This window comes from Blautia sp. BIOML-A1 (assembly GCF_009883055.1).
Classification (GTDB): Bacteria; Bacillota; Clostridia; order Lachnospirales; family Lachnospiraceae; genus Blautia_A.
The window spans coordinates 6,054-63,724 of the sequence record NZ_WWVR01000011.1 but is presented as its reverse complement, the minus strand read 5'-3'; the positions used below and the strand labels follow the sequence as shown (position 1 = coordinate 63,724).

The following is a 57,671-nucleotide window of genomic DNA, read 5'->3' as shown; positions in this document are numbered from 1 at the left end:
AATTTACTGCTGTTGTCGTTCCCGATGCAGTGTCTGCGGTACCATCCGAGACGGTTTCGGAATCTGTATTATCACCTTCAGCCTGAACCTTGGCTGGTTTCTCAACATTCCCGCCGCTGATCCTGTTGACAACAGGAATCAGAATTCCTCTTATAACAAACACGACGACAAGAATCACAGCAATGACACATGCGCCCAGCCGCATCATCTTGCGTCGTCTTACCTGCTGTTGTTTTTTGCGTATTCTCTCACGCAATACTTTTTTGTCCATGATTTCCACCTGCTGTATTTTATCTCTGATGGTAACTGTTCAGTACCCTCACAGTTGCCTCTGATGTTACTGTTTATGGTACTTCAGTAACACATTCATCTTATTATCATAACGCATTTATTATGGAAATACAATTGCCTTTTGTTAAATATTTGTTTATTCCTCTACCGTATCATCCTCCATGACTTCTCCTGCCATATCTTCCTCTGAGGCTTCCTGCTCCGCGTCGCTTCCATCGTCTTCCATCAGTTCTGAGTCTGTATTTTCTGCGTCAGAATATGCATCTTCATTCTCGATAGGATCCTCTGCACTTCCAGTTTTTTCGTTTACAGTTGACTGTTCCACAATAAATTTCTCTACTCGAAGAAGTGCCAGTGATTCGTTCACTTCATCTTCGCCATATGCTTCAATCAGTTCATCTATGCTTTCTACTCCATAATCCACAAGCAGATTATTCTTTAAGTCTTCTGTTTCTTTATCGTTCAGACTTAATCCTTCTGCATCGATAATTCCCTGAACGATCAGATTCTGTTCCACTTTGGATTCAGCATAATTCTTGCATTCTTCCTCAAAGTCTTCTTCTGTAAGTCCCCATGCTTCCAGCAGATCACTCAGTTCTATGTCATTGTCTTTTGCTGACTGCTCATACAATGCCTTATAATTTTCCTCTGCTTTTTTGACTTCTTCCTCTGGATACTTCTTGATTTCAGATGCATCAAGTACCTGAGACCATGCTGTTGCATACAATTCATTGTCTGCTGTTGTAGCAGCCTGCTTTTCAAGATTATCCCTTACAGACTTCTTATACTCATCTACGCTCTTGTAATCTGTATTGGAAGTAACCCATTCATCCGTCAATTCAGAAGGTCTTGTAAATTTCTGAAGAGTAACCTTAAAGATTGCCTCTTTGCCGGAAAGGGAATCATCATCACTGTATCCTTCCGGCAAAGTAAGCGTCAGTTCTTTGGTTTCACCTTTTTTCATTCCAACCAGACCCTCTTCGAAGCCATCGATTCCCATGTCACCTTCACCGACAACCAGTTCATAATCTTCTGCTGAGCCTCCGTCAAACTCCTCGCCATCAACCGTACCGGTGAAATTAATAGTAACAGTATCTCCTTCTTCAACGGTTCCGTCCTTGACTTCCGTTCCCTTGTCCTGCAGTTCATAACTGATCTCTGCATTAACATCATCATCTGTTACTGCCTGTGTGTAACGGTCCAGAGTAAAACCCTTGTACTCCCCGATTGTAACATAGTCAGAAATATCTTTTACAGAAACAATTCTTGTCTCTTCTTTTTTAGAATCGGAATCTTTGGACTCCTCTTTATCTTCTGATTTATCAGCGACTGCCTCTGTCTTTGTGGTATCTTTATCAGGATTTTCTTTACTTCCACAAGCGGTCAGATATACTGCCATGCATGCTGCTAACATTGCTGCTACTACTTTTTTCTTCATAAAAAATTCTCCTTTCAAAACAATCTGTATCCTACATCTCCGGAACCGGTGTCGGTCTGGAAGAATCCCATACCTCTGATACATCAAAAAGGTCACTGAGCATGTCAGGATTATAGTACATACGATATCCATCCAGATTTCTTCTTCCCTGGCGGAAATACTGGTCTGTGATCTGTACAAAATACTGACTGGAATCTACATTACAGAAATAATCGTATCCGGCTTTTTTGTAATAGGCAAATTTCGCATTGTCACTGGAATATCCCTCCCAGTCACCAATATCTGCGCCAAAAGCAAAGATAACCATATCTGTATCACCAAGGATCGGTGCCACATAAGCTTTCCATTTCTTGTCATCTGTTTTCAGTTCCTCTGCCGTGGAAGTCGTTGCATTCCGATGTCCCCAGGTATGACTGGCAAATTCCCATCCTTCTGCTTTCATGGCATCAGCAACCTTCTTGGCATCCTTCACATTCTGGTCATAATCAAAATCCGGATGACTGTCCAGGAAGGCCTTCTGGTCATCCTGAAGGTTTTCTTTATCTTTATAGGCAATGTCTGTACGATATCCAAGAACACCATCATAACCAGTCATCGCAAGAATTCCCTTACGTCCATGATAAGAAAAATCAGGATGCTCTTTGATAAATGCATCCAGAAGCGGAACCATATCGTAATCTCCTACCGATACACTTCCATCATCCTCAATATATTCTGTTTTGACATCACCATTCTCATCAAGCACCAGCCTGGATGCATAACCGTCACCATCCATATAATGATAGTAGCTCACATCATCCTGTGAGAGTACAAACGGAATCTTGCCTTCCGGAACCATGATCTTTCCACGGCTCATTGTACCGTCTTTGTTTACCGTTGCCATATCATGCGGACTTACAAGAACATATCCTTTATCATAAAGAATCTGTATGATCTTATTGAACTCACTGATCGTTGTCATTACCTGATTATATCCACCTGATTTGGAATCTCCGTCAAATGCCTTGCTGGTATCTTTGATCAGTGTATGAAAAAATACATGTGTAATCTTTTCCAGCGGATATTCTACAAGCGAAGACTTGGAAATCTGACATTTGGCTGCCAGATCCATATAATCTTTATTTGACACAAACTCCTTCTGACCTTTCAGAAGTTTGATTGCTTCATCATAATTATACTGTTGATACATGATGGTTGCCTGATCAAGAATGGACTGCTCTTTACTGGATTTTGAAGAACCCTCTTTCTCCGAGTCATTACTGTCCGTTTCTGCCTCTTCCTGAGAAGCAGTCTGATAAGTACTGACTGTTTTTGTTTCCTTTTTTGCTGTATCATTCAAAAGCGACAGAATATGACTGCCGCTTAGAAGTATCGAAGCTGAAAAAATACATCCAAGTATCACAGCTCTTTTCTTCATAGTTGTAACTCCCTCTTTCTTAACTTAAGTCATTGGTGGTACCGGAGTCGGTCTGCTTGGATCAAAGACATCCTTTACATTAAACAAATCTTCCAGAAGTTCCGGATTATAATACATACGATATCCATCCACATTTCGCCTTCCCTGTCGGAAGTAACGGTCTCGGATCTGCACAAAATATTTGCTGGAATCCACATTGCAGTAATAATTGTATCCGACACTCTTGAGGTATTCAAACTTGTCCCCGGAATAATCTTCCTGCACCGTCAAATCTGTTCCAAATGCAAAAATGATAATATCCGTTCCTCCGATCAGAGGATCTACATTATCTTTGAATCTCTGTGTATCTGCCTGAAGCTGTTCCAGCGAAATCTGCGCAACATTCTGATGACCCCAGGTATGACTGGCAAACAGCCATCCTTCTTTCTTCATGGCCTCTGCAACTTTCTTTGCTTCTTCCCGTTCTTTTTCCAGGCTGAAATCCGGATGTGCATTCAGCCATTCTACTTTATTATCATCCAGATCTGCCGGACGTGTTTCATAGCTGATATCTGTTCGATATCCAAGAATCCCATTATATCCGGTTAATGCCACAATACCCCTGGCTCCTCTGTAAGAAAAATCAGGATGTTTTTCTACAAAGCGGTCGATCAGTGGAACCATATCATAATCTCCTACTGATACACTTCCATCATCTTCAATATATTCATTTCGGATCTTACCTTCATCATCTACAACCAGTTTAGAGGCATATCCGTCGCCGTCCATATAATGATAATAACAGACATCATCCTGTGAAAGCACAAATGGAATCTTTCCTTCTGGAAGAAGGATTTCTCCCGGTGACATACTTCCATCCTCATTCACCTTTGCCATATCTTTGATACTGACCATTACATAACCCTTATCATACATAGTCTGTGTAATCTTGTTAAACTCATCTATCGTAGTCATAACCTGATTATAATCAGCCTCTTTGTAGTCTCCATCAAAGGCCTTACTCGGATCCTTGATAAGAGTATGATAGAAAATATGTGTCACTTCTTCCAGCGGCCATGATTTACAGGAAGCTTTGGCTTCTTCATATTTGCTGACTGCATTCTGCATATCAGAGTTGCTGCTGTATGAGGCATCTTTCTTAAGAAGCTCCATCGCACCATCGTAATCATACTGTGCTGCTTTTCGTTTCGCCGCTTTGAGCGTGTCTTTTGCAGAAGCTTCAGAAGAAGCTTTCTCTGTTGTCTGTGAATCTTTGACTGAAATCGAAGCATCTGAAGCATTTACCGCCGTTTTCTTATCAGAACTGTCTGACGATGAAAGGAGTCGTCCTGCAATTCCCCTGACTGCCGCAGCTGTCACAAACAGGATGCCAATAGCCATAATACCCAGGATAAGCCTTCTCTGACGCTCTCGTTTTCTCTGTAACGCCCGACGTCTCCGCCTGCGTTCCCGCTGACGCTCTTCTTCTGTCATCCTTCCTGTTTGGACAGATCGGGATGTCTTTTTATCGGCTTGTTGTCTGGTTTTCTTTTTACCATTATACCTTTCCATACTAACTCCTTATCTCGTCTGTTCTGTAATTTTTAGTATACCTCATGTTATTTTTCTTATTCCAGATCTTACAATTTATGTTCTTTATATTATACCTGTTTACCAATATCATTTCCACCGTTTTTCCTTTTCTTCACGGATTTTTCGTGAATTTATTTGCCTTTTGTAATAAATAATGTTAGAATATATTTCGCATAAATATTTATAAATATATACACATTGAGGAGGGTATCTATGAGTACACTTAGCATCGTCCTTCTTGTTATCCTGGTCATTCTGATCATTGCCCTGGTTGCACTTTATTTCTTCGGAAAGAAAGCTCAGAAAAAGCAAGAAGAACAGCAGGCACAGATTGAAGCTGCAAAACAGACCGTTTCCATGCTGATCATTGATAAGAAACGACTTCCACTCAAAGAATCCGGTCTGCCTCAGATGGTCATTGACCAGGCTCCAAAGCTGATGCGCCGTTCCAAACTGCCGATCGTTAAGGCTAAAGTTGGTCCGAAGATTTCCATACTGATTGCAGATGAGAAAATTTTTGATCTGATCCCTGTCAAGAAAGAAGTAAAAGCCGAAGTAAGCGGTTTATACATCGTAGGTGTAAAGGGAATCCGTGGTTCTCTTGAAACACCGGCACCTAAGAAAAAGGGATTCTTCAAAAGAATGTTCAGCAAAAACAAATAATATCAAACAAAGACAATGCCCGCCAAGTCAAAATGCTTCGCGGGCATTATTTTTGTCTTTATAAAACAAATTCATCGGAATCCTTAGACTGTGCCTGTACTGTCAGATAACAGTCCGCAACATGTTCTTCATTCATATCAAGTGCGTAATCCACTTTCATCTGAATATCGTCTTCACTTTCTTTCAGTTCCAGGCCTGTTGCTGCAATTCCCATCTGAAGAGTTCCATATGGTGTATTATAAAAAGTTTTGTTCTTTTTTCCCTGCTCAAAAACCATATGTACGTTTACCTGTCCCTGTTTTCGGATTTCTACTCCCTCCGATGACATTTTAATATAATTTACCGTTGTCTGTGCAGAATCATCCAGCATTTCTTCATATCGCAGATAATGACTTCCATTTCGGAAATAATACTGTCCCGGCACTACAATCTCAATCGGTTCCTGCTCATCGTCTGTTTCCATCAGCTGAAGACCACGTACATGTATCAGTACATCTTTGTTCATCTGTCTGCTCCTCCTGATCTTAATATTTTTCTATGTCGATTTTTTTTGCCATCGACACATCATATGGCAAAATAGAATTTGCAAAATCCTTAAACTCATCTGCCAGATCACTCACATAAAAACGATACGGAAATTCCTCTTCTCCTGTCCCGCTGCTGGAAATATCCAGTTCTGCAAGAAGAGCCTTCAACTGCAGTGCTGTCTCATATGCCGGATTAACAAGACGTACGTTCTGTCCCATAACCTCTCTGATCGTGGAACGTATCAGAGGATAATGTGTACATCCAAGAATCAGCGTATCAATCTCCTGCTGCTTCAATTCCTGAAGATACCGGGAAGCAACCTCGGTAGTTACCGGATCATGAAGCCAGCCTTCTTCAACCAGCGGAACAAATAATGGGCAGGCTTTTCCGATCACAGTGATCTCCGGATCAAGATGCTTCAGGAATGCTTCATGAATGCCGCTTCCGACAGTTCCAAGTGTTCCGATCACACCAACTCTTTTATTATGAGTTTCCTCTGCTGCTACCCTTGCCCCAGCTTCAATCACTCCCAGTACAGGAATATCCAGTTCATCCTTTACTGCATCCAGGGCAAATGCACTTGCTGTATTACAGGCAATCACAATCGCCTTCACCTGCTGTTCTCTCAAAAAATGAATGATCTGCCTTGAATAGCGGATAATTGTCTCCTTTGATTTACTTCCATAAGGAACCCTTGCTGTATCACCAAAATAAACAATCTTCTCCGATGGAAGGTTTCTCATGATCTCCCTTGCGACAGTAAGACCGCCCACTCCGGAATCAAATACACCGATCGGTGCATCTCTGTCTATTTTCATAAATCTATTTCTCCAGTTCTTCTGTTCTGTTTGATGTTGATCGTTCAGAAACACCTTGCATTTCTGAACGATTATTTAACATCTTACCACCTCTCCAGCGCTTTCGCAAGCCAGAAGGACAGCTTTGGCGGCTGTTTTACCGTATTTTCATAATTGTCTGCCGCTGTATGTGTATCTTCAAAACAGAATTGAGGATACAGGGTTCCCCACCACGCCATAATACCAGAATCTTCGACATTTTTCGGCGCACCCGAAAAAATCACTGCTACCGCCATCCCCACTGCTACAGAAAAAAACATTCTTTTTTTCCAGTTTCTTAACCAGTCCATTTTATTACCTCCGGAAATCTGTTAAATGCAAATGATTCTCTGTCCGGAGTATGCACACTTTGCAGATTTTTATTCCAGACAGACCTGAATTTCTTCGTCCTGCAGAATAATTTCAGGAATGTCCAGCAAAGTATTGTTTTCATAGTGCTGCTGATATACCTGCCGCAATGTAACACCATTTTTTTCCTGCTCCGGGATTCTGTTCTCAAGAATTCCCAGAAGATATTCACCTGTCGAACTTCCATTTTTGTTCCATTTCATGATCTGCTCCGGATATTCTGAACGAAACACATACACATTTTCACCGATCAGAGGCTCTTTTTCCAGATATGCCAGCAGTTCCTTCCAATGCTCCGACTGCACCAGCTGATTCTTAAGAATCAACACCTGCAAATGTCCCATATCCAGATATTTTTCCTGTGAACGATTATAGATTTTCTCTATTTCATCAAAATCATTTCCTTTTATCGACAGCACAGAATTTTGACTTTCCTCTTTTTCCTGTCCTTCTGCACTCGGAAGTTCCGGCATTCCGTAAATGAGTGTCCAGCCATCTTCTGACCACTCTGCTCCCAGTGCAAGAGGATACATTCGTTTCTCCGGTTCGATTCCTGCACATCCATTTAATGCAAGAACAAAAACCGCCAAAGCGACTATAGTTGTTTTTCTTGTTTTTCTCTTCCGTCCACAGAAAAGAAGCAGCACCTGTATAAATAAAAGTCCTGGAACAAATATGGTTTCCAGATAGTTTCTATAAAACGTCCTCACCGCAATACCCGATACTTCCAATAATGACAGTCCAAACACCAGTGCCGCCATCCAGTACTTTACTGTTCTCAGATGGCATTTTTCCACGACTTGATGTCCATAGTAAAAAAGGCTGCCCAGTGCAAACAGCAATCCATATAAGAGAAATCCCATCCAAAGTACATCAAATCTTGCAAGAATGTTTCCCGGAAGAGCTGCACCGGCAAGCAGTGGCAGGATTGGATACTCTTCTGTCAGAAGCCTGTTCCATCCAAATACTGCCGGAAGCAGAACAAGCACTCCTGCCAAAATTCCACCCACTGTAAGAATCGCGCCTATGATTGTTTTGCCCACACTTCCCGGTCTCACCACCTCACGCATGATAAACGGAAGCAGGCCCACCCCGGAGAATCCACACAAAAAAAGATATCCATCCTGAACAACTGCCGCCCCGCTTATTCGTTCCGCTTCAGCCATCTCCTGTAAATAATCAACCCGTATCTGCCCCAGACACAGCACCATCATAAGAAGAACACCTGCCAGAAGCAGGCCTCCTGATATCTCCGCCATCCGTCCTCTTCTCTGAATTCCCTTTTCTGTTCCTATACTGCACACAACTATCACAAGAAAAGAAATCCACCCTGACGGAATTCCCATAAGCAGCCATCTCGGTATGATCTGTTCCAGTATTTTCAGAATGTATACTGCGGTAAAAATGATATAAACAAGAAAAAAGACCCCTGCTATCCGCCCCCAGAAACTTCCAAGGAAACGTACCATATCCGAATATCCGCTGGTCACTCGCAAAAGTATAAAAACATAGAGTATCAGCACAGATACTGCCAGCACAATACCCCAGAATCCATTCATTCCCTGAATTCCATTTTTTCCCGGCAGACAGACAAGAAAAGGTGCCAGAAAGGTCAGTATCATCTGTCTGTAAAGCTGTCTGTGAGAAATTCTGTTGTTCTCTGCAAATTTCATGAATTCTTCTCCTCCTGTTTCTGCCCTTCTTTCAAATCTCTGCTCTCATCCTCTTCGACCGAAGTCTTTCGCAGGCGGATTTTCTGTTCCCATCTGGCATAAAGTGGTCTCTGCCATCTCTTTTGAAATGGGATCCTCAGGATTCCCTCACCGGTATCACAACGAGGAACTTTTTTTATAAACGGAAGCATATATGGCATGCCAAAACTCAAAAGTCCGCAAAGATGCGAGATCGTGAGATAAATTCCCAGAACAATACCAAAAATACCAAGATATCCCCCCAGGAACAAAAAGATATATTTCAATAATCGAAAAGCTGATGCAAACTCTTCCTCCGGAATCACCATGGAACCCAGTGCAGTAAGAGCAACGATCATAACAACGATCGGACTGACCAGATTCGCACTGACTGCTGCCTGACCGATGATCAGACCACCCACGATTCCAATAGCATTTCCTAATGCTCCCGGAACACGCACTCCCGCCTCCCGGATCAGTTCAAAAGACAATTCCAGAAAAATCAGTTCCGTCACACTGGAAAATGGTACACCCTCCCTGGCTTTTGCAAAGGACAAGATCAGATTTGCAGGAAGAATCTGTGTATGAAAACGTATCACCGCCAGATAAAGCCCCGGAAGCAGCGTTGCCACAAGCAGTGCAAGATATCTTAGAATTCTCAGAAAAGAAGTCATTTCAAAATGATGAAACCAGTCTTCACTGCTCTCCATAAATCCATTAAAGGAACTCGGAAGAATCAATGCTGTCGGAGAATTGTCACAGAGAAGAACAATCTTTCCGTTCAAGATCTCCATTGCTGCACGATCTGGCCGTTCCGTTGTCTGATACTGAGGAAACGGAGAATACCAGGTTTTATCTGTCAGCTGTTCCAGCATACCACTGTCAAAAATACCATCTATTCTATATTCATCCAGACTGTTTTTTATATTCTCCAAAAGCTCCTCCTGAACCAGATCCTCCATATAGAGAATCTGCAGCATGGTTTTGGATCGGACACCTGTCGTTTTTTCCTCAACCTTCATTCTGCTGTCCCTGATTCTTTTTCTGACCAACGCGGAATTTGTTTTTACAGAGTCAGAAAATCCTTCTTTGGAACCTCTCAGAACTTTTTCCGATTCCACTTCTGAAACACCCAGATTCGGATAACCTTTGCTGGATATTTTCATTGCCTTGTCGTATCCGTCTATAAAGAAAACGGCATTTCCTGCCAGAACTGCTGACAGTACGTCTTTCATACTTTCAAGTTTTCGTACATCTGCAATACCCAGACTGTTATTTTTTACAAATTCCTGTATCTGATAGGAAGAACTTTCCCAGAAATGATTTATCATTTTTCCCAGTGCAGAATCATCAAGCATCATATTGGAAACAGCGACTTCAATATAGACAATCAGACAGTCCACTTTACTTTCATTTCCCAGACGCATTGGTCGAATCAGAATATCCGCACAATTTTTAAATTTGTTTCTGATATAGCTTTCATTCTTTCTCAGTTCACTGTAGATTTTTATTTTTTGCTCCATTGCATCCTCCTGCCATAAACATAAAAAAGAGACACATATTTATTTATGTATCTCTTTTAGAATAACCAGATTATGCAATTTTATTTATCTCAGTCGAGAATATACAACAAATCAGCGATCCTGGTTTTCCTCTCTGATAGATCGGATGATCGCCTCTCTCTGATTTTCAATATGTTGATAAGTGATCTCCTGTGCCTTCTTAAGATCGCGATTCTTAATGGCCTCATAAATCTCCTCATGTTCTTTGACCAGAAGATTTCTTGTCTCTTCATCCTTGAGATATTCCACACGATATCTGTAAATCTGTTCGCGAAGATTATTGAGCACCTGATTCAGCCTGCGATTATCAGAAGACTTGTAGATCACCTCGTGAAAAGCCACATCGGCCTCTGCAAGTCTGACCAGATTACCTTCTGCCATCGTATCTTCAAAATTTCTGGCAGCCTTCCAGAGTTCGTCCAGCTGCTCTTCTGTCATTCGTGCACATGCATTCTCAATGGACAGATTCTCCAAAGCCATGCGAACTTCCAGCACATCATTCAGATCTTTTTCAGTGATGTTTGCCACCTGTGCACCACGACGTGGAATCATCACAACCAGTCCCTCCAGTTCCAGCTTACGCATAGCTTCACGAACAGGAGTCCTGCTGACCCCAAGTCGTTCTGCCAGTGCGATTTCCATCAGTCTTTCTCCGGGTTTAAGTTCTCCCTTCAAAATTGCCTTACGCAGTGTGTTAAACACAACATCTCTCAATGGCAGATATTCATTCATGTCAACAGAAAAATCATTCATCATAAGTACCTCCTGCAAAAAAAATTCTCAGTTCCTGCGGTTAAAAACTTCCGTCGCAAACACTGTCCTGGCCAGATGACTGCTTCTTAAAATTCTGGCAGCTGTCTTCATCTTATTCTTATCATCAAAAATACCAAAAACAGTAGGGCCGCTTCCACTCATCATAGCTTTAAGTGCACCATGCTTCTCCATAAGATCTTTGATCTCCTGGATTACCGGATATTTAGCAATAATTCCTGGTTCAAACACATTCCCCATGCGGGAAATCATACTGTAAATATCTCCGTTCTCAATATCCGCGATCATGCCATCAATGTCCGGACGTGCCCCCAGATTTCCAAGATCCAGATTTTCATAGGCAAGCTTGGTAGAAACATTTACTCCCGGTTTACCGATCAAAATATAACATTTTGGGAGTTGAGGGAGCCTTGTCAGTTTTTCTCCGATGCCCTCTGCCAGTGCAGTTCCCCTCATAATGCAATATGGCACATCTGCTCCAATCTGTACTGCACGTTTCATGAGCTCTTCTTCGCTTAATCCCAGCTGAAACATCTTATTGACACCAACAAACGCCGCAGCTGCATCTGAACTGCCTCCTGCCATTCCGGCTGCCACCGGAATGGATTTGGTAAGCTTCATGGAAATTCCCTCCTGAATATCAAATTCATCCATAAGAAGCTTTGCTGCTTTATATACCAGATTTCTTTCGTCTGATGGAACATAAAGAAGATTGGTAGTCAATGTGATACCCGGTGAAGATTTCTTCCGGATATCCAGAAGATCATACATCTGGATCGTCTGCATCAGCATACGAACTTCATGATAACCATCTTCTCTTTTGCCCAGGATATCCAGTCCCAGATTAATTTTCGCCATTGCTCGCAAACGCATAAATACACCCTCTGTCCTTCGTATTTTTTGTTTTTCATGTACTTTGTATACAAATATGATTCTATTATATTAAATGATTTTTTTCGGGATTTCAAGTATCAGCTCTCAACTTTTTTTACTAAAATCAACGGCTGTCCGGAACTTACCTGATCATCCTCAAGATCATTCATGGAAATGATCTCTTCCATCGTTGTATAGAACTTTTTTGCAATATCCCACAGAGTATCTCCCTGCTTCACCATATACACAGTGATTCCCGGCATACTACGGATTTTTTCCATGTCAAGCGGCTGTTCTTCTATACTCTCTATGATTTTTTCTTCCCTGCACTGGAGCACAAGTGCATTAAGGCTCACCACAGCCCTGACTTCAATTTCATTACTGTCTATCATACTCGTTGCCAGTTGTTCCAGCTCTGTATGGAAATAATAAACACTGTCATCTCTAATCCCCTGTGCCTCTACCATATGGCTGAACGGCATCATTACTTCCGTTGAATAAAAAGGCATATCATCATTCCCCATAATGTAAAGAACCTTCATCTGAACAATGCCATCTACCTGAATCCCGTTTTTTACGATCTTTGTCTTATCTATTTTTACTTTTCCCTGGCTGTGACAGATCTGAAGAATTTTTCCCTGCATTTCTTTGATCTCAATCCGGTCCGATACTCTGCATTTTGAAAAATTACGGACCAGAAGGCTCTCCAGCACTTCATTTCTGCACTTCGGAATACATTGGCAAAACGGCGTATAGACGTCCATAATGACATCAAAATTTTCCTCTCTGTAAAGACGTATATCCAGTTCAAGTACCAGATCTGTTACCAAAATCCGCTCCTCTCCGTCAGAGTCCGGCTTTACCTCTACGCTCTGATTTATAACGGAGGATGCGAAATTCGGAATCATGTCAGAAGTACATCCATTGCATTCCACTTCACTGGAAAACGGAATCGAATTTTCCAGCCACTGCACCGTTTCTCCCTCATTATCTCCCCTGTACAAAGCAAATAAAAACAGTTCTCCTTTCGCCTTCACCACATTTTCTTCCGGTCTTAAGTCCAGTCCCCGAACCTCCAGGCTGTACCAGAGAAGTTCCACAATATTGGGCTTATTTGAAACCATCTCTACTTCTTCTTTGAGCCGCAGAGTATCCTTTTTATGTATGGCCAGATCAAGAAGTCTCATCGTTTTTTTCTGAACAGAGATGTTTTCATCTTCCAGGAATACCGGAAGACGAATTCCGGAAAGCTCATCTACCGCTGCATAAAAAGTTACAACTGCCTTGATATTCAGTTTTCTTGAATGGATCAGATGGATACTAAGATCTTCAATTTCCCACTGAAGACACAGCTTATCTCCACTCACGATTCCTTCAAGATTCATGGTCTCTTCCATCGGGAGTTTCGCCGAAAGACTGTTCACCCTTCCTTCTTCCTCTCCCACGTAAAGCAGATCCACCTGTAAATTTCCTTTCAAAAATGCATGACCGTCATTTAAACGAACCTCTTCTACAGAAACATTTCCTTTATTCTGAATCATTCTTCCTATGTCAGGCTTTACATCAGGTACATTGTAATCCGCATCAAATGTCACCTGGCTTGTTGCCCTGCTCTTCGTCCGTAATACCTGAATATCTTCTCTTTTTAATTCCATTTCTGACCGCTCCTCTCATGATCATTCAAATATCACCGGCTCTTCCCTGTATTCCGTCTTCACTGCAATATACGGATAAGACGGTGCTCCGCTTTGATTTTCCTTTTCCGGTCCAATCAGCCTTGTTTTAAAAAAAACTGCCGTAGATGAAACAGACAATTCCGCTACCTGAATACTGTAGCCTCCACTCATTTTCTTTCCGTATCCTCTGATCAGATACACCGTATCTCCTTTTTGATAAGTCATCTGAAAATCTCTGTCTTTCTTTTCCTGAATCATCTCCTGTGCACTCGAAGGAAGCTCTGCTGTTTCCACCACAGTGTATGCCAGCGGTGTTCTTTCTCCTTCTTCTATTTTTACCAGACTGCACCCTCCTGCCATCAGTAAAAAGATCAGCAGCATACATCCGACAGCTATCGTATTCTGTTTTGACTGATTTCTTCCAGTCTTCGCAGACAGCGGTATCTGCATAAGCACAATTCTCCTGCCCGCTCTTTTTCAATATGTATTCTATGCCCGATCCAAAAGATTTATTGCAACTATTTCAAATATCCCTTATACTGGTACTATGGTTTTCATCATATAAAACCTGACCAAATATAAACAGAAAGAGGAATTCGTTATGATTCGTTTCATCATTGTCGCCATTACAGTCATCGGGTTTCTGATCCTCTCCATTCCTATTCTTCTGATCGAATGGATCATCGGAAAATTCTCCCCAAAAGCCAAGGAGATCAGCTCTTTACGTATTATTCAGGCAGTCTTTAAATTTATTCTCTGGGAAGCCGGCACCAAGGTCACTGTAATCGGCGAAGAAAATGTTCCAAAGGATACCCCGGTTCTTTACATCGGCAACCACCGAAGCTATTTTGATATCCTGCTTACCTACAGCCGATGCCCGATCCGCACCGGTTATATTGCCAAGAAAGAAATGGAACGCTATCCTCTTCTTTCTAACTGGATGAGATATCTTCACTGCCTGTTCCTTGACCGCAAGGATATCAAGCAGGGATTAAAGACTATCCTTGCTGCCATAGACAAAATAAAATCCGGAATTTCCATCTGCATCTTCCCGGAGGGAACACGTAACAAAAATGCTGATGATCTGGATCTTCTTCCTTTCCATGATGGAAGCTTCAAGATTGCTTCCAAGACAGGATGTGCAATCATTCCTATGGCACTCAACAACACAGTTGAAATCTTCGAGGCACATTTTCCCAAAATCAAATCAACTCATGTCGTTTTGGAGTATGGAGAACCGATTTATGTCAAAGATCTTTCCAGAGAAGATCAGAAACATCTCGGTGCATATACCCAGAACATCCTTCATGACATGCTCGAAAAAAATAAACCCCTGGTATAATCCAGAGGTTTATTTTTATGTAATATTTGTTTTTAACCGACACTGGTTGTTTATCCGATATGTGCTGCTCCGACTGCACGGATATCCATCGGATATACATTTTCTTTTCCAACAAATCTGGAAATATATTCTACATAGTTATCCTGTTCCTTTTCCGGAACGATTGCTGCAATAACACCGGCGAATCCGCCTCCATGAACTCGGCATACACCTGCACCGATCTTCTTAAGGAACAGCTGAGTAAGTGCAAGAGTTCTGGTAATTTTCTGCTCATGGAAATCTTTCATTGTATAACAGTTCTGAAGAAGTTCCCAGGAGGAAGTTCCGGATTCATCTATAAGCTTCAGGAATTTATCATAATCATCATGATGGATTGCATCTGCTGCCTCTTCTACACGGGAAGTTTCTCCAAAAAAGTGAAGTGCACGAAGAACAGCTCTGTCATCTTCAATTTCATTGCAGTGCTCAAGAAGTGCCTCTACATTCGTCTCATGAAGAAGTTCTACACCAAGTACTTTGGCAACAGCCTTCATCTCTCCCGGAATCTCAGAGTATTCCTGACTCAGATCCGCATGACCTTTTCCTGTATTTACAATAACAAGTCTGTATCCAAATTTTCCAAACGAGAAATCCAGCTTACTGTATTTCAGGTTATCTCTGTCTGCAAAATCAAACAGTACCGGGCCGCCTACTGCACATGCCATCTGATCCATCATTCCGGAAGCTTTATCCCAATATACATTCTCTGCATACTGGCCGATCTTTGCATAGTCATTATAAGTCATTTTGCCCTCATTAAAGAAGTGATCGATGATTGTACAGATCAGCATTTCAAAGGAAGCAGAGGAACTGACACCGGCTGCTGCAATAACATTTGTGCTTACATACGCGTCAAAACCTGCTGCCTTAAATCCATTCTTCTGTGCACCTTCCATCATACCTGCAACAAGTGCCGGTGTTCCTTTTTTGTAGTTTGCTTTGCTGAGCTTAGTAAGATCTACTACAATCTCATCTCTGTAGCCTTCACTGGTAATACGGATAACCTGTGTCCCATTTGGGTAAGCTGCTCCTATTGTATCCAGATTAATGCTTCCTGCGATTACTTTACCACCGTTATGGTCTGTATGATTTCCAATAATCTCAGTTCTTCCTGGAGATGTAAAATATTCTGCTTTGTCCTGTTTATAGGTTTCTGCAAAATTGTCTGCGAGTTTCTTGAAACGAGCACCGCAAATTTCTGTTTCCCCATAGATTTCCTGAAGTTTTGCTGTTTCTGGTAAGTTCATTCTCCTGTTCTCCTTTTAGATTTTATTTTAATAAAATTCGTAGCTGTTCTTTCTCTGCATATCTGATAAGTTCATTATACTGCATTCTGGATAAAATACCTTGATTAATCTGCGAAAAAACAGTAATATCTTGCGTTTTTTAGGTAATTATGTCTATAATAAAAGGAAAATAACCGTAATTTCCTGCGTTTAAACTTTACTGCATTACATGAACATTCCGTAACAGTGAAGATACTGAACAGTTACAATATTTCTTTTAAAGGAGATACTTATGCAGATCGTCACAAATCAGTTCCAAAAAGAATTAAAAAAACATGGCAATGACCATTTTCCGTTTCTGGTCAGCCATCATAATCTGTCAGAATATGACTCCAACTCTTTTATGTGGCACTGTCACCCGGAAATTGAAATCACTTATATAAAAAAAGGGGCCATGCATTATCGGATAAATAACCGTTCCTTTCACTTAAAAGAAGGTGAGATCATTTTCTGCAATTCCAACGCCCTGCATTCCGGTGAAATGATAGATCAGGAAGATTGTTCTTATATTCCTGTCACTTTTGATCCCAAACTGATCTATGGTTTTTTTCGAAGTACCATCTGCACAAAATATGTGGATCCTATTATCCAGAACCTTTCCATCTGTGCCATGCATATCGATTACAGCAGAGAATGGCACAAAGACTTTCGTGAACAGATGCTGAAAGTGATTTCACTTGATAAAGATCGTCCTGATTTTTATGAACTGGATATTTCCATACGAATGCAGATTATGTGGAGACTGCTTGCAGAACATCTTCCTCATCAACCGGTAAGCACTGCCTCTGACCTCACCGAATACGAGCGAATCCGAAAAATCCTTTCCTACATAGAACAGAATTACATGAATCGTATCACTCTGACAGATATTTCTGAGAGCCTTCATCTATGTGAAAGTGAATGTACCCGTCTGTTCAAACGACACATGAACACTACTCTTTTTGCCTTCCTGCAGGAATACAGAATCGAACGCAGTCTGGAATACCTGAATACCAAAGAATCCATCAGCGCCATAGCCGAAAAAACCGGATTTTCCGACTCTAACTACTATTCCAAAGTATTCAGCAAAATCAAAGGCTGCAGCCCACGAGAATACCGAAAAGCTTTAAAAGAATGACAATCCAGCTTCAGGATATACCTGGAACTGAGCCACATTTTCTACTGCAAAAAGGACCTGACTTTCATAAGCCAGATCCTTTTTATCCACAATCGCTGCGAATCTATTATTTAACAAAAACCTTGTCCAGATGCCAGATATCATCCACATATTCCTGAATAGTTCTGTCAGATGTAAACTTACCTGCACATGCTGTGTTCATCATGGCCATACGAGCCCAGCCTTTTTCATCTTTGTATGCTTCTTCCACTTTCTTCTGTGCTGCTGCATAAGAACGGAAATCAGCAAGGATAAAGTACTGGTCTGCTTTCTCTCCACCATTCTGGTCCAGAAGAGAATTATACAGATCACGGAACAGTTCTGTATCAGAAGAGAAGGTTCCGTTAACAAGCTCTGTCAGTACCTGACGGATTTCATCATCTGTATTGTAGATAACTCTCGGATCATATCCGCCATTGTTTTCATAATTGATAACTTCATCTGCACTCAGACCGAAGATGAATGCATTTTCTTTACCAACTTCATCTACGATCTCTACGTTGGCACCATCCATAGTTCCCAGAGTCGGTGCACCATTCAGCATAAACTTCATGTTACCTGTACCGGAAGCTTCTTTACTTGCAGTAGAAATCTGCTCAGAAACATCTGCTGCTGCAAAGATCATCTCAGCGTTGGATACACGATAGTTCTCAATGAATACAACTTTCAGCTTGCCATTAATAGAAGCATCGTTGTTTACAACATCTGCAACAGAATTGATCAGTTTGATAATCTTCTTGGCACGAGCATAACCTGCAGATGCCTTTGCACCAAAAATGAATGTTCTTGGATAGAAATCCATTTCCGGATGTTTCTTAATCTGATCATACAGATAGATAACGTGCAGGATGTTCAGAAGCTGACGTTTGTACTCATGAAGTCTCTTAACCTGAACGTCGAAGATAGAACGTGGATTTACTTCTACTCCGTTGTGCTCAAGAATGTATTTAGCCAGACGAACCTTGTTCTGATACTTAATGTTCATGAATTCCTGCTGTGCTTTTTCATCATCAACATAAACTTTCAGTTTGCCAATCTGAGAAAGATCTGTGATCCATTCCGGTCCGATATGATCTGTTACCCAGTCTGCAAGGAGCTGGTTTCCGTGAAGCAGGAAACGTCTCTGAGTGATACCGTTTGTCTTGTTGTTGAATTTCTCCGGCATCATTTCGTAGAAGTCTTTCAGTTCCTGTTTCTTAAGGATTTCTGTATGAAGTTTGGCAACACCGTTTACAGAGTAACCTGCAACGATTGCAAGATGAGCCATTTTTACCTGTCCATCATAGAGGATTGCCATCTTCTTGATCTTTTCATAGTTTCCAGGATATTTAGCCTGAATATCAAGGATGAAACGACGGTTGATCTCTTCAATGATCTGGTATACACGTGGAAGCAGTCTGGAGAACAGCTCAACCGGCCATTTCTCGAGAGCTTCTGCCATGATTGTATGGTTTGTGTAAGCAACACATTTTGTTGTTACAGACCATGCATCATCCCAGCCAAGGCCTTCTTCATCCATAAGGATACGCATAAGCTCTGCTACAGCAACTGTCGGATGAGTATCATTCATCTGGAAAGTAACTTTCTCATAAAGCTTCATGATATCTTTATGATCTTTTTTGTATTTTTCGATTGCAGCCTGAAGACTTGCAGATACGAAGAAGTACTGCTGTTTCAGACGCAGCTCTTTACCAGCCATATGATTATCGTTCGGATAAAGAACTTCCACGATATTGCGGGCAAGGTTTTCCTGCTCAACTGCTTTCTTGTAATCACCTTTATCAAAGGAATCCAGCTCGAAGTCTACGATCGGCTCTGCATCCCAGATTCTTAAGGTATTTACGATATTATTGTTGTATCCTACGATCGGCATATCAAACGGAACAGCTTTTACTGCCTGATATCCCTTGTGTACGAATTTATTACTTCCTGTTGCCGGATCGTACTCAACATCTACATATCCGCCAAAATGAACTTCTTTTGCGTACTCCGGACGGCGAAGTTCAAATGGATATCCGTCTTTCAGCCAGTTATCCGGAACCTCTACCTGATATCCGTCTTTGATCTGCTGTTTGAACATACCATAACGATAACGGATACCACATCCATATGCACTGTAGTTCAGTGTTGCAAGAGAATCCAAAAAGCATGCTGCCAGACGTCCCAGACCACCGTTTCCAAGTGCCGGATCCGGTTCCTGATCTTCAATCACATTAAGATCCAGACCAAGCTCATCCAGAGCATCTTTTACTTCTTTGTATGCAGTCAGATTGAGCAGGTTATTTCCAAGAGCACGTCCCATAAGGAACTCCATGGACATATAGTAAACTGTCTTAGGATCCTGCTCTTTATATGCATTCTGTGTTTCCAGCCAGTTATCAATAATAACATCTTTTACCGTATAGCATACAGCCTGAAAGATCTGCTCCTGTGTAGCCTCTTCCAGTTTCTTACGATAAAGAAATTTTACATTCTCTTTTACACTCTTCTTAAAAGCTTCTTTTTTGAACTGCTCGTTAATCATCGTGTTTCCTCCTCATTCATCCTTTTATGTTACTGTTCACTCCTCATAATATTACCTGTAAACAGTGACCTTTTTATAAATCATGCCCGGTATATATATTACCGGGCATGAGCTACTTACATTTTTGCAACACCAAGAACAACTGGTTCTTTATTGATGTTCCATTCTTTTACATAACCATCGGTTGTGCCCAGAGTCATATCCTCTGCAAGTACTTCGGACATGATTTCTTCTTTGTGGTTCTTCATGAGTTCAAGAATCCTGTCATTATCTTTTGCATAGATATGGATCTTATCCATAACTTCAAAACCGGCTTCTTTTCTCATAGTCTGCACTTTGCTGACAATCTCGCGGACGAATCCCTCTTCGATCAGTTCAGATGTCAGATTTGTATCAAGAACTACAGAGATATCACCATCTGCTTCTGTTACATAACCTTCTGTCTGTGCGGTCTCGATCAATAAGTCTTCTTCAGAAAGTTCTACCTTGTTTCCATCGATATCCAGAGTAAGAAGTCCTGTAGATTTCAGTTCGTTCATTGCTTCTGTTCCATTGATTTCAGCAAGTGCTGTACGGATACCATTCAGAAGCTTACCGTATTTCGGTCCTACAGTACGAAGCTGTGGCTTGAAGCTGTAGGAAACGAAAGATTCTACATCACTGGCAAATTTCACTTCTTTGACGTTCAGCTCGTCTGCAATAATGTCTGTGTAGAACTGACCCATTTCTTTGTCAGCTTTTACATACATGGTGCCGATCGGCTGACGGTTCTTGATATTTGCAGTATTTCTTGCTGCACGTCCAAGAACAACAATCTTAAGAAGTTCTTCCATATCATCTTCCAGTTCTTTGTTGATCCACTCTTCTCTGACTTCCGGGAAATCGCAGAGATGAATACTCTCAATTGCATCTTTATCAATGCTTCTTACGAGGTTCTGATAGATTTCTTCTGTCATGAACGGGATCATCGGAGCTGCTGCTTTGGAAATTGTCACCAGAGCAGTATACAGAGTCATATAAGCATTGATCTTATCCTGCTCCATGCCCTTAGCCCAGAAACGTTCACGGCTTCTTCTTACATACCAGTTACTCATCTCATCTACAAATTCCTGAAGAGCTCTTGCACTTTCCGGAATCTTATAGTTTGCAAGGCAGTCATCGACAGTCTTCACTACGGAATTCAGCTTACTTAAAAGCCACTTATCCATAACTGGAAGATTGTCATAATCTAAAGTATATTTTGTTGCATCAAAATTGTCAATGTTTGCATAAAGAACAAAGAACGCATAAGTGTTCCACAGAGTACCCATGAACTTACGCTGTCCTTCCTGAACAGCCTTGCCGTGGAAACGGTTCGGCAGCCACGGAGCACTGTTAATATAGAAATACCAGCGGATCGCATCCGCACCGTACTTCTCCAGAGCATCAAACGGATCCACTGCATTTCCCTTGGATTTACTCATCTTCTGTCCGTTTTCATCCTGTACATGTCCAAGAACGATAACATTCTTATATGGAGCCTGGTTGAACAGGATCGTAGACTCAGCAAGCAGAGAATAGAACCATCCTCTTGTCTGGTCAACAGCTTCAGAAATAAAGTCTGCCGGGAACTGTTTTTCAAAGAGATCTTTGTTTTCAAATGGATAATGATGCTGTGCAAAAGGCATTGCTCCTGAGTCAAACCAGCAGTCAATAACCTCCGGTACACGATGCATGGTTCCGCCACATTCCGGGCATTTCAGTGTGATCTCATCAATGTATGGACGATGAAGTTCTACTGTTTTGGCTTTTTCATCACCGCTCATCTCAAAGAGTTCCTGACGGCTTCCGACAGAATGCATATGTCCACATTCACACTGCCAGATGTTCAGTGGTGTTCCCCAGTAACGGTTACGGGAAATTCCCCAGTCCTGAACATTCTCCAGCCAGTCACCGAAACGTCCCTTACCGATGCTCTCCGGAATCCAGTTGATTGTATTATTATTGCGGATCAGGTCATCTTTAACTGCTGTCATTTTGATAAACCAGGATTCACGTGCATAGTAGATCAGTGGTGTATCGCATCTCCAGCAATGTGGATAGTCATGCTCAAATTTCGGAGCATCAAAAAGCTTGCCTTCTTTATCAAGATCCTGAAGTACCAACGGATCCGCTTTCTTAACAAACACTCCTGCATATGGAGTCTCTGCAGTCATATCACCCTTACCGTCTACAAACTGTACAAACGGAAGATCATATTCACGGCCTACACGGCTGTCATCCTCACCAAATGCCGGTGCGATATGAACAATACCTGTACCATCACTCATAGTTACATAGTTATCGGCTGTAACATAATGAGCTTTCTTTTTCTGTCTTGCAGCTTCAGCTCCTGTGCACTCAAACAGTGGCTCATATGCTTTGTATTCCAGATCCTTACCAACATACTTCTCAAGAACCTCGTATGCCGGGGTCTCCTCAGAGCCAAGTTTACCAAGAACTTTGTCAAGCAGAGCTTCTGCCATATAGTATGTGTATCCATCTGCTGCTTTTACCTTGCAATAAACCTCTGTCGGGTTTACACAGAGTGCAACGTTAGATGGCAGGGTCCACGGTGTTGTAGTCCATGCCAGGAAATATGCATCTTCTCCAACAACCTTAAAACGAACGATCGCCGAACGTTCCTTGACCGTTTTATATCCCTGTGAAACTTCCTGGGCAGAAAGTGGTGTTCCACAACGCGGACAGTAAGGAACAATCTTAAATCCTTTGTACAGAAGCTTCTTATTCCAGATTTCTTTCAGTGCCCACCATTCAGACTCAATATAGTCATCATGATAGGTAACATATGGGTTCTCCATATCAGCCCAGAATCCAACTGTTGAGGAAAAATCTTCCCACATTCCTTTGTATTTCCATACACTCTCTTTACACTGCTGGATAAATGGCTCCATACCATATTCCTCGATCTGTTCTTTGCCATCCAGACCAAGTTTCTTCTCAACTTCCAGTTCAACCGGAAGTCCATGGGTATCCCATCCGGCCTTACGAGGTACCATATATCCTTTCATAGTACGGTATCTCGGAATCATATCCTTAATAACACGGGTCAGTACATGACCAATATGCGGTTTGCCGTTTGCTGTCGGCGGTCCGTCATAAAACATATAAGTAGGATCATCTTTACGGTCTTCCATACTCTTTTCAAAAATATGGTTCTCCTTCCAGAACTTCTCTACTTGTTTTTCACGATCTACAAAATTCAGATTCGTATCTACCTTCTGGTACACAACTAGTTCCTCCTTTTATTGTAAAAAAATAATCACGGAGCGTTATATAACAGGATAAATATCCTGTTAATATAAAAAAAACCTCCATCCTGTAAAAGGACGAAAGTAATTCCACATTCGCACCACCTGTTACATTGTACGGGCTGGCAGTAATAATAAATGCCGATACATGTTCCCTCTAACGGCGGAAACACCGTCCTTCCCTACTTTATCAGGATTTCAGAAAAGAAACTCCGGAGTGATCTTCCATCGAAACTACTAACACCAGGCTCCCACCTTATCCCGGCTCTCTGCGGTCTTCCTGTCGATGTACTGTCTCCATCACAGTTTTTACTTTATTATATTTGCTGTTTCATTATACGGTTATGATTTTCTATATGTCAAGGTCTTTTTGCGATATTTTCAGGGATTCAAGGTTTTTTCACGAGTCCTTTTTTTTCTTTTGATTTTCACTTCACAAATCTCCCCTTGTATGCAAAAAATGATTACAGTATAATTATAAAAGAATGATATACTATAAAGATTCCAGGAAATAAAGAAAGGTATTCTAATGAAAAACAAAAAATTCAAACGTATTCTGAGCGGTCTGCTCTGTGCTGCATTTATTGTCTGCCAGACTCTTCCCGTTCTCGCTACAGATGAATACGGCGACCCAATTGTAACAGCAACACCTGTTCCAGAGGAGGTTTATCATACGGATTACTATAAACAGCCTGCAGACACAGATTCTATAGAGGGATGGGTACAGGGTCCACAGATTGAGGGCGAATCCGCGGTACTGATGGACATGACAACTGGCACCATCCTCTATTCCAAGAACGCAGATAAGGCTCAGTATCCTGCCAGCATTACCAAAATCATGACTGCTCTGCTCGGCAGTGAAAGTCTGAAAGCAACAGATAAATTTTCCATGTCAGAAACAGCAGCCCACGGAATCACAGATACACAAAGTTCCAGTATTTACGCAGATACCGGTGAAGAATTCACCGTAGAACAGGCTCTCATGGCAGTTATGCTCCAATCAGCTAACGAAATGACTCTTGCCATAGCTGAACAGACTTCCGGATCCGTCAAGAAATTTGTTGAGCTTATGAATCTGAAGGCACGTCAGCTTGGATGCACAAATACGCATTTCAACAATCCTAACGGTCTTCCGGATGAAAAGCATTATACAACAGCAAACGACATGGCCAAAATTGCCCGTGCTGCCTGGTTTAATCCTGCCTTTCGTAAATACTGTACCACCGGTTACTATGAAATTCCGGCAACCAATAAGTTCAGTGAGACACGCTACCTTCTGAATCACCATAAAATGATGAGCGGACAGGCATATGCCTATGACGGTGTTTTTGGCGGCAAGACCGGTTACACAGAAGCTGCCGGAAATACACTTGTCACCTTTGCCCGCCGGGGAAATATGTATCTTGTATCTGTTGTAATGCAGTCCATCAACGGTGCATATTCTGATACAAAATCTCTTTTAGACTATGGATTTAACAATTTTTCCAGATCTGCAATAAAGGCAAAAAAAGAAATCTGTTTTTCCTGTCTTCCGGCAGAAAAATATCTGATCAAAGACTACAGGAAATGTGTTCTTTTTTATTCAATGAGAACACCTTCTGTAGCTCTTCCAAACGATGCAGATACCGCATCTGTTAAGAAAAATTACTCTATACAAAAAAATCCGGCAGGTCGTCCCCTTCTGACCATCAATTATACCTTCAATGGACACCAGGTTGGAACCGCCAGATACTATCCCAAAAACTCAATCTCAGATCTGCTTCTCTGATTGTCTTTTGATCTGTCTCTTTTTGCGGAGGGAATCCCTTTTTTCACGGATTTCTTCCGCTTTTTCATCTCCAACATTCTTAAGCGTTTTAATCACGTAATACCTGTCTTCTTCTGTATGCCGGATTCTTATCTTACCTTTTACATATCCATGCTTCTGACAGAAAGAAACGCTCTCATACGCTCTGGAATTATTCATAAACCAGCGAATCTTTCGCTTTGCAGGTAAATGACAGATCGGACATTTTGTGCTTGCTACTTCCCTGTCCCGCATAATTTTATCTCTGTCTGTAAATTCTCTCGACACATACTGATCATAATCCGGATAGGACAGAAAAAGCTCATCTTTCTTTTTTTTCGGATTTTGATATACATCTACAGAATAATTCGCAAATAATTTTTTCTCATCCACCCATTTAAGTACCATTGCCGTGTAACGTGCATCTGTAAGTGCCCTGTGAAATGTCTGTTCCTTTGGAATAGCAAGCTGATCGATTGCAAATTCCAGACTTCTCCGACCGCCAGCCTCCTCACAGCACATTCCAAAAACCTTCTGAACATCATAATATTTCACCGGCCCCGGAAGCAAAGACAGCATCCCATAATACTTCATATTTCTCTGCAGTTCCATTACATCCTGATTTCCCCAGGTAAAGAATGCAAAATCATCTCCACACCAGTTCAGAAATTCTCTTATCACCTCTGAAAAAGGACTTCCATTCTCAAGATCTTTATAATCCACATGGATCACTTCATGGATACTGTCATGGATCCAATTATATACCTGTGGTTTTATCAGTCTCTGAAAGACATCTACCGTCTCTCTTTCTTCGTTCATCTTCACAGCACCGATCTCTATGATTTCAAAAGGCAGGCGACTGTTCGAATATTTTTTTCCGCCTGGACTCTGATTCCATTCCAGATCAAAAACAATATAGTTCATACCGTGTTTCCTTTTCTTTCTATTCCGTAAAATACCTGAGGTATTTCTGCTTTTTGACTTTTTTAGTATAACAAAAGAAAGGAACCGATGCAACTGCACCAGTTCCCTTCCTGTTTATAATAATTATATATTGCTGCCCGACAAAAACTTTTACCAGACGTTATGATAATGTTCATAGGACATGCCATTTTCAAGGAAATCTCTCAGGAGACTGTCTGTACTTCCATCGTCTTCTCCATCCTGTACATCATTGTCCTGATCATCTGGTTCCTCCTGATCTGGTTTCTCTTTTGAATCATCATCGGAATCCTGATTCTTCTCTGAGTTTTCACCAAGAGTTACTGTAACTGTTTTTTCTTTATAGGAATCACCGTCTGCGACTTCAATAGTAACATCTACTTCCTCGCCTGGCTCATAATACTCAAGACGACTTACCAATTCCTCAATACTACGTATTCTCTTGCCATCAAATTCTGTAATGATAGTTTTTTCTTTAATGCCGGCCTTATCTGCAGCACCTCCATCCGTAACCTCTGAGACAAGAACGCCCTCTGGAACTCCATAGTACTTGGCAGCCTCTTCGCTTACAGACCTACCTGTGATTCCAAGTACACCGTGATTATCAACCTTATCTCTCGGTGTTTCATTCATCAGATTTTCCAGAGTGTCTGTAACATCAGAAATCGCAATCGCATAACCCATGCCCTCAACTTCTGTGGAAGCAAGCTTTGCTGAATTGATTCCGATTACTTCACCATTCATATTCAGAAGTGCTCCACCACTGTTTCCAGGATTAATTGCTGCATCTGTCTGAATCAGATTAACTGCATCTGAATCTTCATCGCCTTCGGAACCGTCTGAGTTAAGCTTACGGTTTTTGGCACTTACAATACCTGTTGTGACAGACTGTCCATATCCAAGTGCATTACCAATAGCAACTACCTGCTCACCAACCTTAAGATCATCGGAGCTTCCCATGGTTGCAACCTGAATCTGATCCATCGTATCATCCGAAATATCGGACAGTGCTACAGAAACAACTGCAAGATCTTTGTCTTCATCATAACCATTTACCGTTGCTTCGTAAGTTTCTCCATCAATACAGGTAACAGATACCGTATCCGCACCTTCTACTACGTGATAGTTTGTCGCGATCAGAAGGTTATCATCATTTTTCCCAACGATGATACCTGAACCACTTCCCTCAACTTCCTGCTGGGTTGTGTATCCCTGACTTCCGCCAAATCCATAATATCCAAGATAATTCTGTACATCCTGAACAGATTTCGTTGTGATAGCCACAACAGACTTCATACCTTCTGCAGCAATATCAGATACATCCAGACTTCCCTTTGCTTTCTCAGACTTGCTGTCATCCTTACTGTCTGATTTGTCCTTCTCTTTGGACTTTGTCTGAAGAAGTGTTGTGTTTTCTTTTTCAGAAGAAGCTGCTTCTACTTTGCTGCTGTTCCATCCGGTAACTGCATTCACTCCCTCAAAGGAACCTGCTGCAAGTCCGCCTGCAAGAACTGCACATAATGCAATACCTGCTGCTTTCTTTACTTTTTTTCTCATTCTTTCTTTCGGATCATTATCTCTATGTTCATCATTATCATTCATAAATTTATTGTTCATATCTGTCATCAAAATCCCCTCCTTGGAATCTCTGTTGTTTCATTTCTTTTATGTCTAGAAGTATAGGTGGTATTTGTGTTGACTTTGTGGGAAATATGTGACGAAACTGTTAATTCAGAAAAAAAAGTCCGTCAGACGGATGTTCTCACTCCGGTCTCACAGCTTCCACATGCATCTGGTCGCATCCTCTTATATAAATAAAGTGCATACTCTCGTACACACTTTATTCTCTGCTTGTAACTGTTCAGTACCCTCACAGTTACGAGTCAAAATGCATTCCAAATCACCTCGCGGGATACTACCTTCTGAATAGTTACCTTTGCTTTATATTTTGTTATCCAACTCAGTTATGCCATGCAAGACGCTTTACATCTGCATGAACATCACCTGTCATCCAGTCTACATCATTTGTGATCCAGTCCATGATTCCAAGCTGACGCATTTCCCATTCAACCGTCTGTTCTCTTGCTTCCGTTGTTTCTTCTACTTCCATAGTTATATCAATCTCATCGTAACCAAAGATATATCCTCCGGCACTCCAGATACTGAAATTACTGTCCGGACCCGGATCCACTGAATCGCCTCTCTGTGCGATCAGTCCATCGTGACGCCTCTTATATTCTTCCTCACAGCCATCTTTAAGCTTCGTCATAAACATTCTGTGACGGATCAGTTCTTTATTTTCTCTTACAACACCAAAATTATGATACATCAGACGCATATCCTTACCAGGTGTGGAAATCCAGTCAAAAGTATCCTGAATCTTTGCAGTAATTACATTTTTTGCAGCATCTTCCTCTGCACTCAGGACTGCTCCATCCTCATTCTCATAATAACCAAAGATCAGATCCTCTGCATTCCAGATACTGAAATTACTTACCTTATTACGGTCAAGAAATGCTGTCAACTCCGGCCATATCTCACCAAGCTTGCGTCGATAGTCATTCATTTTTCCTTTTTTTACTTTCATTGCAAATGCGTGTCTTTCCATAAGTCAGAACCTCCCGTCTGCCAGTAACTATGTACCTTGTGAACAATTATGTCTGTTAGTAATTTTAGCACGTTTGTCCCTGTAATACAAATTATTCATGAAATAAAATCTGTGAAAAATATCGGATATTTCCATCATCTGTCCAGCAGAGCATTCCTGCCGCATCTGCCATCTTCTGTGCATCTACACAATATGCTGACATACAGGAATTTTTCTTGTATGGTCCGGCACTCATGATCAGAATATCTGTCTTTCCCTCTGCCCTCATTTTCTCTGCAAGCTCTTCCGTCATTTTGTTATGAAGAAGTTTTTCCTTTTTATATTCAACCGGATCATGCAGATCCTCCTGTGTTGTCTGCAGCACCAGAGTTTTTTCATAACTCAGTGCTCGCTGTTTCATTTCTTCCACCGTTCCACTTGCAGGTGGACAGGCAGGATTCAAATTATAACAACCACATAAATTTTCTTCACAAAATGTCCTGTATTCCGGAACAAAAACAAGTTCTTTTGTATCCATAACTGCTGCTCCCGAAAATCCCATTAAAATTGCTTCCTGCATCAAATCCATAAAAATCTCACTCCTTTTCTTCTCGCTTCGCAACTGTTCCGTACCCTCACAGTTACAAGGCAACATGCATTCCAGATCATCTTATTCATTTAATATAATACTCATTTCATACCAGGCTTCGCCGCCCCATACAGATTCTCCAATACCATGATCTTCAAATCCAAACTTCTCATACATCCTAACCTTATCCGGAAGACAGGTAAGAACAACTCTTTTGCGTCCTTTTTGTTTTTCTCTCTCCAGATACTGCCTCATAAGCTCACGTGCAAGACCCTGACACCGATATTCTGGAAGTACATCCAGTCCCAGCAGCATAATATTCCTGCCCTCCGCTTCATGTACATCTGCATCTTCAAAAAAATCATCAGTCAGATGTTCCCTATTCGTTGCCAGCCCATTAAGAAATCCGACAATTTTTCCTGTATCTCTGTCCACTGCAACAAGAAAAAGTTCCTTCGCCTTCTTTATCCGTTCTTCCATATGTTTATATGTACAGGCTTCATTTGGAGGGAAACAGATTTTCTCAATTTCTGCTGCCTGAGATATTTCTTCCATATGGATATTTCGAAATTCATATCTTTCAAACATTTTTTTATCTGTGTTTTCCTTTGACATTTTTATAGCTCTCCTATTTATATTTATGCATATATGATATACCTCTTTTTTTCTTTATACTATAACATTATCGTGCCTATGACAACACTGAAAACAGCATTACTACCATATATTATTTCTCTCCCTGTAAAATCTTATCCGGTTTTTTCTCCATTTCAGATATCTGTCATGAACCAATTTATCCACATTAACCGATACCAGATTTGCCTTGATCCCACGATATTCCACGATATCGCTTGCCGTTTTATACTCTGGATTATTCGCCAGAAACAACAGAATATCAAATGCCACTTTTCCTAACAGATTTAATCCATCTGTAAAATGCTTCAATTTTGAACTAATTATACACAATCCATGTCATAATTCAACCATTTCCCGCATAAAATATAGATATCAACACCCCCGTATATCTCGGGATTTCGCCATGTTCATGGCAAAACACCTCGCGGGATATTACCTGTGAACAGTTACGCCCGTGAACCTAAGATATCTTTCTTCTTTCAGGAAATTCAAACCCTTATTTGCCCGTCCTTATTCTTTCGTGCAATATATTGCACTTCTTCCGTTTTCTTGATTTTATTATATAATTTTTTATATTATATACCGTTTATAGTACATATAATATTTTATACTACTATTTATTGTACATTATCGCGTTTTTCTTAAACTGTCATCCTATGTTTCACCTAAAACTAATTCTGTGCATCATCCTTCTTTCACTCTTCTGGTTTTTTCACGATTCACCGTCGTTTATTCTGATTGCTGGAAGGAATTGGAGATGGATTTTAGCCAAGTTGCTGTGAACGGAATAATCAGTAACACTTATTACGCTTTGTGCACCAAATACATTCTGCTTTAGCAGACATATTCCACATATATCTGGCCGCATCCTCGCGGAGAGTTTTTGGCTTTATCAGAACATTATAAAGCAGCTCTCCGTAAAGCAAAAAAATCTGAGATGCGTCTCTGTCAACTTGCATCTCAGATTCATTCCATAAAATATTTTCCCCAAATGTTTCACGTGAAACATTTGGTCATACTTTGTTTTCCAATTCAGAGCTTAATTCTCTGAAAAAATCCAAATATTCTCTTTCCACCATATCAAACGGTCGTACTTTATAATCCAGCCTTATATGAAGTTCCGGTTTCTCTCTATCCTGCTTTTCTCCCAAAAGCATCTCCAAATCATACCGCAAGAGATCATCATCGATTGCTTTGATCTGTTTTTCCTCTTCTTCTGTAAGAGCTTCCCCCAGAAACTTTCTGTATATCACATCCAACAGGCTGGATTCCTGCTGCTTATAATCTTTCATATTCTGTTTTAACGGTCTCGGAACATCCGACATATAACATTCGCTGGCATCATGTAAAAGACATGCCAAAACAACCTTTTTGGAAAGCCCTCTGCCTGCCGCCTCCTTCGCACAGCAAATGCAATGTTCGCCTACCGACCAAAATGAACTGACATGCCCATTTCCTCTGCAAAGCATTGAAAGTGCATGTGCAATATCCTCAATCAAAATCAACTCCGGATCTGGATCAGTAGGATCAAAATGTCTGTGCGTATAGGTTGTAATATAACTCTCCATAGTTATACCTACCTTTCATCCAGCAGAACTTCGTTAATGGCATCATATGCATCCTCCAGAGCGTCTAATGCTTCTGTCAGAAGATCTGTTTTCTTTTCTTCCGCTTCATTTTCTTCATACTCAGCCACCACACCGGCAAGCGTTCTCTTAAGCATATGTAAATTTTCAAAAATATCCTTTAAACTTTCCTCCTTTGCTCCTGCTCCATTAATTCTTATTACTTTTCCCATGCTTTGTCTCCTTTTCTCTTTGTTTTTGTTCTGTAGCCGCTTCGCTGCCCGCACGGTACCTGTATTTTATCGCAGTATTTTGTCCTGTATATCCCAGGATTTTGCCACATTCATGACAAAGCACCTCACAGCATACTCCCCTGCAGGCAATTTCTATAGCAGTTCTCATACCTGCTAAGTATGTATTTGCTCTTTACATACTCTCAAAAAGAGTATAACATAAAAGATAGTTACTGTTCACTCAATTCACAGCAACCAAAGATACTATAAACGTAAAGGCAGGAACACAAATTATGGACTATTCTATTAACACGAAATGTGTACAGGCAGGCTACACACCAGGAAACGGAGAACCGAGACAGATTCCTATTTATCAGTCAACCACCTATAAATATGATACCAGTGAAGATATGGGCAAACTCTTTGATCTGGAGGCAAGCGGTTATTTCTATTCAAGACTTCAGAACCCGACCAATGATTATGTTGCAGCCAAAATCACAGCTCTGGAAGGTGGAGCCTCTGGAATGCTGACATCTTCCGGACAGGCAGCAAACTTCTTTGCTCTGTTCAATATCTGCGAGGCAGGAAGCCACATTGTTTCCTCTTCCTCCATCTATGGCGGAACCTATAATTTAATTGCTGTTACCATGAAAAAAATGGGTGTGGATGTAACTTTTGTTAATCCAGACTGTACGGACGAAGAATTAAATGCTGCATTCAAGGATAATACAAAAGCCGTATTTGGTGAATCTATCGCGAACCCGGCTCTTACTGTCTTAGATATAGAAAAATTTGCAAAAGCTGCTCATGCTCACGGAGTACCTCTTATTGTAGACAACACATTCCCAACCCCGATCAATTTACGTCCAATTGAATGGGGTGCTGATATTGTCACACATTCAACCACAAAATATATGGATGGACATGGTGCTGCTCTTGGCGGTGCGATCATTGACGGAGGTAAATTCGACTGGATGGCACATGCTGAAAAATTCCCAGGACTCTGCACTCCGGATGATTCTTATCATGGGGTTACATATGCCGAGAAATTTGGCAAAGAAGGTGCTTTTATCACCAAATGTACTTCCCAGCTGATGAGAGATCTCGGCTGTGCACAGTCACCACAGAGTGCATTTATCCTGAATCTTGGTCTGGAATCTCTTCACGTACGTATGCCAAGACACGTAGAAAACGGACAGGCTGTTGCTGAATTTCTGGAACAGCATGATAAAGTAGAATTCGTAAATTATCCTACACTTCCTTCCAACAAATACTATGAAACCGCGAAGAAATACCTCCCTTCCGGTGGATGCGGTGTTGTATCCTTCGAATTAAAGGGCGGACGTGCTGCTGCGGAGAAATTTATGAAGAACCTTAAGCTTGCTGCAATCGAAACCCACGTTGCCGATGCAAAAACATGTTGTCTGAATCCGGCTACTTCCACACACAGACAGATGAATGATGAGCAGCTCGCTGCTGCCGGAGTTCCTGCCGGACTGATTCGCATTTCCTGCGGACTCGAAGACAAAAACGATTTAATTGCCGACATTGCACAGGCACTGGACGCAATCTGATTTTTCTGAGCATGATTTTAATCAAAAAAGTGGAATCACTTTAGTGACGTTGACTAAAGTGATTCCGCTTTTTTTATCAGACCTATATATTCGCTTATGCAGTTTCGAATCATATACTGATTCTTACCTGTGCCTGACTTGGTTTAAGATTTTCTCATGCCAGAACACCAGAATTGTGGCCGCTACAGCCGCAATTGAGAGCCTACCGATCATTTTGCGAATTCGTATTCTTCTCTTTGCATCCTTCATTCCTGCCTCATATAAAAGATATCCCATTCGATCCTGTTTAGATTCCATGCATGCTGCATAATCATCCACAACCTTCCGATCCCTTTCGGACAAGTCCAGATCATTCAGTTTTTTCTCCAACATAAGAAGTTCTTCATTGTCCTGTCTGATCCATTCATCTCTGCGATAAATTTTGTCCTCTGCCGCCCATCTCATTTTTTCGATTTTTTTACTCATGGAACGCCTCCTGTTCATCTTTACTCACTCATAACTGTTCAGTACCCTTACAGTTATGAGCCAAAATGCATTTCAAATCATGGTAAATATACATTCAGTATAACATACACACCTTTGTTTTTCGAAAATAAATACAACCAGGGATTTTGCCATATTCACGGCAAAACACCTCACAGAATATTACCTGTGAACAGTTACTTTCAGATTACTTTAAAAATCATAATTCGCTCTCTGTTATCATCACCCGAGAACAAATCTGATGTATCTATCTCATCATAAAACATCAATTGCTCCTGCGTCATCAGACTGCTTATATAATCTTCTGAAGGATAGTAAAAAAACAGCAGTAGTTCTCTTGGTTTTTCATAATATGATTCATACAATTTCGCAAGGACTGTGTGAAAAATCTCCACAGAAAACGGATTGAAGAAATAACACCGATCCACATCCACAGGAACTTCATAGTTTTCTGCTCCACATAAAATAAATGAAGACCGATTCCCAGCTACTGCTGTTTCCTTATTTGCTATTGCTTTCTGATAGATAGCCTCATCATACTCTATACCAATTGCTCTGCATCTGGTCTGATAAGAAAGATAGAAACACACCCTCCCTTTTCCAGTTCCATAATCCAACAGGGTATTATTTTTCCTGATCAGTCCACTATTTGCCAGTCGTTCCAATACCATGTAAGATGTTGGTTCATACGGATACCGATATTGATCTGAGTGTGAATCATCCCGGCCGCTTGTCTTTATTTTCAGTAGTTTATCCCATTGTGTCTCATTCTGATTCATTTGTTTTATTCTTCCTCTGATTTCTGATAACAGGTAACTCCTGTGTTTATGTCCGTTCTTTCTCTATACTTTTTCGCATCACGATGATCTCTTCCAATATATCCTGTCTGAATTTTTCCATGTTATTTGTCCGCTTGCGAACTCCAGCCGCCGCGGCATGTCCACCACCACCGAATTTCTTCAGAAGTTCATTAACATTAATCCACTTTCCGTCAGATCTGAATGAGCAACGCCAACGGTTCTCCTCTTCCTCATACATTGTAAATCCAAGTTCTATGTCTTCGCAGTCTCTGAGAATTCCACTGATTGGATGAATATCCTCGTAGCCGATTCCTTCTGCTTCACTCTCTGCACGACTGACACATACACAGGCTATCTTTCCATCTAGCAGACGTTCCGCCCGCTCAAGCAATCCAGCTCTTGTCCGCAAGCTTTCCAGAGTGTCATTGTGCATCGTCTGCATCACATAACTATGCTCTACTCCCAGTTTCAATAATCCGGTCACTGCCTGCATCGTACTCATCTTTGCTCTGGAAAGACATCCCGTATCATGAAGAATGCCCATGTAAATATAATCAGCTGCTGTTGGTTTCATCTCTGAAATCATCGTTTTCTTAAGCTTCGCCTGGTCAAGAATATAATACACATTCTCTGCACAGGCCTCCGATATCTTTGTATAATTTATATCTCCATATCCTTCATTAGAAGCATGATGATCAATCACCATAGAAGTCTCTGCGCATTCATAGTATTCTTTTCCAATCAGCCGAGATAAAACTGCGGTATCACATACGATAACTGCGTATCTCTCATCTGTGATATCCGGCTTTGTCAAAGGATCAAATACTCTGTCTGCCTTCACTTGTTTCTTCGGACCTTTGTCCAGAGTATCCGCCAGATACGGAATTACTCTGTATTGCGGATAATTTACTTTTATATAATGTGCCAGGCCCATCACTGAGCCGGCCGCATCACCGTCAGGATTCAGATGACCCAGAAGGATCACTGTGTTTAAACTGTGCTTCTGCATCATATTCTGAAATTCTTTATCAAAATCAAATGTCATTTTATAACCTCTATCCTTTTCTGCTGAATCCAGATTCAAGTTGAACACATATGAGACTTGGTGCGGGATACTGGTCAGCGTAAGCTGATATATTCGTAACTGTTCACAGGTAACAGATATTCTTCTCAGAATCACTTCTGTCTTCCTGACTCTTTAAGAAGTTTGTTTTGTCAGATATGTTTCACGTGAAACAATTCTATAGACATCTCTGTCAGACTCTTGTTGTTTTCTGATGTTTCCAGTATAATAGATTATACTTGGTAAAGCCAGATAATTCTCATATTTTTTACTATGCAGGAGGTTATTCTCTCATGGGGAAACAATCGACCCGAAAAAACAAAACAATTTATCAGATTTGCCGCGAAGAAGCAGGTCTCACCAGATCAGAAGCATGTGATAAGATGGAAGCCGTTTCCGATTCCAGACTCGAGAAATTCGAATATGAACTGCAGGATCCTACCCCTTATGATATCATCCAGATGGCCGATGCCTACAAAAGACCAGATCTCTGCAATTATTATTGTTCTCACAAATGTGAAATCGGTCATCGTTATGTTCCGGAAGTGAAAGTAACTGATCTGTCAAATATTATTCTGGAAACAATTGCCAGTCTGAACGAGATTAATCCTCTGACAGGACGCTTGATTCAGATTGCCCGTGATGGTAAGATCAGTGATGATGAGATGAAAGATTTTGCATATATCAGTAAAAAACTGAATGAAATCTCACTGGCAATAGATTCCCTGAATCTCTGGGTCGATAAGACTGCCAGCGAGCAGAAACTGAACCTCGAACTTCTGCACAGAGAAAAAGACAAATTAAGATAATCTACATAAAATGAAAGACAGTGAACCGATTCTTGGTTCACTGCCTTTCATTTATCTATGCGCAATTCATTATGTCTGATTTTTAGAATACTGTAACTGTTCAGTACCCTCACAGTTACGAGTTAGAATGCCTCGCGGAATACTCCCTTCTGAATAGTTACTGAATACTATGAACGTGATGCTACCAGTGCTATGATTCCTACTACGATCAACAATGGAAAAGCAATATACAGCAGTCCTCCAACAACCAGTCCTATAAGAATCACCGGAAAGAATACTACTGTACAAAGCAATTTCATAATTCCCCAGGATGCCTTCACGCCAAATATAAGAAATTTCCCAATAAACCAAATCATACAAAATGCAAATAATAATGATAACATCGTCTACTCCTTCTGCCTTTTAGCTGCATAACATTCTCTGTGTTGCATTTATCTAATTACCTCGTCTATCTTCTTGATAGTGCCAGTATAGATGAATTATCATTCAAAATAAACGTCTTATATAGGGAATTATGAACATCCAATCCTCTGATTTTGAGAAATAATATAATGGAACTTAATTTTTTGCTGATCTGGCAAAAGTATCTCATCTTACATACCAAAAAATTCTCTGATCTGTCCTACGATAATCTGCATCAGTCGGTTTCTTGCTTCCACACTTGCCCATGCAATATGTGGGGTAATGATAAGCTTTTTGCTGTCTTTTATTTTTACAAGAGGATTGGTTTCACTCATCGGTTCCTCACATAACACATCAAGACCGGCTGCCGCAATCTCTCCTGTTTTTAATGCTTCATATAAATCCTGTTCTACTACAATCGGTCCACGTCCAAGATTCAGGAAAATTGCTGTCTTTTTCATTTTTGCAAATGCTTCCTGATTCATTAAGTTTTTTGTATATTCATTTAATGGAGCATGCACAGATACAATATCCGATGTGGAAAGTAACGTCTCAAAATCGACCTGCTCATATCCTTCCTGCGCTGCTCTTCCCGAAGCAGAGTAATAAATCACACGTGCACCAAACGCTTTCGCAATATCAGCAACTCGTCTTCCTATAGTTCCAAGTCCGATAATTCCCCACGTCTTTCCGCTAATCTCATTAAAGTGCTCTGCAAAATGAGTAAATACCGTATCATTTACATATTTTTCGTCTTTTACATATTCATCATAATAACGCATTTTCTCTAACAGATAAAATAGTAACGCAAATGTATGCTGTGCGACTGACTCTGTTGAATATCCTGCTACATTTCTCCATGCGATTCCACGTTTCTCCAGATATTCTTTATCCAGATTATTTGTTCCTGTAGCTGTCACGCATACCAGTTTTAAATTTTGAGCGGTTCCAATCGTTCTTTCATTAATTTCGATTTTATTGATAACCAGGACATCTGCATCTTTTACTCGCTCTAAAACCTCTTCCGGAGTAGAAAATCCATATTTTACTACTTCTCCGAGAGCATCATATGCAGATAAATCAATATCCTCTCCAATTGTTTTTGCATCCAGAAATACAATCTTCATATCGGTCTCTCCTTTGTTAATGCAATGAATATGTGTAACTATTCAGTAATCACTGTGAAGGTACCGAATAGTTATAAATATATTATAAAAGATCCAGCATATTGTCCAGATATATCTTTTCCCTGACATTGATCTGATACTCCGGCCGAGTCATATAATACAACAGAAATTCCAGGATCAGCGCACTTCCCAACCCCCGTCCTTCAATCTTGAAATTAGAAAATCCCATCGGCAGATAAACATCTTTAATATCTTTCACACTGATAAATCCCGGATTTGTCATTGCCTTTGAAAAAAGATATCCATCCTCCGCCCCAGGTGCAGTACAGATATGCTCCTTGCAATCTTCTCCCAGATTTTTTCGGCTGACTGTTTCATAACAGACTTTTCTGTCTTTACAGCCAAACCAGCAGCATTCGTTACACAAGAATTCCACCTTTGCTTTTTGCTGTGCATTCATCTGATTTAATTGTTCAAATCTTTTGTTGAGACGAAAATCCGGCACTACATAACAGAATTCTTCTCTGTCTGTTTCCTCCAGAAATTCTCTGAAATTCGTCAGCACCTTTGTGGTCGAAGAAACCAGATAGAGTCCCGGATACTTTTTTTGCAGATAATCCAGCAGTAGATCTGAATGAATGATCACTCCATTTTGCACTCCCTTATTTTCTTCGAATAATGCACAAAGTGCATTACATTTTTGATCCTGTAAGTGTTCTTCTCGAAGAAGTGAATTACTGAATGTCAGCCGGGCTGATATCTTATATTCCTGCATCAGTGCCAGTACTTTCTGTGGATCCGCCTCTCCTAAGGAAGTTCGACCGCCACCCCATATACAGTCTGATGGAGCTCCGTATATTGAACCAATTTCGCACCAGTCATAAAAATACTCTCTGTGCTCCCGAAACAAAGGCAGAAAGATTCGATATAATTCATAAAACTCAAATAATCCCGGCAGATGGTAATACGCTTGCTTTTTCATCATATTTCTCGCTTTCATTTTGTCTTGTCCTATGTAAAAATTTCCTCAATTTTTACAGAAAATCCATATTTTTAATTCTCCGGTTTCTTTTTGTATTTTGCCATAAAAATCACCTTCAGGCTATAATTTGTTTTATTATATCCTGAAGGTGATTATTTTTAGAATTATTATCATTCTTATTTATGAATATATTACCGATTGTCAACCTTCTCCGGAAACATATCATGATTACTCATACGATTCCATGCAACCTGTTCCCACTTGGTGCCAGGCTTTCCATAATTGCAGTATGGATCGATAGACAACCCTCCACGCGGAAGGAATTTTCCCCAGACTTCAATATATTTAGGCTCAAGAAGCTGGATCAGATCTTTCATGATTATATTGATCACATCTTCATGAAAATCTCCATGGTTCCGAAATGAGAACAGATACAATTTCAGGGATTTACTCTCCACAAGACGTTCATCCGGAACATAAGAAATTATGATTGTTGCAAAATCCGGCTGCCCTGTAATCGGACACAGACTTGTAAATTCCGGACAGTTGAATTTGACAAAATAATCATTTCCCGGATGTTTATTCTGAAATGCCTCTAATACAGACGGATCATAATCCATACAATATTCCGTATGCTGGTTTCCTAATAATGTTAAGTTTTCTTTCTCTCTCATCACTCTTTTTCCTTTCTATCTTAATGCTGGATCTTCCACATTGTTCGCCTGAAAGGCAGCCGCACGGTCAATACATGTTCCACATTTTCCACACGGTTTCTCTCCACCTTCATAACAGGACCAGGTCAATTCATAAGGAACTTTCAGTTCTAATCCAATCCGTACCACTTCAGCCTTTGACATATTGACAAACGGTGCTTCTATCTTAAGCTGATGTCCGGAACCTTCCCAGATTGCCTCATTCATAGCATTGTTAAATACCGGTGAGCAGTCCGGATAGGCAAACCCGGCAGAATCATCTGCGTGTGCTCCATAATAAATCACTTCACATTCCTTGCTCAGTGCAATGCTGGCTGCAGAAGAAAGAAATAACCCATTTCTGAACGGAACATAAGTGCTTACCGGCTTATCGCCATTTGTTTTTGAAATCTGCTCCGCATAACTCTCCTCGGGAATTTCTTCCGTAGACTGCTGAAGCAGAGAACAATTGCTATATTGAAATATCTTACTCAAATCCAGGAACAAATGCTCTACACCATAATATTCCGCGACCGCTGTTGCTGCCTTAATTTCCTTATCATGTTTCTGTCCATAAGAGACAGAAAGAGCCGTTACCTGATCTTTCCCATACTTTTTAATTGCCAGTCCTAACGCTGTTGTTGAATCAATTCCTCCACTAAAAAGAACTAATGCTTTCATCTTGATCACCTCACCAATTATTTATACTCCCCGCTCGTTGGGGTCCCAGATCACTTTATGCATCTGTATCTGCAGCCGCACATCATTCAACTGATGTTCCAGCATAAATTCCACCATCTGTACCGGTTCTATAGAGCCAAAAACAGGACTGAAATAAACATGACACCGACTTGTCAGATCATATGTCTGAATCACCTCCAGTGCTTTCACCAGATCCTCCTGGCTGCCACACACAAATTTTACAGTATCATTTATTTCAAGCAATTCCATATTTTCTGCTATCATATGTTCCTCACAGCCACTTGAAGGCAGTTTGTAATCCATCGTAAATATCGGACGTTCCTCACAAAACTCAGACAGCCTTACTGCACCATTTGTCTCAATTTCAACTCTCAGTCCGGCTTGTAGGAGAAGATGTATTAACTCCCTGATATCTTTTTGAAGCAACGGTTCTCCACCTGTAAGTGTCACATTTCGGATTCCTGCTGCAAGAACATAATTTGTAATCTCTTCCGGCGTTTCCTCTTCATAAGAACAATCGGCTTCATTGGCCCACATGGTATCACAATAACTGCATCGAAGATTACATCCTTTAAAGCGAACAAAAACGGCCAGTTCTCCCGCACGTGTTCCTTCCCCGTTAATACTGGTAAATTTTTCTACAACCTTCATCTATTCTTCCTCATAAACTGCACAATTATTCGGTGTTTCGTATACTGTGACACGGTGAACCCCGTATCCCAGATCTATTAATTTTTTATAAAAATAATAAGCAAAATTTTCCGCAGTGGGGAGAAATAAAACTTCTTCCAGATGAAAACTCTCATTCAAAAGTGCAGTAACTGTTTCTGTTCTCAAAGACCCCTTCTCATAGATCAGACTGTGATCAAAAAAATCACAAAGCTCTTTCAGATCTTTTTTCAGATCACCAAAATCCACTATCATTCCCCGTGTCTGTCCTTCTTGCTTTAACACCTGGCTTTTGATCTCCACAGCAACATTCCAACGATGTCCATGGATATTTCTGCACTTTCCCTCGTATTTCCAGAGAAAATGTGCTGCATCAAAACTGGCTTCTGTCTTTAAATAATACATGTTTCAATTCTCCTGTAAGTGAAATGGATGTACCTTTTAGCCAAGTGCCAACTGAAAAACATAATAAAATCCATTAAAAAAGGCTCCGCGTACTTTTGCACGCAGAGCCTGAAATCTTCTTGGTCAGCCCTGGTTTTGTTTTGCGACAGGAAGGTACAAATGAACTGTCGGCTGTTTCTACAGCGTAGATATTATACTATCTGATACATATAATCGTCAACAAAAAAGAATATTAAAATCATATATGCATGCATCTATTTTTTGATCTCAGACTGAAATTCCTTGATATCCTTTGCAATCTCACCACTCAGGAGCAACATACAGATAAGGTTCGGAATCGCCATAAGTGCATTTGCAATATCTGAGAAATTCCATACCAGACTCAGGGTCTGTGTACATCCAAAGTATACCACAAGCGAAAATACTACTCGATAGATCATGTTGTATTTGTGTGTTCCAAGAAGATACTCAAATGCTTTCTCTCCATGATACTCCCATCCAAGAATCGTGGAAAACGCAAATAAAGTAATGCCGATTGTTACCAGCCATCCACCTGCGGATCCGAGGATTGTTTCAAATGCTGCAATCGTGATATCTGAGCCCGTCAGCATCTCTCCTGCCGCATTTGTCATTCCAAGTACTCCGGATGATGCTATCGCAAGTCCTGTGATCGTACAGACAACAATGGTATCCCAGAAAGTACCTGTCATATTTATATAACCCTGACGAACCGGATTATCTGTAGTAGCTGCTGCCGCAGTGATTGCAGCCGAACCCATACCTGCTTCATTAGAAAAAACACCTCGTGCAACTCCAAATCGCATCGCACTCATCATAGAGGCTACAATTGATCCACAAAGTCCACCGCCAACCGCTTTTACAGAAAATGCCATCTTAAAGATCATAGCAATACCCGCCGGCAGATTTGAGATATTTCCAATAATAACAATAATACCACAGATTACATAAAAGATTGCCATTGCCGGAACGACTACGGAAGACACTTTTGAAATAGATTTGATTCCTCCAACAATGATCAGCAGAGAAACCACTGTAATCACAATGCCCGTAATCCCTGTTGGCACGCCAAAAGTAGTATGAAGCGCACCTGCAATTGAATTTCCCTGTGTCATGTTACCTATACCAAAGGATGCAATCACTGCAAACAGTGCAAAAAGCCATGCCAGAACAGAGCCAAAAGTCTTATTTTTCAGACCTTTTTTCATGGTGTACATCGGTCCACCACTCATCTCGCCTTTGGCATTTACCTCACGATATTTGATTGCAAGCATACACTCGCTGAATTTTGAAGTAAGTCCAAATGCTGCTGAGATCCACATCCATACCAGTGCTCCTGGTCCACCAGATACCATTGCGGTCGCAACACCAACGATATTTCCTGTTCCGATTGTTGCAGCCAACGCTGTAGTAAGTGCAGAAAAAGGGGAAACATCTCCTTCACCACGACTTTTAGTACGAGCTTCTTTACTAAGCGTACTCTTAAGCGCATATCCCAGATTCTTCCATGTCAGAAATCTTGTACGAACGGTAAGAAACACACCTGTTCCAACCAGAAGAATCAGCATCACTGGTCCCCATACAAAATTGTCGATTTTGGTAACAATTTCATTTAGCTGTTCCATATTATCCCTCCTCAAAACAAAAAGGAGCAATGTTATAGCAACATTGCTCCTTCGCGTAAATGTATAATCTGTTTATATTATATACTTCTACTCATTTTTTTGTCAAGATTCTTTTCTCCTTCGCAGGCGTTTAACAAAAAGAAATGTGTCAGTATCATAAGATATATTCCATCTGTCTTTCTTTTGTCTTCATTCCCATTTTTTCATAGAATCTTTCTGCCGAAGTATTTCCTGTCCATACGTTCAACGTCACCTCATAGCAGCCCATGAACTTTGCTTCACTTTTTACATATTCAAACAGACTTTCTCCTATATGCTGTCCTCGTACCTGCTGATCAACACACAGATCATCTATAAAAAGGGATTTAAACGGCACCATATTGTTGGAAAAAGGCTGTTCCTGCAGTTGACAGAAGGCATATCCTACACAGATATCCGCTTCGTTCACTGCAACATATATCGGTTTTTCTTCATTTTTCAAAAGCTCTGTCAACTCGTCTACCGTATATTTTGTCGTGCCGGGAATAAAAATGTCAGGTCTTATGTCTGCATGGATCTGCAGCACCTGTTCTAACAGTTCTGTAATTCTCGGAATATCTTTTTCTTCTGCTTTTCTGATAGTCATTTTTTGCTCCTTTATATAATGAATCCGTCAAGAATCGATTTATACTTCAAGAATAATAATACCACACCAACCTGTCCGGAAAAATAAAAAAATATAACACACATACAAAATACTTCTTGAAATTTTATAGAAAAAGTAGTAAAACATTAGATAATCAATAAAGATAAATGCATTGAACAGGTCAAACCATAAAAGATAACCTGAGTACCACGGAAATTCCGCCTTTGTTATCCATTGGATAACAGGGGCGTTTTTAATATATATTTATATCAAAGAAAGACGAGGAGAAAGATTATGAGTGGAATTATGATGATGGTGATCGCCATTGTAGTTCTGGGCGGTGCATATCTTCTGTACGGCCGCTACCTGCAGAACAAATGGGGAATTGATCCAAAAGCAAAAACTCCGGCATATGAGATGGAAGACGGAGTTGATTATGTACCGGCAGATACCAATGTAGTATTTGGACATCAGTTTGCATCCATCGCAGGCGCAGGCCCGATCAACGGACCTATCCAGGCTGCAATTTTTGGCTGGCTTCCGGTTATGCTGTGGATTCTGATCGGCGGTGTATTCTTTGGTGCTGTTCAGGATTTTGCTTCCATGTATGCATCTGTAAAGAATAAAGGACGTACAATCGGATATATCATCGAAGCATATATCGGAAAACTAGGAAAAAAATTATTCCTTTTATTCTGCTGGTTATTCTGTATTCTGGTTGTTGCAGCATTTGCAGATGTAGTAGCAGGGACCTTTAATGGTTTTGCCACAGGTACCACAGGAGAGGTTACAAAGGTAGTAGCAAACGGAGCTGTCGCAACTACTTCCATGTTATTCATAGTGGAAGCTGTTGGACTTGGATTTTTCCTGAAATACACAAAATTCAATAAATGGGTCAATACGATTTTTGCAATTGTATTACTTGTAGCAGCAATTGCACTGGGACTTAAATTCCCGATATACATAAGTCTTGAAACCTGGCACCTTATTATATTTGCATACATTCTGATAGCCAGTGTTACACCTGTATGGGCATTACTTCAGCCGCGTGATTATCTGAACAGTTATCTGCTTATTTTTATGATCGTTGGTGCGGTAATTGGTGTATTTGCAGCTAACCCTTCCTGTAATCTTAAAGCTTTTACAAGCTTTAATGTTGACGGACAATATATGTTTCCGATCTTATTCGTAACCATCGCCTGTGGTGCGGTTTCAGGCTTCCATTCCCTGGTATCCTCAGGTACCGCATCCAAACAGATTAAAAATGAAAAAAATATGCTCCCTGTTTCATTTGGTGCAATGCTGATGGAGAGTATGCTTGCCATTATCGCATTGATTGCCGTAGCATCTTTTGCAGATGGCGAGGCAGCAGCCCAGGGGCTGACAACCCAGCCTCAGATTTTTGCAGGTGCGATTGCAAATTTCCTTTCTGTGATCGGTTTGCCCCATTCACTGGTATTTACATTGATCAACCTTGCTGTATCTGCATTTGCACTGACATCTCTTGACTCTGTAGCCAGAGTCGGACGACTTTCATTCCAGGAATTTTTCCTTGATTCTGATACGGATGAGGAAAACATGAACCCATTTTTAAAGGTAATGACTAATAAATATTTTGCAACAATCATTACACTTGTACTGGCCTATCTGCTTACAAGAGTGGGCTACGCGGAAATATGGCCATTGTTTGGTTCTGCAAACCAGCTGTTATCAGTACTTGCCCTTGTAGCCTGTGCAGTATTTTTAAAGAAGACAAAACGTCAGGGCTGTATGCTCTGGATTCCAATGGTATTCATGATGGCAGTTACCTTCACAGCACTTGGCATGACAATTGTGAAACTTTCCAAAGCATTTGTAACAACCGGTCTGGATCTTGGAAATTCTTTACAGCTGATATTTGCAATACTTCTGTTAATACTAGGTGTACTGGTAGCAATCCAGGGTATTAAAAAACTTCTGGAAAAACCAGAGACAAAAAAAGCAGCAGAACGAGCATAATAATTATGGCATAAAAAACGACAAAAAATCCGAAAAGACAGAAATGACTCTGTTTTTTCGGATTTTTCTTTTTCCAGGAGATGTATCGGAATTCCCTCTGAATCTTATCTTACGACTGCATACTGTGCTGCATATACTGCCGCCAATGCTCCTATTACACTCAATGCAACATAGAACATTGCCCACCAGCCTGCGCCTCGTTCCATTAGCTGATTCGTTTCCAGGGCAAAAGAAGAAAATGTCGTAAATCCTCCGCAAATACCAACCTTCAAAAATAAAATCAATTGCGGATTCCAGTCTTTCTTCGCACCAAACGCTACAACAAGTCCTATCACAAATGCTCCGGCAATATTAATTAATAATGTCTTTACCGGAAAGCCATTTTGTGGGTTTATCGGAATCAATCCTATCAGATAACGAGCTACAGCTCCAAGAAATCCTCCCAGTCCAACTATAATACAATTCATCATTTTATAATTCTCCTCTGATTACACATACCCTCGGTGCCTTCAAGTCGTTCTTCATAAGCAAATTCTGAAGATTCCAGACAGCCCCATGATCAGTCAAAATCTCTGGTAATATTTGTAAGCCATTTACCTCTGAAATAGTGAATGAATACCACAGGCATTTTTTCGAACTCATCCAGAGTCATTACAAAATATACCCAGACAGGCGGCAGTTTTAAAACATATGCTGCAAGGAAGGTGAGAGGAACTGCAACAAGCCACATAAATATAGAGTCTATGATCATTCCAAACCTGGAATCACCACCACCTCTGAAGCAGCCGCATATAAGACAGGTGTTAATACCTTCTCCCACAAGACGCCAGGTTGTCATAAATATAAAAATACCAAGATAATAAATGGCAGTCTCCGTCAATTTATCCCGATAGAAATCCAGTATCAAAGGGCGCAGTGCCAGAATGATGACACATCCGATCAGACTTACAATCATTGTTATTCTGAGCATGCGTTTGCCATATTCTCTGGCTGCATCAATGTTATCTTTACCCAGTTCCTGGCTGACAATGATGGTAGTAGCATTGGCAAAACCACGACAGGCGATTGCACCAATATTTACCACCATGACAGCAACCGCATTTGCAGCAACCATATCATCACCAATATGACCGAGGATTGCTGCGAATGCTGATGTAGCAAAACTCCAGACAACATCATTCACGATAGCCGGAGTGGCAATTTTCATAAAATCCTGGAACAGAATACCTGCTTTTGCAAAGAAGTATTTGATCCGGAATCTGACATCAGAACTTCTTAATGAGTAGATGAGGCAGATCAGTACTTCTGTGATTCTGGCAATAACAGTACCAAGTGCAACACCGGTGACGCCAAGCTTTGGAAGTCCAAACAGCCCAAAGATAAAGGTGGCATTACAAAGTACATTGACGCCAAGCGAAACAATGTACGTGATCGAAGGCAGCATTATTTTTCCGATGCTTCGAAGAGCACTCATAAAAATCTGAGAGAATCCCATAAACATAAATGAAAATGAGATCACTTTCAGATATTCACTGCCGGCAGCAATCGTATCAGGACTGTTTGTAAAGACCTTCATGATCGTAGTTGGCATTGTGAAAGAAATCACGAAAAATACAAGAGAAATGATCAGCGAGATTCGTTCCGCCAGGCCGAGAATCCTTTCTACTGTCTTTTTATCACCTTTTCCCCAGTACTGGGAACATAAGACCGATGTACCCGCGGCCATACCATAATATAAACAGAAAAGAATAAAAGTATACTGATTCGCAAGAGATGAAGCCGACATGGCAGTCTGGCTTACGTATCCAAGCATAACCGTATCGGCAATGTTTACCAGTGTTCCGATCAGGTTTTGGAGCATGATCGGAAAGGCTAGTTTTGATGCATATTTTAGAAAATCTTTTTTATTTAGCATACATGGTTTTTCCTTAGTTCTTAATATTCTTTACCAATTGTATCATATTATTGCATTATAAATACATATCTTTTAGAATTATTTTTTTTATCTATTTTCTGAAAAAACTGAACACTCAAAAAGCTGATGCAGTGGTGATTTCTATTACCACTTATGCATCAGCCTTTCCTTATATCTCTTTATATCTGAGACCCCGAAAAATATCAGCCCTTTATAGCTCCACTCATCAAACCATTTTCTATTTTTTCCTGGAAAAATACATATGCAATAATCACTGGTATTGTAGTAAGGCATATTCCTGCCATGCTAGAGCTGTAATCGGTGCTATATTCTCCAAAGAATGCAAGTAATCCCATCGAAATTGTTCCTTTATTTTTATCTGATATAAAAATAAGCGGAAACAGAAGATTATTCCAGACCTGAATAAAGTTAAAAATTGAAACGCTTACAATTCCAGGTACGGATAACGGCAATATCATCTTAAAAAATACTTGAAAAATACTTGCCCCATCTATAACCATTGCTTCTTCCAGTTCTGTAGGAATTCCATTCATAAATCCAGTCAAAACCAGAACCGTCATTGGAAAACAAAAAGCCGAATATAACAGTATCAACACTGGATAATTATTCATTATCCCTAATTTTCCAAATATGTATGACAATGGAATCAATACTGCCTGAATAGGAATCATCATTCCCGATATAAATAACAGATATATTTTTGACTTTCCACGAAATCTGAATTTTGCTAGAACATATGATGCCATTGCACCAAAAAGTCCGGCAATTACCAGAGTTCCTACTGAAAGAATAATTGTGTTAAGAAAATATCTGCCAATGTTTCCAACCTTCCATGCTGTTATATAATTCTCAAATCTCAATCTTTTCGGCAGTGAAGTAAATGATGAAAAAATTTCCAGATTACCTTTAAATGAACAAAAAATTGAGAATACCAGCGGATATATATTAATCAATGCCACAATCACGAAAATTACAAAACATATATACTGTCTTGCGGAACGTTTTTTTGATTTCATTTCTTTCCCCCCTTAATATTCTATAGATTCTTTTTTATTCATTAGTGTCAGACTAAGAATAGAAACTGCAGCACTCAGTACAAAAATCACAGTTGCAATAGCACTTCCGGTTCCATAGTGTCCATATCGATATGCTTCGTTGTACATCAGAAGTGCAGGAACAATCGTACAGTTATTTGTTCCACCTGTTGGTGTAAGAATATATACAGTATCAAAGATTTTAAGTACACCTGTTATTACCATAATGGTAGACATTTTTAATGGTTCCCATAACATTGGTATATAAATATTCCAGATTTTTTTCCATCCTGTGGCACCGTCGAGCTCACCAGCTTCCAAAACTGAGTTTGGAATCGAGGTAAGTCCCGCCAGACAGATGATCATATAATAACCAACACTTGTCCATGTACTTACTATAATCAAGCACATCAGTGATGTTTTTGGATTTACAAGCCATTGCTGCATACAATTTGCAAGACCAATTTTAATAAGCAAACTATTAAGGATTCCCTTTTCAGTTGGAAAATAAATAAAATTCCATAATAATGCAACTGCTGTTACTGATAAGATCATAGGTATGAAAAAGGCTGCTTTAAAAAATCTCTGTCCTCTCTTAAAATGATGGATCAAAAGACCCAGCCCAAATCCTAACGGCACCTGAAGAATCACACTGATTACTACGTATATCAGAACATTTTGTAATGATTTAAGAAAAACTGCATTATGAAAAATATTCCTGTAATTTTTCAAACCTACAAATTTAAGTGCTACAGCCTGAATCCCAGGCCAATCATTAAAAGAAAAATAAATTGACATAATTACTGGAATCAATTCAAAACAAAGATATATCAGAATCGCCGGTATTAAAAATGCCGCGATCACTTTTTTATTTCTTCTGATTTTCTCCATAAACACCCTCCTCATTCCTGTTTTGAGTAAACAAAAGGAAGGGTGCGTTATGTCCCTTCCTTTTGCTTCATAGTTTAGCTTTCTGGACGGTTTGCATCAATATCTGCCTGAATAGTCTGTGCTGTATCTTCAGCTGAATCAGACAACATCATGTTCAAAATTCCGTTTCGTGAAGTATCTACCAGCGTAGAGCATGTGTCATAATCAAAATACTCTCCAACTGAATCGCTTATCGTTCCGGTATATTCAACCATATCTTTAAAGATCTGCGGAGCACTGTCCGGTGCTGTAATATCTTTATAAGGAGCTACTCGCATTGCTGCATCCATTCGTTCCTGAATAGAATCTTTTGATGTCATATACTTAATCAGTTTTAAAGTAGCTTCTTTTTCTTCATCAGACATAGTTCCGGAAAGCATCCATCCAGAAGTATATACAACATGTGTATCTTTAAATTCTGGTTTGTCTTCAAAATATGGGAATGCAAAGAATGAAATATCATCCAGGATCTCCGACTCAGAATTAAACATTTCTGGTATGATAGGACTGCTGTGAGAAATCATAGCTACTTCTCCTGTCAGGAACTGATTCATCTGTGTATTATAGTCCATTCCTTCAAAGCCCTCGGCAAAAGCACCCTTTTCTTTCAGGTCTTTTGTAATCTGCAGGCATTCTACCACATCATCATCTGTCCATTTCTTTTCGCCGATGCCGAGTTTTACAATTCCGTCATGGCCAATTCTTTTTGCAAGAATGTTGTTAAAAATATGACCCATTACCCATGTGTTTTTACCACCCACACCAAATGGAGTGATTCCTGCTGCATTCAGTTTATCAATTGCATCATATAACTCGTCCATGGTTTCTGGCACTTTTTCAATTCCGGCTTTTTCAAACAGAGCTTTATTATAAAAGATTGCATCTACATTGAGTTCATTTGGAAGTGCATAAATTCCATCAGCTCCATATGCACTCAGATCATATGTATCCAATGCTCCATCCAGGAAAGTGTTCTTCCAGTCTTCATCCGCATTAAGAGATTCTGTAAGATCAAGAAGTACTCCATTCTGAGCCCATTCTTTTAATCCTGCAATAGCCGGATAATAGAAGATATTTGGAGTTTCACCTGTAGACAGAGCAACTTTTAGCTTGTTATTATAAGCAGATTCTTCATAAATTGAGTCATTCTGTACCTCAATATCTGGATTTTCCTCCATAAAAGCTGCAATCTGATCCTCATAGACTTTTGCCATTGGAGTATCTCCACTATCACGGCTCATAAAACTGATCTTTACTTTATCTGCTGCAAGTACAGGTGAAACAGATGTTAATGCCATCGTTGCTGCTAAAACGATTCCTAAAACTTTTCTTCCTTTCATAAAATACCTCCCGATAATCATTATAATTTAGTTTTCATAACAGATTGCAATCATTTGATGTCCATTGACTTCTTTTACAGTAAAGTCAAGTTCGCTTCCATTTTGTTCATAGACAATCTTCTGTCTGTCAGGTACTGTATATATGTCTCTGACCTTACGTTCCTCATTCATCGTAATTTTAAGATTGTACAATGGAATTACATCTTCTACGATCTCCAGGTTCTTACATTTTTTCACTGGCACATAATGTAATACATGAACAATTTTTCTGTTCTCCTGATTCTGTTCAAGCACTGTGACCTGCGTAGTTGATGGCCCATCATGCTGTATGATTGGATCTGGAAGGAGTCTCTCCAACTCATTTCGAAACAGTTTCTTAAACCATGCCGGTGCCCAGTTCTGATAAGTCGTAAAAATAGGATGAATAAAATAAGCTGTATTTTCTGTTTCAACAATTCCCGGATAAGCTTCTTTTCTTCCTGACGGTGAGTGTAAATGAGAACAAAAATGCTCATATGTACGATTGAAAACCGGAGGAATTACCTTCTGTACAAATACTGCTTCATCTGTGGCTTCTACTAGAGTACCTTTATCATACATAACATGCTCAGCATCTGCTAAATCTTTAGATAAATGTTCTTTTGGCCAGATGAAGTCCGGACTATAAGGTGCCTCTCCCTTATAAACAACAGCAAGTTCCGGAATCATAAACTTCTGATGCGCTCTGTCAAGGCCAGACTGATAACTCACTAAAAGCTTGCCGCCTTTTTTCAGATAAGTACTTAATTTATCTCTTAATTCTTCATCTACTGGGATTACATCCGGAAGTATTAAGAGTCTGTATTTGTCAAAATCAAGCGTACTGTCAATGAAATCAAACTGATATCCTAATTCCATTAACAATCTGGCTACACCTTCTGACGCTCCTGGAATGTGACCTGCAACACCTGTTGCATAAAACTCTTCAGCAGTAAATACACCAATTTCTGAAATCGGTTTTGCATTTTCACACCAGGGTTCTTTTTCTTCTACAGATTTGTATACTCTTCCGATTTGCTTATACATATCTGTATTTAATTTTCCCCAGTAGTCCATCTGGTCTCCAATTGTGCACTTGCATCCATGTGCCAACATAGAGAACACTTCATACTCCATCGCCGCCTCATTACGAAAAGCATGAAAATCTCCCCATTCGGTATGGAATCGACTTGTAAGTCCCAGACATTCTTTTCCAAAATTTCTCATGTATTTTGCAGAAACCGGAAAATCAAGATATCCCCACTCTACACCTGGAAGTGATTCAAAAGAGAAATAAGAATAGTCTTCTTTAACTGGTTTATCCAGATATCCCAAATGTCCTTTATTATAACATACATGAAAATCCGGATTATACTTTTTAGCAAATGCAGTAAGGTCTCTCACCATGTCATAATAAGTCCATCTTGCAAATTCCTGCCTGTCCTCTTTTTTTGCCGGGTTTAATCCCTGCTCTCTCATAAGCTTCTGACAAGATGGACAGCAGCACTCATTCATAAATGCGGCATCATACCAGACTCCGTCTCCCGGAATCGTTTCAAGTACTTCACCGAACTGTTTTTTCAGAAAATCTCTGTACGGAGTATTCACACAAAGATTTTTATAAAATCCCGCCTCAAAATATCCTTTTCCTTTGTAATCCTGCAATGCACCATTTTCATCGATGCAAATCCACTCTGGATGCATATCTGCAATACGCTTATTCCAACGTATGGTTGTATACAGATTTACCTGAATCCCGTGTCTTCTGCATGCTTCTGACTGTTCTCGTAAGAGATCTCTGTGTGCCAATCCCGGATGTACCATTTCCGGAAATATTTTTGAATCATAATACAAATTCCCATGATGTCCGCAGGAAAACAATGTAATGGAATTGACATGTGCATCTTCCAGCGTCTGTGCAAATTCTTCTGCATCAAATTCAGAACACACTCCCTGAATAGCCTCGCTGGTATGGAAATCCAGATGGATCTGTCTAAATGGAATTTCTTTTTCTGCCATTTCCTTTCCCCTCCTGTTTTTTGATGAGGTAAGATTATCATTTTTATGGCAATTCGTGAATGTACTATTTTTAGATGCGTGGGAAAAATTTTAGATATTTAGTTTTTTCTTTCTTCCATATATTTTGTTTCAACTCACAGTCGGTAATTTCACAGAGTCTGACATGTCAGCAACATGCTGACTGTGATTTGCCTCATGTCAGTGGGGGATACCGATTTCTCTCCGCCCACCACTGCCGTTCATTTTCTTGTTTACAATTCATCTCACCACCTATAGAGGTGGGAGAATCCTTGTTATATCTTGTTGAAGGAGAAATCCCATAGTACTTTTTAAAGTTTTTACTAAAATAATATACATCACTATATCCTACCGACTCAGAAATATCTATAAGTGTCTTATCTGGATATTCGATCAAATATTTCTTTGCCTGTTCCAAGCGTACCTGAGTAAGGTATCTACTTAAAGAACAGCCTTTTTCTTTCTTAAAAATACTACTCAGATAACTGGCATTTGCTCCGATTTCACCAGCTACCATATTCAAACTCATATCTTTCTTATAAAAATTGTCATCTATAAAATCTATTGCATCTTGAACTTTTCTTTGTGTCACCGGAATCTTTCTGGTTTTCATACATCCAAAACATTTTTCAAGAATGTCCAACAATGTCTTTTTAATTTCTTTGATACTTCCATTATTCTGCAAACTTGTCAATTCCTGCTGTTCCTTTTTTATTACACATGAGAAATCAACTCCTGCCTCCGACATAAAAAAAGAAATATGTATAAAAAGATCCATTACCACATAATGTACTACATAAAGACTACTGTTCTTTTCTTCCATTTGATCAAACATTATTTCTATTTCTTTATATAACATTTCATGTTCATTTTTTCTGAGATAGTACAGAAACACAGATGGATCATAATCTAATGTTTGCAGCATCTCCACAATATCTACGGGCTCATATATTAACAGACGATTATCTTTCTTTCCCTTCTGCGCTGCTGAGTATGCCTCACGATATGCACTTTTCAGGTCTCTAATGTTATCATGAACTCTGCTGATACCACCATTCCACGTTCTGTTTTTGTTCATCACCTCTTGTAAGTAAGTGCAGAGCATTTGAGTTTTATAAGCCATATCTGCTTCTCCAAACAAAACAAACGTATACCTTTGATTTATTATTATCATTTCATATTCCGGATAATAATCCTGTATCATTTCTTCTATTTCAAAGACTCTTTTATCATTATTTCCCCCTTGAAATCTGGCAATGAGTACCACAATTTGTTTTTTTGTAGAGATGCCCAACTGATTCCATATTTCATTTGAGTCTTCATATATATTTATTCCCGAAATCTGTTCCAATAAGATTTTTTCTTTCTGATTCTGGGTAATCGCTTCCTGCATTTTTTTTACTGAGAGCTTCTGTTGTTGAATTTTTTGAATCTTTTCTTTACATTTCATTAACTCACTGGTCAGTTCTTTCGGATTAAGTGGTTTCAGAACGAAACTTAATGCTCCAAAGGATAACGCTTCTTTTGCATATTCAAATTCTCCATATGCACTCAGAATAATCACTTGTGTTTCCGGAAATACTTTCTTTACCTTTTTTGACACTTCAATACCATTCACATAAGGAATATTGATATCCATAATCAATATATCCGGTTTCAGCATAAATATCTTTTCCAGTGCTTCTTCTCCATCCTCTGCTTCTCCACAGAGTTCTATACCGATACTCTGCCAATCAACAGATTTTTTAACTAGTTTTCTTTGGAGAAACTCATCATCAACCAGAAATGCTTTCATTTTTTTCAATCTCCTTCTTAAATCCTACAGGCAAACATACTGTTGCTATCGTACCCTGTCCTTCCTTACTTTCTAAATGAAGTCCATATTCTTTTCCAAAATAAATCTGCAGTCTTTGCTGAATATTAAACAGTCCAAATGCTGATTCTTTTTCTCTTGTATCCATACTAAACAGATCTATTAGTTTTTCTTTGGGAATACCTGTTCCATTATCTGATACTGTGATATATACTTTATTATTTTCTTTCCACCCTTTTATTTCAATGATACCCTGTCCACGTTTTTCTTTTACGCCATGATAAATTGCATTTTCCACTAATGGCTGCAATGTTAATTTTACAATCCATTCTTTCAGAATTTCTTCTTCTATATCAGTTTTATAAATAATTTTATTACCATAGCGGAACTCTTGTATTTTTATATAATTTTCAATATTAATCATTTCCTGTTGTATGGATATCAAGGTTTTGCCATCGCTTAATGACGTTCTATAAAAAGTGCCAATAGACTGTATCATTACAAATGCATCATCCAGACATTCCATTTGAATTAGTGAGCTTACACTATTTAATGTATTATAAAGAAAGTGTGGATTAATCTGTGCCTGTAATGCAGCCAACTCAAGTTTTCTTTTGGCCTTTTGTTCCTGATAAACCTGCTCTATCAATTGTCGGATTTTTTCTGCCATTTTATTAAATGCCTCTGATAAAGTACCAATCTCATCCATATACAAAACTGGTACTTTTACAGACAGATTTCCTTTTCCAAAGCTCGACATAGTGCGAGTCAGCTCTGTTAATGGTTTTGTTACACTGTAAGCAACTCTCAGACTAAAAATGATGTTTAACAACACTGCGATAATTCCGACCATATATATGATTTGTATAATATTTCTACCTGCACGGGTTAATTCTCTGACCGGTGTCAAGCCAAGCATTATCCAATTTAGGGTAGGGATCTCTGAAGTCGTAACAAGATACCGCTCCTCATCTATATTAAATACTTTTCCACCTTTTTGATTTGTAATTGCCCATTTAAAATAATCTTTATCACCGATATTTTCAAATATATCTTTATCATTTTCAATCTTTGTATTTCCTTCCAAATCCGCAATTATATATTTACCTTGCTCTCCGTTTTTAATATGGGTAAAATTGTTTATCAGTAACGGAGACTGATATTCTATCATCAAATACCCTTTTATAATACCTGTATCGTAGTCCCTGTAATATCTTATGTATCCAATCCCTTTTTTTTCATATCCTTCAATACACTGGTTATACAAATCAATCCATTTAACATTATAATTCTCTTTAACCAAAGAGAAAAATTTTTCATATTTTTGCGACTCTGAACGAATACTGTTAGAATTCACAATATGTCCATATGAATCAAACAGCGAAATACTGCTATATTCTTTATCTGAATACAAAGCATCCAGATAGTCCAACCGTCTTTCTACTTGCATTTTGTATTTTATCTGATCTGCATTCTCTTCTGAATCCAGCAAAAACCAATTCTGAATCGCATCATCTGTTAATAAAGCTTTCGCTATTTTCTCTGCATTTTCCAAAACATTTTGGCTATTATCCGATATGATTTGAAATTTTTCTTTATAACTTTCGCTTGTAATATTCAAAACCGATTTTTCATATATTACGCGAATCAAAATCGTTAATGATAAAATTGTAAAAAATATAATAATTATACTTGTAAAAGAGAATTTTTTTGCAAGTGATATTTCATGATATTTTTTCTTCATTTGATTGTTTCCCCCTAGTTTTATAAAAGAAAATGCCTCAGCTACACTTATAAAGACCGAAAAATATCTCTTTTCGTGTCTATACAAATACATCTGAGGCATTATTTTATTCACATTTTAAATTCACATAAACATAATAATAGAATTCTCTTCAAAATACAATATCTTATTTAATTTTTATGCTATAAATGAGCAAGTTCGTGATTTTGCATAAAAAGAAAGACACCTTAAATCGTTCGTGTTGTATAATGAAAGTGACGAAACAAACATTGCAACATTTACGAAAGAAGGTGCCTCTCGCAAATACTATACATCATTCTATATTCTTATACAACCAGTTTAAGAAATTGTTTCAACTCACAGTCGGTAATTTCACAGAGTCTGACATGTCAGCAACATGCTGACTGTGATTTGCCTCATGTCAGTGGGGGATACCGATTTCTCTCCGCCCACCACTGCCGTTCATTTTCTTTTTTGCAATTCATCTCACCACCTATAGATGAGGGAGAATTCTTGCTAAGCTTTGTTAAAAGTAATGTTATTTTAGCATAAGGTATTTTTCCTGTAAAGTTTCCGTACATTAGTTTTTGCTTATTTTAAAGAAGAAGACAAAAAAATCCTGCCGCACAACTGTCTCCAGCAATGCGGCAGGGAATGCACAGGCACATATTGATTAATTAATTACTTATTTATCTCTGCGGTGTTTCAGATGAAGTGCAAAGAATGCAAGAACTACGTCAAGCAATGCAAATGCGAACATGAAAGCTGATCCTGCAACTTTTGTGTTATCTGCTGTTTTTACCTGATTTGATTTCTGAGAATCAGAAGTTGTAGTTCCGTTGGAAGATGTTCCATTTGAAGATGTTCCACTTCCACCATTGCTTCCAGGTGTTGTTGTAACTGTAGCTGCCGGTGTTGGTGTTGCTGTTGCATCTGGATTTTCTGTCGGATCTGGTGTTTCTGTAGCATCAGGATCTACTGACGGATCCGGTGTTACTGTTGTATCTGGATTTACCGGTGCTTCACTCGGGTTTGGTGCCTCACTTGGGTTTGGTGCTTCACTCGGGTTTGGTGCCTCACTTGGGTTTGGTGCTTCACTCGGGTTCGGTGCTTCACTTGGGTTTGGTGCCTCACTCGGGTTCGGTGCTTCACTTGGGTTTGGTGCCTCACTCGGGTTCGGTGC

51 protein-coding genes and 1 pseudogene (1 of these 52 only partly in view) are annotated in these 57,671 nt (G+C 39.9%); 7 read left to right on the top strand and 45 right to left on the bottom strand.

Annotated features, from left to right (window positions below; all coding sequences use genetic code 11):
- From GT674_RS06935 to GT674_RS06920, 4 genes are all read right to left on the bottom strand, one after another.
- Positions 1-271 carry the 5' end (the start) of a polysaccharide deacetylase family protein gene (locus GT674_RS06935; RefSeq protein ID WP_161285035.1) on the bottom strand. 1,250 nt of this gene lie to the left of the window's left edge, so the window shows 271 of its 1,521 coding nt (coding positions 1-271); its start codon is at positions 269-271; its stop codon lies off the left edge, out of view.
- 156 nt (positions 272-427) lie between these two features.
- Positions 428-1,729, bottom strand: coding sequence for a trigger factor (locus GT674_RS06930; protein WP_161285034.1), 1,302 nt, complete (start codon positions 1,727-1,729; stop codon positions 428-430).
- Between the two features lie 31 nt (positions 1,730-1,760).
- Complete coding sequence (locus tag GT674_RS06925) at positions 1,761-3,146, bottom strand: polysaccharide deacetylase family protein (RefSeq protein WP_161285033.1); 1,386 nt, start codon at positions 3,144-3,146, stop codon at positions 1,761-1,763.
- A 24-nt stretch (positions 3,147-3,170) separates the two neighbouring features.
- Entirely contained in the window at positions 3,171-4,697 is a 1,527-nt protein-coding gene (locus GT674_RS06920; RefSeq protein ID WP_330585490.1) for a polysaccharide deacetylase family protein, read from the bottom strand.
- A gap of 234 nt (positions 4,698-4,931) precedes the next feature.
- Between GT674_RS06920 and GT674_RS06915 the strand changes: the two genes are divergently transcribed.
- Entirely contained in the window at positions 4,932-5,381 is a 450-nt protein-coding gene (locus tag GT674_RS06915) for a hypothetical protein (protein WP_161285032.1), read from the top strand.
- Between the two features lie 58 nt (positions 5,382-5,439).
- On the opposite strand, the gene GT674_RS06910 is transcribed toward GT674_RS06915, so the two are convergent.
- From GT674_RS06910 to GT674_RS06870, 9 genes are all read right to left on the bottom strand, one after another.
- On the bottom strand, positions 5,440-5,886 hold the full coding sequence (locus tag GT674_RS06910) for a DUF1934 domain-containing protein (protein WP_161285031.1): 447 nt from the start codon (positions 5,884-5,886) through the stop codon (positions 5,440-5,442).
- 19 nt (positions 5,887-5,905) lie between these two features.
- A complete protein-coding gene (murI, locus tag GT674_RS06905; RefSeq protein WP_161285030.1) occupies positions 5,906-6,727 on the bottom strand; it encodes a glutamate racemase in 822 nt (273 codons plus the stop codon).
- An 83-nt stretch (positions 6,728-6,810) separates the two neighbouring features.
- Positions 6,811-7,056 (bottom strand): hypothetical protein, encoded by a 246-nt coding sequence (locus tag GT674_RS06900; RefSeq protein ID WP_161285029.1) that lies wholly within the window; start codon positions 7,054-7,056, stop codon positions 6,811-6,813.
- 69 nt (positions 7,057-7,125) lie between these two features.
- A complete protein-coding gene (locus GT674_RS06895) occupies positions 7,126-8,787 on the bottom strand; it encodes a GerAB/ArcD/ProY family transporter (RefSeq protein WP_161285028.1) in 1,662 nt (553 codons plus the stop codon).
- Positions 8,784-10,328 carry a spore germination protein gene (locus tag GT674_RS06890; RefSeq protein WP_161285027.1) on the bottom strand — a complete coding sequence of 515 codons (1,545 nt, stop codon included), beginning with the start codon at positions 10,326-10,328 and terminating at the stop codon, positions 8,784-8,786. The genes GT674_RS06895 and GT674_RS06890 overlap by 4 nt, the downstream gene beginning before the upstream one ends.
- 111 nt (positions 10,329-10,439) lie before the next feature.
- Positions 10,440-11,123 (bottom strand): GntR family transcriptional regulator, encoded by a 684-nt coding sequence (locus GT674_RS06885; RefSeq protein ID WP_161285026.1) that lies wholly within the window; start codon positions 11,121-11,123, stop codon positions 10,440-10,442.
- Between the two features lie 24 nt (positions 11,124-11,147).
- Entirely contained in the window at positions 11,148-12,011 is an 864-nt protein-coding gene (gene ispE / locus GT674_RS06880; protein ID WP_161285025.1) for a 4-(cytidine 5'-diphospho)-2-C-methyl-D-erythritol kinase, read from the bottom strand.
- Between the two features lie 98 nt (positions 12,012-12,109).
- Complete coding sequence (locus tag GT674_RS06875; RefSeq protein ID WP_161285024.1) at positions 12,110-13,666, bottom strand: DUF3794 and LysM peptidoglycan-binding domain-containing protein; 1,557 nt, start codon at positions 13,664-13,666, stop codon at positions 12,110-12,112.
- Between the two features lie 21 nt (positions 13,667-13,687).
- Complete coding sequence (locus GT674_RS06870; RefSeq protein WP_243149072.1) at positions 13,688-14,137, bottom strand: protease complex subunit PrcB family protein; 450 nt, start codon at positions 14,135-14,137, stop codon at positions 13,688-13,690.
- Positions 14,138-14,288: 151 nt separating this feature from the next.
- Here GT674_RS06870 and GT674_RS06865 point away from each other — a divergent pair, with 151 nt between their 5' ends.
- Positions 14,289-15,029: a lysophospholipid acyltransferase family protein gene (locus GT674_RS06865; RefSeq protein WP_161285023.1), complete on the top strand. Its 741-nt coding sequence runs from the start codon at positions 14,289-14,291 to the stop codon at positions 15,027-15,029.
- A gap of 50 nt (positions 15,030-15,079) precedes the next feature.
- On the opposite strand, the gene GT674_RS06860 is transcribed toward GT674_RS06865, so the two are convergent.
- Entirely contained in the window at positions 15,080-16,315 is a 1,236-nt protein-coding gene (locus GT674_RS06860) for a galactokinase (protein WP_161285022.1), read from the bottom strand.
- A 271-nt stretch (positions 16,316-16,586) separates the two neighbouring features.
- On the opposite strand from GT674_RS06860, the gene GT674_RS06855 reads away from it, so the two are divergent.
- A complete protein-coding gene (locus tag GT674_RS06855; RefSeq protein ID WP_161285021.1) occupies positions 16,587-17,471 on the top strand; it encodes an AraC family transcriptional regulator in 885 nt (294 codons plus the stop codon).
- 106 nt (positions 17,472-17,577) lie between these two features.
- Here the strand turns inward: GT674_RS06855 and GT674_RS06850 are convergent, their stop codons facing one another.
- The gene (locus GT674_RS06850) at positions 17,578-20,034 is read right to left on the bottom strand and encodes a glycogen/starch/alpha-glucan phosphorylase (RefSeq protein ID WP_161285020.1); all 2,457 of its coding nucleotides are present in this window, start codon (positions 20,032-20,034) and stop codon (positions 17,578-17,580) included.
- A gap of 116 nt (positions 20,035-20,150) precedes the next feature.
- Positions 20,151-23,303 (bottom strand): isoleucine--tRNA ligase, encoded by a 3,153-nt coding sequence (gene ileS / locus GT674_RS06845; protein WP_161285019.1) that lies wholly within the window; start codon positions 23,301-23,303, stop codon positions 20,151-20,153.
- 550 nt (positions 23,304-23,853) lie between these two features.
- Here ileS and GT674_RS06840 point away from each other — a divergent pair.
- Positions 23,854-25,092 carry a D-alanyl-D-alanine carboxypeptidase family protein gene (locus tag GT674_RS06840; protein WP_161285018.1) on the top strand — a complete coding sequence of 413 codons (1,239 nt, stop codon included), beginning with the start codon at positions 23,854-23,856 and terminating at the stop codon, positions 25,090-25,092.
- Here GT674_RS06840 and GT674_RS06835 read toward each other — a convergent pair.
- The 8 genes from GT674_RS06835 to GT674_RS06800 form a co-directional block, all read right to left on the bottom strand.
- A complete protein-coding gene (locus GT674_RS06835; RefSeq protein WP_161285017.1) occupies positions 25,075-26,034 on the bottom strand; it encodes a 3'-5' exonuclease in 960 nt (319 codons plus the stop codon). The genes GT674_RS06840 and GT674_RS06835 overlap by 18 nt on opposite strands.
- Positions 26,035-26,184: 150 nt before the next feature.
- Positions 26,185-27,678, bottom strand: a complete 1,494-nt coding sequence (locus GT674_RS06830; protein ID WP_161285016.1) for a S1C family serine protease — start codon at positions 27,676-27,678, stop codon at positions 26,185-26,187.
- Between the two features lie 334 nt (positions 27,679-28,012).
- Complete coding sequence (locus GT674_RS06825; protein WP_161285015.1) at positions 28,013-28,660, bottom strand: L-rhamnose mutarotase; 648 nt, start codon at positions 28,658-28,660, stop codon at positions 28,013-28,015.
- Positions 28,661-28,751: 91 nt separating this feature from the next.
- Positions 28,752-29,228: a DUF2284 domain-containing protein gene (locus GT674_RS06820; protein WP_161285014.1), complete on the bottom strand. Its 477-nt coding sequence runs from the start codon at positions 29,226-29,228 to the stop codon at positions 28,752-28,754.
- An 81-nt stretch (positions 29,229-29,309) separates the two neighbouring features.
- Complete coding sequence (locus GT674_RS06815; RefSeq protein WP_173901541.1) at positions 29,310-29,843, bottom strand: GNAT family N-acetyltransferase; 534 nt, start codon at positions 29,841-29,843, stop codon at positions 29,310-29,312.
- Between the two features lie 102 nt (positions 29,844-29,945).
- Positions 29,946-30,134 (bottom strand): MarR family transcriptional regulator, encoded by a 189-nt coding sequence (locus tag GT674_RS17905; protein WP_330603574.1) that lies wholly within the window; start codon positions 30,132-30,134, stop codon positions 29,946-29,948.
- A gap of 743 nt (positions 30,135-30,877) precedes the next feature.
- Positions 30,878-31,432 carry a hypothetical protein gene (locus GT674_RS06805; protein WP_161285013.1) on the bottom strand — a complete coding sequence of 185 codons (555 nt, stop codon included), beginning with the start codon at positions 31,430-31,432 and terminating at the stop codon, positions 30,878-30,880.
- Between the two features lie 8 nt (positions 31,433-31,440).
- Positions 31,441-31,662 carry a hypothetical protein gene (locus tag GT674_RS06800; RefSeq protein WP_161285012.1) on the bottom strand — a complete coding sequence of 74 codons (222 nt, stop codon included), beginning with the start codon at positions 31,660-31,662 and terminating at the stop codon, positions 31,441-31,443.
- Positions 31,663-31,955: 293 nt separating this feature from the next.
- Between GT674_RS06800 and GT674_RS06795 the strand changes: the two genes are divergently transcribed.
- Positions 31,956-33,236, top strand: a complete 1,281-nt coding sequence (locus GT674_RS06795) for an O-acetylhomoserine aminocarboxypropyltransferase/cysteine synthase family protein (RefSeq protein ID WP_161285011.1) — start codon at positions 31,956-31,958, stop codon at positions 33,234-33,236.
- A 123-nt stretch (positions 33,237-33,359) separates the two neighbouring features.
- On the opposite strand, the gene GT674_RS06790 is transcribed toward GT674_RS06795, so the two are convergent.
- The 3 genes from GT674_RS06790 to GT674_RS06780 all read right to left on the bottom strand — a co-directional run bounded on the left by GT674_RS06790 (position 33,360) and on the right by GT674_RS06780 (position 35,564).
- Entirely contained in the window at positions 33,360-33,701 is a 342-nt protein-coding gene (locus GT674_RS06790) for a hypothetical protein (RefSeq protein ID WP_161285010.1), read from the bottom strand.
- A gap of 200 nt (positions 33,702-33,901) precedes the next feature.
- Entirely contained in the window at positions 33,902-34,498 is a 597-nt protein-coding gene (locus GT674_RS06785; RefSeq protein WP_161285009.1) for an SAM-dependent methyltransferase, read from the bottom strand.
- Positions 34,499-34,544: 46 nt separating this feature from the next.
- Positions 34,545-35,564, bottom strand: coding sequence for a DHH family phosphoesterase (locus GT674_RS06780; protein ID WP_161285008.1), 1,020 nt, complete (start codon positions 35,562-35,564; stop codon positions 34,545-34,547).
- Between the two features lie 311 nt (positions 35,565-35,875).
- Here GT674_RS06780 and GT674_RS06775 point away from each other — a divergent pair, with 311 nt between their 5' ends.
- On the top strand, positions 35,876-36,391 hold the full coding sequence (locus GT674_RS06775) for a helix-turn-helix domain-containing protein (protein WP_161285007.1): 516 nt from the start codon (positions 35,876-35,878) through the stop codon (positions 36,389-36,391).
- 167 nt (positions 36,392-36,558) lie between these two features.
- On the opposite strand, the gene GT674_RS06770 is transcribed toward GT674_RS06775, so the two are convergent.
- The 9 genes from GT674_RS06770 to GT674_RS06730 all read right to left on the bottom strand — a co-directional run bounded on the left by GT674_RS06770 (position 36,559) and on the right by GT674_RS06730 (position 43,638).
- The gene (locus GT674_RS06770) at positions 36,559-36,774 is read right to left on the bottom strand and encodes a hypothetical protein (RefSeq protein ID WP_161285006.1); all 216 of its coding nucleotides are present in this window, start codon (positions 36,772-36,774) and stop codon (positions 36,559-36,561) included.
- A gap of 210 nt (positions 36,775-36,984) precedes the next feature.
- Positions 36,985-37,920, bottom strand: a complete 936-nt coding sequence (locus GT674_RS06765; protein ID WP_161285005.1) for a D-2-hydroxyacid dehydrogenase — start codon at positions 37,918-37,920, stop codon at positions 36,985-36,987.
- An 82-nt stretch (positions 37,921-38,002) separates the two neighbouring features.
- Positions 38,003-38,902, bottom strand: coding sequence for a hypothetical protein (locus GT674_RS06760; protein WP_161285130.1), 900 nt, complete (start codon positions 38,900-38,902; stop codon positions 38,003-38,005).
- Positions 38,903-39,093: 191 nt separating this feature from the next.
- Positions 39,094-39,576, bottom strand: coding sequence for a preQ(1) synthase (gene queF, locus GT674_RS06755; RefSeq protein WP_161285004.1), 483 nt, complete (start codon positions 39,574-39,576; stop codon positions 39,094-39,096).
- 15 nt (positions 39,577-39,591) lie between these two features.
- Positions 39,592-40,275, bottom strand: coding sequence for a 7-cyano-7-deazaguanine synthase QueC (gene queC / locus GT674_RS06750; protein WP_161285003.1), 684 nt, complete (start codon positions 40,273-40,275; stop codon positions 39,592-39,594).
- A 21-nt stretch (positions 40,276-40,296) separates the two neighbouring features.
- Positions 40,297-40,947, bottom strand: a complete 651-nt coding sequence (gene queE, locus GT674_RS06745; RefSeq protein ID WP_161285002.1) for a putative 7-carboxy-7-deazaguanine synthase QueE — start codon at positions 40,945-40,947, stop codon at positions 40,297-40,299.
- A complete protein-coding gene (gene queD, locus GT674_RS06740) occupies positions 40,948-41,370 on the bottom strand; it encodes a 6-carboxytetrahydropterin synthase QueD (RefSeq protein ID WP_161285001.1) in 423 nt (140 codons plus the stop codon).
- A gap of 254 nt (positions 41,371-41,624) precedes the next feature.
- On the bottom strand, positions 41,625-43,013 hold the full coding sequence (locus GT674_RS06735; RefSeq protein WP_161285000.1) for an alanine/glycine:cation symporter family protein: 1,389 nt from the start codon (positions 43,011-43,013) through the stop codon (positions 41,625-41,627).
- Positions 43,014-43,167: 154 nt separating this feature from the next.
- The gene (locus GT674_RS06730) at positions 43,168-43,638 is read right to left on the bottom strand and encodes a GNAT family N-acetyltransferase (RefSeq protein WP_161284999.1); all 471 of its coding nucleotides are present in this window, start codon (positions 43,636-43,638) and stop codon (positions 43,168-43,170) included.
- Positions 43,639-43,932: 294 nt separating this feature from the next.
- On the opposite strand from GT674_RS06730, the gene GT674_RS06725 reads away from it, so the two are divergent.
- Positions 43,933-45,636 carry a carbon starvation CstA family protein gene (locus GT674_RS06725; protein ID WP_161284998.1) on the top strand — a complete coding sequence of 568 codons (1,704 nt, stop codon included), beginning with the start codon at positions 43,933-43,935 and terminating at the stop codon, positions 45,634-45,636.
- A gap of 104 nt (positions 45,637-45,740) precedes the next feature.
- Here GT674_RS06725 and crcB read toward each other — a convergent pair whose 3' ends face one another.
- From crcB to GT674_RS06680, 9 genes and pseudogenes are all read right to left on the bottom strand, one after another.
- The gene (gene crcB, locus GT674_RS06720) at positions 45,741-46,106 is read right to left on the bottom strand and encodes a fluoride efflux transporter CrcB (protein WP_161284997.1); all 366 of its coding nucleotides are present in this window, start codon (positions 46,104-46,106) and stop codon (positions 45,741-45,743) included.
- A gap of 89 nt (positions 46,107-46,195) precedes the next feature.
- Positions 46,196-47,551, bottom strand: a complete 1,356-nt coding sequence (locus GT674_RS06715) for an MATE family efflux transporter (protein WP_161284996.1) — start codon at positions 47,549-47,551, stop codon at positions 46,196-46,198.
- A gap of 203 nt (positions 47,552-47,754) precedes the next feature.
- Positions 47,755-48,588: a carbohydrate ABC transporter permease gene (locus tag GT674_RS06710; protein ID WP_161284995.1), complete on the bottom strand. Its 834-nt coding sequence runs from the start codon at positions 48,586-48,588 to the stop codon at positions 47,755-47,757.
- 12 nt (positions 48,589-48,600) lie between these two features.
- Positions 48,601-49,497, bottom strand: coding sequence for a carbohydrate ABC transporter permease (locus GT674_RS06705; protein WP_161284994.1), 897 nt, complete (start codon positions 49,495-49,497; stop codon positions 48,601-48,603).
- 74 nt (positions 49,498-49,571) lie between these two features.
- Positions 49,572-50,876 (bottom strand): extracellular solute-binding protein, encoded by a 1,305-nt coding sequence (locus GT674_RS06700; RefSeq protein WP_161284993.1) that lies wholly within the window; start codon positions 50,874-50,876, stop codon positions 49,572-49,574.
- A gap of 27 nt (positions 50,877-50,903) precedes the next feature.
- Complete coding sequence (locus GT674_RS06695) at positions 50,904-52,913, bottom strand: alpha-amylase family protein (RefSeq protein WP_161284992.1); 2,010 nt, start codon at positions 52,911-52,913, stop codon at positions 50,904-50,906.
- A 193-nt stretch (positions 52,914-53,106) separates the two neighbouring features.
- Entirely contained in the window at positions 53,107-54,726 is a 1,620-nt protein-coding gene (locus GT674_RS06690) for a response regulator (RefSeq protein ID WP_161284991.1), read from the bottom strand.
- Positions 54,707-56,488: a cache domain-containing sensor histidine kinase gene (locus tag GT674_RS06685; protein WP_161284990.1), complete on the bottom strand. Its 1,782-nt coding sequence runs from the start codon at positions 56,486-56,488 to the stop codon at positions 54,707-54,709. Before GT674_RS06685 ends, GT674_RS06690 begins: the two co-directional genes overlap by 20 nt.
- A 685-nt stretch (positions 56,489-57,173) precedes the next feature.
- Positions 57,174-57,671 (bottom strand): annotated as a pseudogene (locus GT674_RS06680) (hypothetical protein); the annotation flags it as partial.

What these genes read in the sequence shown, in the direction of transcription:
- murI (WP_161285030.1), bottom strand. Translation starts at nt 6,727, where the DNA reads ATGAAAATAGACAGAGATGCACCGATCGGTGTATTTGATTCCGGAGTG.
- GT674_RS06695 (WP_161284992.1), bottom strand. Translation starts at nt 52,913, where the DNA reads ATGGCAGAAAAAGAAATTCCATTTAGACAGATCCATCTGGATTTCCAT.
- GT674_RS06855 (WP_161285021.1), top strand. Translation starts at nt 16,587, where the DNA reads ATGCAGATCGTCACAAATCAGTTCCAAAAAGAATTAAAAAAACATGGC.
- GT674_RS06710 (WP_161284995.1), bottom strand. Translation starts at nt 48,588, where the DNA reads ATGAAATCAAAAAAACGTTCCGCAAGACAGTATATATGTTTTGTAATT.
- GT674_RS06890 (WP_161285027.1), bottom strand. Translation starts at nt 10,328, where the DNA reads ATGGAGCAAAAAATAAAAATCTACAGTGAACTGAGAAAGAATGAAAGC.
- GT674_RS06920 (WP_330585490.1), bottom strand. Translation starts at nt 4,697, where the DNA reads ATGGAAAGGTATAATGGTAAAAAGAAAACCAGACAACAAGCCGATAAA.
- GT674_RS06735 (WP_161285000.1), bottom strand. Translation starts at nt 43,013, where the DNA reads ATGGAACAGCTAAATGAAATTGTTACCAAAATCGACAATTTTGTATGG.
- GT674_RS06820 (WP_161285014.1), bottom strand. Translation starts at nt 29,228, where the DNA reads ATGGATTTGATGCAGGAAGCAATTTTAATGGGATTTTCGGGAGCAGCA.
- GT674_RS06690 (WP_161284991.1), bottom strand. Translation starts at nt 54,726, where the DNA reads ATGAAAGCATTTCTGGTTGATGATGAGTTTCTCCAAAGAAAACTAGTT.
- GT674_RS06800 (WP_161285012.1), bottom strand. Translation starts at nt 31,662, where the DNA reads ATGGGAAAAGTAATAAGAATTAATGGAGCAGGAGCAAAGGAGGAAAGT.
- queE (WP_161285002.1), bottom strand. Translation starts at nt 40,947, where the DNA reads ATGAAGGTTGTAGAAAAATTTACCAGTATTAACGGGGAAGGAACACGT.
- queF (WP_161285004.1), bottom strand. Translation starts at nt 39,576, where the DNA reads ATGAGAGAGAAAGAAAACTTAACATTATTAGGAAACCAGCATACGGAA.
- GT674_RS06770 (WP_161285006.1), bottom strand. Translation starts at nt 36,774, where the DNA reads ATGTTATCATTATTATTTGCATTTTGTATGATTTGGTTTATTGGGAAA.
- GT674_RS06850 (WP_161285020.1), bottom strand. Translation starts at nt 20,034, where the DNA reads ATGATTAACGAGCAGTTCAAAAAAGAAGCTTTTAAGAAGAGTGTAAAA.
- GT674_RS06795 (WP_161285011.1), top strand. Translation starts at nt 31,956, where the DNA reads ATGGACTATTCTATTAACACGAAATGTGTACAGGCAGGCTACACACCA.
- GT674_RS06775 (WP_161285007.1), top strand. Translation starts at nt 35,876, where the DNA reads ATGGGGAAACAATCGACCCGAAAAAACAAAACAATTTATCAGATTTGC.
- GT674_RS06865 (WP_161285023.1), top strand. Translation starts at nt 14,289, where the DNA reads ATGATTCGTTTCATCATTGTCGCCATTACAGTCATCGGGTTTCTGATC.
- GT674_RS06835 (WP_161285017.1), bottom strand. Translation starts at nt 26,034, where the DNA reads ATGAACTATATTGTTTTTGATCTGGAATGGAATCAGAGTCCAGGCGGA.
- GT674_RS06875 (WP_161285024.1), bottom strand. Translation starts at nt 13,666, where the DNA reads ATGGAATTAAAAAGAGAAGATATTCAGGTATTACGGACGAAGAGCAGG.
- GT674_RS06825 (WP_161285015.1), bottom strand. Translation starts at nt 28,660, where the DNA reads ATGGAAAGACACGCATTTGCAATGAAAGTAAAAAAAGGAAAAATGAAT.
- GT674_RS06760 (WP_161285130.1), bottom strand. Translation starts at nt 38,902, where the DNA reads ATGAAAAAGCAAGCGTATTACCATCTGCCGGGATTATTTGAGTTTTAT.
- GT674_RS06815 (WP_173901541.1), bottom strand. Translation starts at nt 29,843, where the DNA reads ATGTCAAAGGAAAACACAGATAAAAAAATGTTTGAAAGATATGAATTT.
- GT674_RS06900 (WP_161285029.1), bottom strand. Translation starts at nt 7,056, where the DNA reads ATGGACTGGTTAAGAAACTGGAAAAAAAGAATGTTTTTTTCTGTAGCA.
- GT674_RS06870 (WP_243149072.1), bottom strand. Translation starts at nt 14,137, where the DNA reads ATGCAGATACCGCTGTCTGCGAAGACTGGAAGAAATCAGTCAAAACAG.
- GT674_RS06930 (WP_161285034.1), bottom strand. Translation starts at nt 1,729, where the DNA reads ATGAAGAAAAAAGTAGTAGCAGCAATGTTAGCAGCATGCATGGCAGTA.
- GT674_RS06860 (WP_161285022.1), bottom strand. Translation starts at nt 16,315, where the DNA reads ATGAACTTACCAGAAACAGCAAAACTTCAGGAAATCTATGGGGAAACA.
- GT674_RS06925 (WP_161285033.1), bottom strand. Translation starts at nt 3,146, where the DNA reads ATGAAGAAAAGAGCTGTGATACTTGGATGTATTTTTTCAGCTTCGATA.
- GT674_RS06885 (WP_161285026.1), bottom strand. Translation starts at nt 11,123, where the DNA reads ATGATGAATGATTTTTCTGTTGACATGAATGAATATCTGCCATTGAGA.
- GT674_RS06910 (WP_161285031.1), bottom strand. Translation starts at nt 5,886, where the DNA reads ATGAACAAAGATGTACTGATACATGTACGTGGTCTTCAGCTGATGGAA.
- GT674_RS06700 (WP_161284993.1), bottom strand. Translation starts at nt 50,876, where the DNA reads ATGAAAGGAAGAAAAGTTTTAGGAATCGTTTTAGCAGCAACGATGGCA.
- GT674_RS06830 (WP_161285016.1), bottom strand. Translation starts at nt 27,678, where the DNA reads ATGACAGATATGAACAATAAATTTATGAATGATAATGATGAACATAGA.
- GT674_RS06715 (WP_161284996.1), bottom strand. Translation starts at nt 47,551, where the DNA reads ATGCTAAATAAAAAAGATTTTCTAAAATATGCATCAAAACTAGCCTTT.
- GT674_RS06785 (WP_161285009.1), bottom strand. Translation starts at nt 34,498, where the DNA reads ATGAATCAGAATGAGACACAATGGGATAAACTACTGAAAATAAAGACA.
- GT674_RS06780 (WP_161285008.1), bottom strand. Translation starts at nt 35,564, where the DNA reads ATGACATTTGATTTTGATAAAGAATTTCAGAATATGATGCAGAAGCAC.
- GT674_RS06730 (WP_161284999.1), bottom strand. Translation starts at nt 43,638, where the DNA reads ATGACTATCAGAAAAGCAGAAGAAAAAGATATTCCGAGAATTACAGAA.
- queC (WP_161285003.1), bottom strand. Translation starts at nt 40,275, where the DNA reads ATGAAAGCATTAGTTCTTTTTAGTGGAGGAATTGATTCAACAACAGCG.
- GT674_RS06840 (WP_161285018.1), top strand. Translation starts at nt 23,854, where the DNA reads ATGAAAAACAAAAAATTCAAACGTATTCTGAGCGGTCTGCTCTGTGCT.
- GT674_RS06705 (WP_161284994.1), bottom strand. Translation starts at nt 49,497, where the DNA reads ATGGAGAAAATCAGAAGAAATAAAAAAGTGATCGCGGCATTTTTAATA.
- GT674_RS06805 (WP_161285013.1), bottom strand. Translation starts at nt 31,432, where the DNA reads ATGGAGAGTTATATTACAACCTATACGCACAGACATTTTGATCCTACT.
- GT674_RS06765 (WP_161285005.1), bottom strand. Translation starts at nt 37,920, where the DNA reads ATGAAGATTGTATTTCTGGATGCAAAAACAATTGGAGAGGATATTGAT.
- ispE (WP_161285025.1), bottom strand. Translation starts at nt 12,011, where the DNA reads ATGCGTTTGCGAGCAATGGCGAAAATTAATCTGGGACTGGATATCCTG.
- GT674_RS06790 (WP_161285010.1), bottom strand. Translation starts at nt 33,701, where the DNA reads ATGAGTAAAAAAATCGAAAAAATGAGATGGGCGGCAGAGGACAAAATT.
- queD (WP_161285001.1), bottom strand. Translation starts at nt 41,370, where the DNA reads ATGTATTATTTAAAGACAGAAGCCAGTTTTGATGCAGCACATTTTCTC.
- crcB (WP_161284997.1), bottom strand. Translation starts at nt 46,106, where the DNA reads ATGATGAATTGTATTATAGTTGGACTGGGAGGATTTCTTGGAGCTGTA.
- GT674_RS06915 (WP_161285032.1), top strand. Translation starts at nt 4,932, where the DNA reads ATGAGTACACTTAGCATCGTCCTTCTTGTTATCCTGGTCATTCTGATC.
- GT674_RS06725 (WP_161284998.1), top strand. Translation starts at nt 43,933, where the DNA reads ATGAGTGGAATTATGATGATGGTGATCGCCATTGTAGTTCTGGGCGGT.
- GT674_RS06895 (WP_161285028.1), bottom strand. Translation starts at nt 8,787, where the DNA reads ATGAAATTTGCAGAGAACAACAGAATTTCTCACAGACAGCTTTACAGA.
- GT674_RS06685 (WP_161284990.1), bottom strand. Translation starts at nt 56,488, where the DNA reads ATGAAGAAAAAATATCATGAAATATCACTTGCAAAAAAATTCTCTTTT.